A 56689-nucleotide genomic window follows, 5' to 3' on the forward strand; every position below is an offset into this window, starting at 1 on the left:
TCTTCGCGGTGGGGCGGCGCAGCGCGGTCGTCACGGCGATGGGCAAGCGGCTGGTGGCGGAGGGGTGCGGGCAGTACCAGGTCGGGCCCGGGCCCGACTGGTCGGAGGCCGACCGCGCCTCGTACGCGGCGTGGCAGCGCAAGCTGGGCTTCTCGGGCGGCGACGCCGACGGCGTCCCGGGCCGGACGAGCTGGGACCGGCTCAAGGTCCCCCAGGTCTGACCCGCCGCGGAGCCGGCGCCCTGCGGTCCCGTACGGCCGGCCTCAGCCGCGGCCCTGGGACCGCAGCCTCCGCCACACCGCCTTCGCCGCGTTGTGCCCGGACATGCCGTGCACCCCGGGCCCCGGCGGCGTCGCGGAGGAGCAGAGGAAGACCGCGGGGTGCGCGGTGGCGTACGGGAAGAGGGAGATCTTGGGGCGCAGCACGAGCTGGAGCCCCGAGGCGGCGCCGCACGCGATGTCCCCGCCCACGTAGTTGGCGTTACGGTCGGCCAGCTCGGGCGGGCCCGCGGTGGCGCGGGCCAGGACGCGGTCCCGGAAGCCGGGCGCGAAGCGCTCGATCTGCCGCTCGACGGCGTCCGTGAGGTCGCCGTCCCAGCCGTTCGGGACATGGCCGTACGCCCAGAAGACCTGCTTGCCCTCGGGCGCCCGGGAGGGGTCGGCGAGGCTGGGCTGGGCGGTGATCAGGAAGGGGGTGTCGGGTGCCTGGCCGCCGGACGCCTGGCGCAGGGCGAGCCCGATCTCCCCGCTGGTGGGGCCGATCTGGACGGTGCCGGCGCGGCGGGGCTCCTCGGCGGTCCACGGGACGGGTCCGTCGAGGGCGTAGTCGATCTTGAAGGTGCTCGCGCCGTACCGGTAGCCGTCGTAGACCCGGCCGAGGCCGGCGATCCTGGCGAGCGCGGTCGGGGAGGTGTCGAAGACATAGGCGCGGGCGGGCGGCAGATCGTCCAGCCGCTTCACCTCGTACCCCGTGTGGATCGTGCCCCCCAGATCGCGGAGGTACCCGGCGAGCGCGTCGGAGATCGACTGGGAGCCGCCGCGCGCCGCGGGCCAGCCGCCGGCGTGCGCGGCGAGGGCGAAGAGCAGCCCGACGGCGCCGGTCGCGAAGCCGTTCAGCGGGGCGATCACATGGGCGACGAGCCCGGCGAACAGGGCCTTCGCCCGCTCGTCGCGGAAGCGGCGCATCAGCCAGGTCGAGGGCGGCAGGCCGGTGAGGCCGAAGCGGGCGAGTGTGACGGGGTCGCGGGGCAGCGCGGTCAGCGGCAGGGACATGAAGTCCCGTGTCAGGGTCTCCCACTTGCCGAGGTAGGGCGCGACGAGCCGGCGGTACGCGCCGGCGTCGCGCGGGCCGAAGGAGGCGGCGGTCTCGGCGACGGAGCGGGAGAGCACGGCGGCCGTTCCGTCGTCGAAGGGGTGCGCCATGGGCAGTTCCGGGTGGACCCAGTCGAGGCCGTACCGGTCGAGCGGCATGGTCCTGAAGACGGGCGAGCCGATCCCCAGCGGGTGGACGGCGGAACAGGGGTCGTGCCGGAATCCGGGGAGCGTCAGCTCCTCCGTCCTGGCCCCGCCGCCCACCGTGTCCTTGGCCTCGAACACGGCCACGGAGAAACCGCGCCTGGCCAACTCGACCGCGGCGGTCAGCCCGTTGGGGCCCGCCCCCACGACGACGGCGTCGAGCATCGACGTCACCTCGGACTCCTTTGTCTGCCGATGGCAAGGACTCCAGGATATTCCCGGGCACCGACAGCCCGACGGCGGGTACGGTCCGCGCACGATCCGCGGACCGCGGGAGCCGGATCAGGACATCACCCCGTTCACCCTCACCTTGTGCACTCGATCCACTACCCTTCGTCACGACGCCCGGCCGGATACAGAGGTCCGCCGTGGCATCGGAACCGAAGGGATTCATCCGAGTGAACCGCATGCGCACCGCACTCGCCGGGTTCGGCGTCGCCGCCGTCCTGGTCATGGCGCCCGCCGCGAGCGCGACCCCCCTGCACGGCGAGGAGCGGCCCACCGCCACGGCGGCCGGTCCGTTCCCGGTCGCGGACGCCGTCCAGGGCCCCCTCGCCCCCGGGGTCCCGCACGAGCCGTGCACCGGGGAGTTCCTCGACGACGCCCGTCTCGGCCCCGAGCATCTGCCGCGCGCCTGGCAGAAGCCGGTCGGCCCGCTGCTGAAGGGGTACCAGCGGACCGGGCAGCTGTCGCCCTCGGCCTTCCTGAAGAAGTACTGGGAGGGCCCGGCCGACTCCGGAAGCTGGAAGTATCCGCCCGACGACGGGTTCGCCGTGGTGAACGGCGAGCTGGACAAGAAGGCCACGGAACTGCGCACCGGCGAGAAACTCGACCGCTTCGGCTCCGAGTACGGCGGCTACCTGGCCCCGGCGGGCGCCCCGTACACGAAGCGCGCGCTGCCCCCGCAGAACCTCGACACACGGGACGCCGCCGTGCCCTGCGACTACCGCGTCTACCGGGTCCTCAAGCCGTTCTCGGTCTGGCAGGGCTCCGTCGCCCCGTGGTTCGAACAGCCGGGCCGCGGTCAGCAGATCAAGCTCGACCCGGTCTTCCTCCACCCGGGCGAGGGGCAGCGGCTCAATGTGAAGTGGCTGCTGAACCATGGCTATCTGGCCCCCGCAGGCGCGTAACACCGTCATGGACCGCCACGCACTGCGGGCCGCGCTGAGCGCGGCAGGGGTACCCGACGACTACTACCGCATCGAGGGGGTCCATGAACCGGCTCCCACCCCCGTCGACTTCCTCTTCGTACGAAGGACCGCCGACGGGGCGTGGGAGACCGGCGCGTACGAACGCGGGACGAGTGAGACCATCGCCCGTCACGCGAGCGAGGCGGCGGCCTGCGAGCACCTGCTGCGCCTGCTCACCTGACCCGCCCGCGAAGCCAGTGCCCCTCCCGGCAAACATTGCCGGTCACGGCACTAGGCCCCGGCCAGCAGCCGCTCCCGTACCCGCTCCGCCGTCGCCCGGTCCCTGGCGGCCGTGAACGGGAGCGCGTTGCCGCCCGTGACGCGGTACGGCTCGCCGGTCAGCGTCGCGTGCGCGCCGCCCGCCTCCGTCACCAGCAGCAGGCCCGCCGCGTGGTCCCACGCCAGCTCCCAGCTGAAGGCCACCGCGTCGAGCGTGCCGCGCGCCACCGCCAGATACTCCAGCCCGGCCGCGCCGCACGGGCGGGCCTCGACCCCCTCCCCGCGCAGCCCCAGCAGGGCGTGCTTCTGCTCGGGCGTGGTGTAGTCCGGGTGGGACATCGCCACCCGCAGCGGCGCGGCGGGCGCGGGCGGGCCCGGGCGCAGCGGGGCGCCGTCGAGGACGGCGCCCCGGCCGCGTACCGCGATCGCCATCTCGTCCAGCGCCGGCGCGTACGTCCACGACGCCACCAGCTCGCCGCCCTGCGCGAGGGCGACGAGGGTGCAGAAGCCGTCCTCGCCGCGGATGAACTGGCGGGTGCCGTCGACCGGGTCCACGATCCATACGGGCGCGTCGCCGTGGAGCGCCTCGTACCGCGCCGGGTCCGCGTGGACGGCCTCCTCGCCGACCACGGCGGAGCCGGGGAGCAGCGCGGTGAGCGCGGCGGTGAGATGCGCCTCCGCGCGGCGGTCCGCGATCGTCACGAGGTCGTGCGGGGCGCTCTTCTCGGCTATCTCGTGCGCGGCGAGCCGCCGGTGGCGGGGCATGATCTCGTCCGCCGCGGCCTTGCGCACCGCGTCCTCCACGGCGGAGACCTGGACGTCCCGAGCCGTCCCGCGCAGGGGAACCGTTCCGTACACCGAGTCATCGATCATGTGTCCAGCCAACCATGGACCACTGACATCCGGCAGTCGGGAGAGTGTCGGGGAGATGCCGGACGCGACGGGCCGGCCCCGGAAGGGTCAGCGTCCCACGGCGTATCCCTGCATGCCGCGCGGGTTGGCGGCGGCGGAGAGGACGCCGGTCTCCGGGTCCCTGGCGACGGCGCAGAGCCGCCCCTCCGACCAGGCGTCCCCGACGGTGACGTCATGGCCGCGGTGGCGCAGTCCGGCGATGACGTCGGGGTCCGTGCGTGCCTCGACGGTGACGCTGCCCGGCCGCATGGCGCGCGGGTGGAAGGAGCCGGGGAAGCTGTCGTTGTGCCAGTTGGGGGCGTCGATGGCGCCCTGGAGGTCGAGCCCGCCGCGGACCGGCGGACGCAGGGCGAGCGCGAGGAGGAAGTGGAGCTGCCACTGGTCCTGCTGGTCGCCGCCGGGGGTGCCGAAGGCCACCACGGGGACGCCGTCGCGCAGGGCGAGGGACGGGGTGAGGGTGGTGCGGGGGCGGCGGCCGGGGGTCAGTGAGTTCGGCAGGCCGGGGTCGAGCCAGGCCATCTGGAGGCGGGTGCCGAGCGGGAAGCCGAGTTCGGGGACGACCGGGTTGGACTGGAGCCAGCCGCCGCTGGGGGTGGCGGCGACCATGTTGCCCCAGCGGTCGACGACGTCGAGGTGGCAGGTGTCGCCCCGGGTGGCGCCGTCGGTGGCGACGGTGGGCTCGCCCGCACCCGCCGCCGGGACGCCCGGCGGGCCGTAGCCGGGCTCGCCCGCGGCGACGGCCCGGGCGTGGGCGCTGAGCACGGGCTCGCGTCCGTCCGGGCTGCCGGGGCGCAGCTCGTACGAGGCCCGCTCGCCTATCAGGGCGCGGCGGGCGGTGTTGTACGGCTCGGACAGCAGCGTGTCGAGCGGTACGGGGGCGGCGTCGCCGTACCAGGCCTCCCGGTCGGCCATGCCGAGCTTGCACCCCTCCACGAGGAGGTGGACGTACTCGGCCGAGCCGTAACGGGGCAGGTCGGCGGCGCGGGCGGGCAGCAGGGCGAGTTGCTGGAGGAGGACGGGGCCCTGGCTCCAGCCGCCCGCCTTGCAGAGGGTCCAGCCGTTCCAGTCGTAGGTGACGGGTTCCTCGTACGTGGCGGACCAGCCGGCCAGATCGGCGGCGGCCAGGGTACCGGCGTGGCGGGAGCCGCTGGTGTCCATGGCGGGACGGGCGGACTGGGCGAGGATCGCCTCGGCGATGAAGCCGGTACGCCAGATCTCCCGGGCGGCGTCGATCTCGGCGACCCGGTCACCGGCTCCGGCGGCCTCGGCCTCCGTGATCAGCCGGCGCCAGGTGGCGGCGAGCGCGGCGTTGCGGAACAGCTCGCCGGGGGCGGGGGCCTTGCCGCCGGGGAGATAGACGTCGGCCGAGGAGGTCCACTCGGTCTCGAAGAGTTCGCGGACGCTCTCGACGGTCTGGCCGACGCGTTCGACGGGGGCGTGCCCGTCCTCGGCGTAGCCGATGGCGTACCGCAGCACCGCGGCGAGGGGTTTGGTGCCGTGGTCGCGCAGCAGCACCATCCAGGCGTCGAAGGCGCCGGGCACGGCGGCGGCGAGCGGCCCGGTGCCGGGGACGAGGTCGAGTCCGAGGGAGCGGTAGTGCTCGATGGTGGCACCCCGGGGCGCGGGGCCCTGCCCGCAGAGCACCCGGACCTCACCACCGGCCGGGGCGAGGATGATCGGCACCTCGCCCGCGGGACCGTTGAGGTGTGGTTCGACGACATGGAGGACGAAGCCCGCGGCGACCGCGGCGTCGTACGCGTTACCGCCGTCCTCCAGTACGGCCATCGCCGACTGTGAGGCGAGCCAGTGGGTGGAGGACACCATGCCGAAGGTGCCCTGGAGGGTCGGTCGGGTCGTGAACATACGGCCTCTCACCTCGCTGTTTACATGTATCGGCCAGGATGACGGGCGCTCAGGACGGGTCCTGGGGAGAATCCGGGGAGTGTGCGCCGGGGCTCCCCTTCTCCCGCTCCCCCAGCAGGCTATCGATCACCCTGCGCCCCTTCTGCCCCGCCTCCGGCGCGAAATGGGCGGAACCCGTCCTTCGGCGCGGCTTGCCACTGCCACGGCTTCGCCCCCTTGGCCTGGGGCAGGATGCCCCGCCCACTCACGGAGCCGCCTGCGCCGAGCTGCCTACCGCCCAAGCCCACCCGCTACCCGCAGGCAGCGCCGGCGCCCCACGCCGATCTCGGCAAGCTCATCTGCATCGCCGACCAGGACTTGCCCGCGAACTGCTCCGCTTACAACGTCACGGGTCGGAGCATGTCGGCGTACGGACTTGACTGTGCTGCTCGGCCGGTTGCCGATCCTGGGGAAGGACGGGTCCGGGAGCGGAAGGTGCGGCGGTAGGTGTCCGGGGGCACGCCGAGGGTGCGGTTGAAGTGCCGGCGCAGCGTTGTGGCAGTGCCCATGCCGGTGGCCGCTGCGATGGTGTCGATGCTCTCGTCGGTCTTCTCCAGCAGTTCCTGGGCGTGGCGGATCCGTTGGGTCAGCAGCCATTGCAGGGGGGTGGTGCCGGTTGCCGCGTGGAAGTGGCGGCCCAGGTGGCGTGAGCTCATCCGCGCGTGGCGGGCCAGGTCCTCCACGGTCAGTGGCTGGTCGAGCCGTTCGATGATCCAGGGGAGCAGGGCGGCGAGCGGATGGTCGTCCTGGGTGGGCACCGGGGCGGTGACGAACTGGGCTTGGCCGCCGGCCCGGTGCGGTGGTACGACGAGGCGGCGGGCGACGGCGTTGGCGATCGACGAGCCGTGGTCGAGGCGGACGAGATGCAGGCACAGGTCGAGGGCGGCTGCCTTGCCTGCGGAGGTGAGCACGCTGCCGTTGTCCACGTAGAGGACGTCCGGGTCGACCTCCACGTCGGGGTAGCGGGAGGCCAGGTCGTCGGTGTGCGCCCAATGGGTGGTGGCTCGCCTGCCGTTCAGTACGCCCGCGGCGGCCAGCACGAACGCGCCCGTGCACAGGGAGACGAGGCGGGCGCCCGCGTCGTGGGCCGCGCGTACCGCCTCAACCAGTTCGGCGGGCGGGGCCACGTCGACGTCGGCCCAGCCGGGGACGATCACGGTGTCGGCGCCCCGGAGCCGGTCGAGGCCGTGGTCGGGCTCCAGCCGGAACTGGCCGAACCGCACTGTGTCCGGCCCGCAGACCGAGATGTCGTACCAGGGGACGGTGACTCCGGCGGGGGCGGATCCGAAGACCTCATGGGCCACGGACAGTTCGAAGTGCAGCATCCCGTCGGTGACGGCCAGCGCGACTGTTTTCATGTCCGTAATTGTATGGGAGATGTCGTTCCAGACACTCACGGTTGAGGCTTCGACCGCGCCAGGATCGTCGCAGTTGACCGGTTCGAGCACAGGAGAGAAGTCATGGCAGTGGGGCAGATGGTGACGGTGTACGGCGCGTATGGGCACACCGGCCGGTTCGTGGTGGCACACCTGCGGGAGCGCGGATTGGTCCCGGTCCTGTCCGGGCGCGATGCCCACAAGCTGAAGGTGTTGGCGGATGAGTACCCCGGAGTCGAGGTTCGCCCTGCCGCGGTCGACAACCCGGCGTCGCTCGACCGCGCGCTGGCAGGTGTGGCAGCCGCCATCAACTGCGCGGGCCCCTTCGCCACGACGGCCGCCCCGGTGATCGAGGCGGCCCTGCGGGCCGGGATCCCGTACGTCGATGTGGCGGCCGAGATCGAGGCCAACGCCGATACGTTCGCGCGGTTCGCGGACCGTGCCCGCGACGCGGGCACGGCGATCGTCCCCGCGATGGCCTTCTACGGCGGCCTCGGCGATCTGCTGGCCACCGCGGCGATGGGCGACTGGACCGAGGCGGACGAGGCGCACATCGCGTACGGGCTGAACAACTGGGCCCCCACGGAAGGGACACGCGCCGCAGGCAAGGTCTCCGTCGAGCGGCGAAACGGCCGCCGTGTCCGCTTCACGAAGGGGAAGCTGGAGTACCACAACGATGACCTGCCCACCCTGAAGTGGCCCTTCCCGGACCCGTTGGGGCTCCGGGCCGTCATCGGCGAGTTCACCATGGCCGACGTCGTCACCATTCCCAGCCACCTGTCCATCCCCGAAGTACGCACCTACATGACGACCGAAGCGGCCAGGGGCGTTTCGGCCCCGGACACGCCGACTCCCACTGCGGTCGACGAGCACGGGCGGTCCGCACAGACCTTCCTCGTCGACGTCGTCGTGCGCCTGGGCGGCACCGAACGGCGCGCCGTGGCCACGGGCCAGGACATCTATGCCGTCACCGCACCACTCGCGGTCGAAGCGGTCGACCGCATCCTCACGGGCCGGACCAGGACAGTCGGCGTCGCCTCCGCCGGCAAGATGTTCGACGCGCCCGGCTTCCTCCAGGCGCTGTCCTCACACATCTCCCTGGTACTGCATCCTTAGCGGGAAGGACGCCCACACTGCGCGCCGGACCGGTGTGGTCGCGGCGAGCCTCCCTCATCGGCAGCCCGTCCACACGGGCGATGCACTTCAGCCATGCTTCCAGGACCTCGCCGCACCGGCGGGTGTGACGACCAGCTACCGTGCCCGGCACGCCCTGACGATGGACCACCACGAACCCTCTCCTCGCGCCAGGATGGGCTCGGCCGAGCTTTGGTGAGACCGGCCCCCCTCTCCGATCAGCAGAGTGCCGAGCAGCAGGTCTCACCGCCTCAACAACTGTCCGTGTCCATCCGTAGGCGGGTGGGGACGTTCATGTGTACGCCGACAGAACACGTAGGCCGCAGAAGTGGCTCGCCCGAACCGATGACGGTGAGCCCCTCGATCGCTCCTGGCGTTGTCAGCGGTCGCTGTCCTTTATGTCCGGCTCTCATAGGCATGAGTGTCGGCGTACGGGTCAACGTGCACCGCCGCGTACGGCTGAACGGGCTCCGGCGCTGAAAACATGCACAGGCTCGAAGCCAGCCTCATCAGTGAAACCACAGGTCGGCCCACTTTCACGACCGGTGTGGCACCTCGGTGTGCCACGTCGTCGTGCGGAGCGACCATTACTCGGAGTGAGAAAGAAGCTTTCGCCCTCACAGCCACGCTCATCGCTGCAGAAAGCCGATCTCCATCGGACACTGCCGTGTCCATGCCGGTCGCGGACACGCGCACCGGCCAAGGCCCTTCTGGGCCGGCCCGGTGCGGGGCAACTGCTTCCTATTCGGGCCGGCCGTCGGCGAGCCACTGGGCGAGGCCACGCAGCCCGACCGCCCACCGCCCGAGGTCGGTGACCTCGGCGTGCCCCGTGACGACGGTCAGAAACTCGGCCACCGCCTCGTCCGGCCGCCGGGCGTCGTTGAGGGTCAGCGCGCGGAAGACACGTACGGAGTCCGAGTCGGGGAACTCCCTGCGGGCGCGGTCGAGCACCGCCAGCGACTCGCCCAGCTCGCCCAGCCACCTCAGGGTGCTGGCGTACTGGCACAGACACCGGCGCAGCACGTCACCGTCGAGGCCAAGAGCGAGCGCCCGCTCGTAGTAACCGCGGGCGGTCTCCTCCTGGCCCGCCGTGTCGTAGGCGCCACCCACCTCGAATACGAGGACTGGGTGGTCAGGATGTTCGGCAAGCAACGCCTGGAAGTAGTCGATCGTCGGCACCATGTTCGCCCGGTCGCGCCGGTCGTAGCCACGCCGGATCGCCTCGGCCAGTTCGGGCGTCACCTCGGTCATCACTGCTGCGCCCCCATGCGTACCGGTCCGAAGACCGGCTCACCATAACGCAGCCTCGTCTGCAGGCGCCTGCCTGTGGGACGGCCCGGCGTTGGCAGCGTTGGCGTCTGTGATCGATGGGGCCATGTTCCTCCACCGACAGCACCGAGACGTTCGCGATCGACGCGAACAACAGCTCCTTCAGCCGGAGCAGGGCCTCTTCCACGGCCCCGTACTGTCAGCCCAACTGCCCCGACCACGGCTCATTTTCGGGCGACTTCGAGCACTGCCCGTCAACACTCAGCCATCACTCAGAGTTCGATTCGCCGCAGGGCCGGCAGGAGCAGGGCCTGGGGCACTCATCACCCCCATGACTCGCCGGATCGCCCGCACAGGCCCCCGAACCGACCGGTCCAAGAAGTCCTGACCGCCGGCGCGGCCCTGTCCCTGCGCTGTCCGAGGGGTCAGGCCACGGGGTTCTCCAGCAGGGTGACCCGGTTGCCGTCCGGGTCTTCCAGGGCAGCGAACCGGGTGCGTGTACCGCCGGCCTGCACCGGCCCCGCAGCCAAACCGCGTTCCTTGAGCCGTGCAAGAGCCTCGTCCAGATCAGGAACCTCCAGATTGAGGAGCGCCGAACCAGAACGCTCGGCGTCCTCGAAGACCGAGAGCCAGCCCCCTGTAGTGAGATGCCAGTCCGCCAGTGACGGCATCGGCCGGGTGTCCGCCGGACGTCCCAGCAACTGTTCGTACCAGACCACCGCAGTCTCAACGTTCCCCACGGGCGCAACCATCAATACGCGGGCAATGTCCATGAACGCCACCTTTTTTCGAACCACAGTTCCGTGTCTCTCCTCCAGACTGCTTGAGTCAACAGAACTCATCGCACCGAGTGCCGCAGCCAGAGCATGAAGCTTCCCAGCCGACCCGCCGCCGTAGTCCAGTCACGGCCGGTGTAGCGGCACCACGGCAGGTAGAGCATGACCGCCCCGACAGAGGTACACATAGTCGATTCCGCCTGATCACGACCGAAGCGCACATGCCGCAAGAACTCGTCCGCTTCCGGTACGGGCTCCAACCGATCGTCGTCCAGCACGGTCCAGTACCGCTGTGTTCCTCCACCGCTCCCGGGTACCCCTCGAACGGGCCCGATCGACCATGTCACCACAGCCGAGTGAGCCGCCCTCCCGCCCGAACTCGCCGACGTACCGGCCCCGGAGCCGATCCCGATCACCGCCCGCGCAGCGGGCCTGCAGCAGACCTTCCCCGCCGACCGCAGGTGGGCCGGAAACGTTCGTCCTTGACGGCGTCGGGGGCACGGAAACACGGAGGGTGCGATCTCACGGCTGCGCCTGCTGCGGCAAGGTGAGGATCTCGGCTCCGTCGTCGGTGATGGCGATCGTGTGCTCGCTGTGTGCCGTCCGGCAGCCCGTCGAACTCCGGAGCGTCCATCCGTCGGCGTCGGTGACGAGTTGGGCGGTGTCCGTCATGACCCATGGCTCCAGTGCCAGCAGCAGCCCAGGACGCAGTTTGTATCCGCGGCCAGGCCGTCCGGTGTTCGCGACGTGCGGGTCCTGGTGCATCGTCGAGCCGATGCCATGGCCGCCGAACTCGGTATTGATCGGATACCCCGCCTCACCGAGAACCGTGCCGATGGCATGGGAGATGTCGCCGATACGGGCCCCGGGCCCGGCAGCGGCGATCCCTGCGGCCAGCGCGCGTTCGGTTGTGCTGATCAGCGCGACGCTCTGCGGGGGCCTTGCGTTGCCCACGATGAAGCTGATGGCAGCGTCTGCGGCGACTCCGCCCTGGGAGACGGCGAGGTCGAGGGTCAGCAGATCGCCGTCGGCGAGCGTGTAGTCGTACGGCCGCCCGTGGAGCACGGCGTCGTTGACGGCCGTGCAGATGTAGTGACCGAACGGGCCGCGCCCGAAGGACGGCGCGTAGTCGACGTAACAGGACGACGCTCCCGCCTCGACGATCATTTCCTCGGCCCACCGGTCGATGTCCAGAAGGTTCGTGCCGATCGTGCTACGGCTCTTCAGCATCTGCAGGATGTCAGCGACCAGGGCGCCGGTGGTTCTCGCCCGGGCCAGCAGGGTGGGGTTGAGGATCTCGATCATGCGGCGCCCTTCTCACGCAACCAATACCTATACCGGCATTACTATACCGGTACTGGAATTGGGGTCATCGCCGGGTTCGGCCCTCACAGACCCCCGCCCCGTGGTGCGGGAGCCGAAATGGTGGCGCGCTGGCGGCCGAGTCCGGCGACCTCGATCTCGATGACGTCGCCCGGCCGCAGGGCCACCGCCGGGGACCTGAAGTCACCGCAGCCTGCCGGTGTTCCGCTGAGGATGACATCCCCCGGTGCCAGGGTGAAGAACGACGAGCAGTACGAGACGAGTTCGGCGATGCCGAAGATCATCGAGGCGGTGGTCCCGTTCTGCATCAGCCGGCCGTTGACCCACGTCCGGATCGCGACCTGTTGCGGGTCCGGCACCTCGTCCTTGGTGAGAATCCAGGGCCCGAGAGGGCAGAAGGTGTCGAGTCCTTTGCCGCGCACCCACTGGCCGTCCTGCTCCTGGAGATCGCGGGCGGAGAGGTCGTCGGCCGCGACGTAACCGGCGACGTAGGACATCGCCTCGTCGACGGGCACGGACTTGGCGGGACGGCCTATGACGACGCCGAGTTCCGCTTCCCAGTCCGCTCGGGAGGTCAGTGCCAGGTCCACGACGATGTCGTCATGAGGGCCGCACGCGGAGGACGAGAGTTTCGGAAAGAGGTAGGGGGCCGTCGGGGTCTTCCAGCCCATCTCGGCCACGGTGTCGGCGTAGTTGAGGCCGATGCCGTGGATCGTCGGGGGCCGGTACGGCAGCAGGAACTCCAGCCGCTCCCCGGCGACCCGGTCGCCGGGCCCGGCGTCGGCTCCGGTGACGACGTCGAGGGCGGGCACCCGGCTGGTCCGCCACCCCTGGCCGTCGTCGACGACCGTGGTGACGCCCCCGTCGACGCGGGCGGTGGCAATCCTCATCGGGCATCCTCCTGGCCGGCCGGGGACGGGACGACGAGTCGCCCGTCGACCCGGCGCGGAATGGACGTGTACGCGTCGTGCAGCTCGTGGGGCAGCACCTCCGCCGGGGCCGACTGCCAGGCCACCGGGCGCAGGAAGCGCCTGATGGCGGTGGTGCCGACCGACGTGTGCTGGCTGTTGGTCGCCGGCCACGGGCCGCCGTGGTGCTGGGCCCACGAGACCGACACGCCGGTCGGGAACCCGTTGAACAGCAGCCGCCCGGCCTTGGGCAGCAGCGCTCGGACGATGGCCCGAATGTCCTCGTTCGGCTCGGAGTGGATCGTGGCGGTGAGGGAACCCGGCAGGCTGTCGATCATGCCGGGAAGGTCCGCTTCGGCATACCGGACGACGACGGTGGTGGGGCCGAAGCACTCACCGACCTGTGACCCGGCCAGGTCACGTGCTTCCATGGCCAGCAGCCGCGGCGCCACCGTGCAGCCGCTGCCGGACGGCTTCTCCCCCTCGGCCACCACGCGGAGGCCGGGGATGCGCCGAAGTTCCGCGCTGGTCTCCTCGTATCCGTCGCGGATCCGCTCGTTGAGGAGGGTGGCCGCGGGCCGGCCGGCGATGAGTGCGGCGGCCGCGTCGACCAGGGCGTCACCGGCGGGACCATGGGGTACCAGCACGAGCCCCGGCTTGGTGCACAGCTGGCCGGCCGAGCCGGTGATCGACAGGACGAGGTCTTCGGCGAACGCTGTTCCCCGCGCCGCGGCTGCCGCCGGTGTGACAACGACCGGGTTGAGGCTGGCGAGTTCACCGAAGAAAGGGATCGGTGTCCGGCGCTGCTCGATCAGCCGCATCAGTGCCCGGCCGCCGTCCAGCGACCCGGTGAACGCCACGGCGCTGATGGCGGGGTGCTGCACCAGCCGCGCGCCCGCCTCGCGACCGTGTACGAGCCCGATCGTCCCGGCGGGCGCCCCGGCGTCGTACGCCGCCGCGCTCAGGATGCCGTGCATCATGACCGACAGGGCCGGGTGGGAATCGTGGGCCTTGACCACGACCGGGCAGCCCGCGGCCAGGGCGGACATGGTGTCGCCGCCGGGCACGGAGAAGGCCAGTGGGAAGTTACTGGCGCCGAACACCGCGACCGGTCCCGTCGGGACCAGCATCCGGCGCAGGTCGGGCCTCGGCCCCATGGGGGTGTCACCGGCGTGGTCGATCGTGGCCTCAAGATGGCCGCCTTCGTCGACGGCGTCGGCGAACAGGCGGGCCTGGTACACCGTACGGGCGAGTTCGCCTTCGAGGCGGGCACGGGGCAGTCCGGTCTCGCGGACGCCCAGCGACACGATGTCCGCGTGCCGGGCTGCCATGGCGTCCGCCATGGCACGCAGGAGTTCCCCGCGGAAGGCGCGATCACGTTCCGCGAGTTGCACGAAGGCCGCCGCGGCGGCGCGGCACACCTCCTCCAGTTCCTCGTACGAGGTGGCGGTGGCGACTTCCTCGACTTCGGTTCCGGTGGCGGGGTCGATACTGACGATGGTCTCGGCAGTCATGCTGCTCCTGGGGCATTGGTGGGGGCGGACGCTTCAGCGGGCGGGCGCGTCCGGATGGGGCGGACGCTTCAGCCGACAGGCGTGTCCGGATGGCGGCGGACGGTTCAGCCGGCGGGCGCGTCCGGATGGGGGCGGTCGACCGGCGGGACGAGCTGGTAGCCCTCCGCCTCGTAGTCGAAGCCTTCGAGCGTGACCTCGGCGCGGCCGTCGGAAGCGGCGGCGTAGAAGGCCCTGATCTCGGTGATCAGCCCTGTCTCCGGGTCGAAGCGGTACCACTCGTCACCGCGCAGGTATCCGCCGACCGCGGTCTTCCAGTGGGTCCACTCGATGACCGCCTGCAGTGACTCGGGTTCGGCGATCAGACGCTCGATGCTCCAGGCCGAGCCGATGCGCAGGACGAGCGCGCGCCAGTTCTCCGCTATGGTGCGGGCGCCCCGCCAGGGGCCGTCAAGTCCCGGCGGGAAGTAATGGACGGCCTCGGGGTGGAACGTCGCGGCCATGCCCTCGACGTCCGCGTCGTTGCAGCCCTGGAAGTAGGTCCGGATGGTGGCCTCCATGCGGGTGCGCTGCTCCTCGCGTGGGAGGTCGGCGAAGCGGGTCATCGCACGGCCTCCGCCCCGGTGGCAGCGGCGGACGGCTGGAGGGCTCCAGGGGTGTCGTCCACGGGGTTCGCCGACCGCCAGGCCCGATAGGAGGCCAGGGTCTCCTCGCTGGGCGGGTAGGTGCCCCACAGCGCCTCCCCCGCCTTGACCCTGTCGTGGAGATAGGACTCGAGCCGTTCCTGCTCGGCCGCGGGACCGGCGATCCCGGCCGCCAGGGCGCGGGGCACGACGATGACACCGTCGCGGTCACCGACGAGGATGTCGCCCGGGTAGACCGCGACGCCCGCGCAGCCGATCGGGACGTCGAGGTCCGCGACGTGGAAGGAGGCCGGTCGCGTCGTGGCGGTGATCGCCCGCGAGTAGGCCGGGAAGCCCAGCTCGGCGAGCGCGGCACCGTCGCGGAAGGCACCGTCGGTCACGAAGGCCGCGGCGCCCCGTTTCATCGCCCGGGTCACCAGCATGTCACCCGCCGAGGCCGCGGTGACGTCGCTGCGCGAGTCCACGACCAGGACATCGCCGGAGCCGAGCCGTTCGACCGCCTCCCACTGGAGGACATTGCCCGTGCGGTAGGGGTCGTCCATCGGGTCCACGTCCTCGCGGGCAGGGACGAAGCGCATGGTACGCGCCTGTCCCACGAAGCCGTCGAAGCGCGTGCCCACAGGGCTGAGGCCGACGAGGAACGGTTGACGGATCCCGCGCCGGTAGAGCTGGGTCGCCAGGGTCGCGGTGCTGGCGCGGCCCAGATCGGCCAGCACGTCCGGGGGAACAGGGGGAAGATCCAGCGCTGTCACGGTCCACCTTCCTCAGGGACTGGGATGAACGATCCCAACCCTAGACGACATCCCATTCAGTGAACAACCATCCCGTTAATCGGGCCGCACTCCTTGACTTGTCGCAAGACAGCCGCTTAGCGTCCCCACGTCGGCAAACCAATGAACGATAAAACGTCCCGAAGAATGGGATGCACATCGTCTGCTGACAGGTATCCGAGGCGCAGCGTTGCGAGAGGATCGAGACATATGTCCACCGCCATTGCAGACGAACACCCGGCAGTCGCCACTGCCAGCCGGAAGATCTACCGGCGCGTCATCGTGCTGTTCGCGCTGATGATGATGCTCAACCAGATCGACCGCTCGAACATCGGCTTCGTCCAGGAGGACCTGGATGCCCACTTCGGCATCGGGGCAGCCGCGTACGGCCTCGGCGCCGGCCTGTTCTTCGTGGGCTACTTCCTGTTCGAGGTGCCCAGCAACGCACTGATGCAGAAGGTGGGGGCGAAGCTGTGGATCACCCGCATCTGCGTCACCTGGGGCGCCGTCTCGGCTGCAATGATCTTCGTCCGCGGTGAGACCAGCTTCTACGTGCTCCGCTTCCTGCTCGGCGTGGCCGAGGCCGGGTTCGTGCCGGCGGTACTGTTCTACATCGCCTCCTGGCTGCCCAACCGCTACCAGGGCCGGGCCACCGGCACCTGGGCGGTGGGCGCCCTCTTCGCCTACTCCGCCGGCAGTCTGGTCTCAGGACCGCTGCTCTCGCTGCACGGCTTCCTCGGCCTCGACGGCTGGCAGTGGCTGTTCCTCATCGAGGGCCTGGCCACCGTCGGACTCGGCATCGTCGGCTATTTCCTGCTCGACTCCAGGATCAGTGACGCGAAATGGCTCACCGAGGAGGAGCGTACCCAGCTCAGCCTGCAGATCGCCGCGGAACGGACCTCCGACGCCGAGCCGGGCTCGACCATGCAGATCATCAAGAAACTGCTGCGCAGTCCGGTGATCCATCTCTTCATGTGGATCTACTTCGCCGTGCAGATGTCCATCTACTCCACGACGTTCTGGCTGCCGAGCGTGGTGCGCGACATCGGGGTCAGCAGTGACAACATGGTCGGGCTGCTCTCCGCCCTTCCCTGGCTCTGCACCATCCCGTACCTGTACTTCGTCTCCCGGCGCGGCGACCGTCGCCCCGAGCAGCGCGCCACCTTGATGACCACGTCGTTCGTGCTGGCCGCGGCCGGAACCCTGGCGGCGGCCCTCACCGGCTCGTGGCTGGGCCTGGGGTTCATCGTCCTGGCCACCCTCGGATTCAAGACCGTCGCACCGGTCTTCTGGCCGCTGCTGCGCGAGCGTACGGACCCTCTGACCGCGGCGACCGCGATCGCCCTGGTCAACTCCGTCGCCAACCTCGGTGGCTTCGTCGCCCCGTACGGCTTCGGCCTGGTCAAGGATTCGACCGGCAGCACCAGTCTGGCGATGCTCGGACTCGGAGTGATCATCGCGATCGCGGCCGGGGCCACCCTTCTGGTACGCCGTATCCCCCGCCGGCCGGTGGCCGGGCCATCGGCCGTCGACCGCACCGACCCCGGCCAAGCCGGTCTCCGGACACCACAGGCCACGACGAGTGCGGGTCTCGACGGGCCTGCCCCTGATCCGCGCTGAGGCGCCCGGCAGACCGCACCACCTCCCCGTAAAAAGAAGAAAGGACACTCATCCGTGAGCACCGATTTCCTCAACCGGACCAGCGCCACCGTCACCAGCAAGACCAACGAGCGCCACTTCGCGGCGCTGGAGCGCGGCGAAGCCAGCACCGATGCCATCGCCTCGGTCAGGCTCTCCCTCGTCAGCCTGCCGCTGGCGGCGCCCATCAGTGACGCCAAGGTTCTGACCGGCCGTCAGAAGCCGCTCACCGAGATCGCCTTCCTCTTCGCCGAGATCCGCACCGAGGCCGGATTCGAAGGCGTGGGATACAGCTACTCCAAGCGCGCCGGCGGGCCCGCCCAGTACGTCCACGCGAAGGAGATCGCACCGGAGCTGATCGGTGAGGACCCCAACGACATTCAGCGGATCTGGACCAAGCTCGTCTGGGCCGGCGCCTCCGTCGGCCGGAGCGGGCTGTCGACCCAGGCGGTCGCCGCCATCGACATCGCCCTGTGGGACCTCAAGGCCAAGCGCGCCCAGCTCCCCCTCGCGAAGCTGCTCGGCGCCCACCGCGACTCGGTGCAGTGTTACAACACCTCGGGCGGCTATCTGTCCATGTCCATCGAGCAGGTGGTCGAGAACACCCGGGCATCCGTCGAGCGCGGCATCGGCGGCATCAAGATCAAGGTCGGTCAGCCCGACACGAACATCGACCTCCAGCGGGTCGCGGCCATCCGCGAGCAGCTGGGCGACGGCTTCCCGATGATGGTCGACGCCAACCAGCAGTGGAACCGCAGTACGGCGATCCGTATGGGCCGGAAACTGGAGGCGTTCGACCTGACCTGGATCGAGGAGCCGCTCGACGCGTACGACGCCGAGGGCCACGCCGCTCTCGCCGCGGAGCTCGCCACCCCGATCGCCACCGGCGAGATGCTCACCAGCGTCGCCGAGCACGCCGAACTGGTCCGTCACCGCTCGGTCGACTTCCTCCAGCCGGACGCGCCGCGGGTGGGCGGCATCACCCCGTTCCTGAAGATCATGGCCATGGGCGAGCAGGCGAAGATGCGGATGGCGCCGCACTTCGCCATGGAGATCCACCTGCACCTCGCCGCGGCGTACGAGATCGACCCGTGGGTGGAGCACTTCGAGTGGCTCGAACCGATGTTCAACGAGCGCCTCGAAATCCGCGACGGCCGGATGATCGTGCCCAACCGCCCCGGGCTGGGCTTCAGCCTGAGCGAGCAGGCCCGTGCCTGGACCCGCGAGACCGTCACGGTCTGAGACCGTCTGCTCCCGGCCCGCCCACGGCGATGTCGTCCCGGCGGGCTGAGAGACTGGCAGCGGACATCGCCCGCCCGGCCGATGCGGGCGGGCCCACCGCGACCGGACAAGCAGAGGAACGAGAACGTGACCGAGCTGGACGAAGGCCGCAAGGGCGCACTCGACCGAGGACTCAGCATCCTGAGCCACCTCGCCGACGCGCGAGAGGCGTCCACGGCGGAACTGGCAGCCGCCGCCGACATCAGCCGCAGCGCCGCGTACCGGATCGTCGAAAAGCTCAGCCAGTACGACTTCCTCCACGCCACCTCGAACGGCCGCTGGCGCCTGGGCCCGGCCGCCGCCCGTCTCGCCATGGCCGCCGTCCACTCCACCGACGTGTCCGACGTCGCTCCCGAACTGCTCCGGGTCCTGGTCCAGCAGACCCGCGAAACCGTCAGCCTCGGCGTCCTCAGCGGCGACGAAATGGTGTTCATCTACCGCGAACGCGGCCCCCAGTCGGTCAGCGTCAACGCTGAACTCGGCGCCCGCAGGCCCCTGCACGCCACCTCGGTCGGCAAGGCCTACCTCGCGGGCCTGGACCCCCGCGAGCGAGCGGACCTGCTCCGCACCCTCACACTGACACCCTTCACCCCGCGGACACTCACCACCGCCGACGCCCTCGAACACGACATCACCACGGCCCAGGCCCGCGGCTGGACCGAGGAGCACGGCGAGTTCGACCTCGCCAGCGCCTGCTGCGGCGCCCCCATCTTCGATCACACCGGCCATGTCGTGGCCGCCATCAGCGTCGCCGGCCTCAAGGACCGCGTCGAACCCGCCCTCGACCGCCTCGGCCCGCTGGCGGTCGCCACGGCAGACGCCATCTCGCGGCGGCTCGGACACAATCCGGGGCTGTAAGGCGGTCGGTGCGACTCGGGTGCTGCGACGTCAGCCGCGCGGTGAGCGCGTCTCCGGCCGGTGCGAAATCCCCTGTGGACCCCCTGGGCGGTACGTCCGTGGCCCCGATTGTGTCCCGGGCGTGTCGAGGCCGTCGGTCAGGCGGTTGAGGAACCGGGTGAAGGTGGCCTCGGGGGTGAGGGAGCGTCCGGGGGCCGCGAGGGCTTCGGCGAGTTCCGGGTGGTGGCCGTCGGCGGCGACGGTGGCGAGATAGCGGGCTTCGGCCGCCAGCCGGTCGGGCGAGCGCGCCGCCGCGGCCTGGGCGAGTTCGTGGCCGACGTGCGCGGCCACGAACGAGGTGAGCTGGGCGAAGATCTCCAGCTTCGCGGCGCCGTCCAGTCCGGTGGGGCGCAGCACGGCGAGCGCGTGTTCCAGGAAGGCCAGGGTGTGGGGCCCGGGGGCGCGGCGGGTGGACAGGGCGGCGGGCAGCCAGGGGTGGCGCAGCATGAGGGCGCGCTGGAGGTGACCGATGGTCTTGAGGTCCGCACGCCAGTCGCCGGTCGGCACGGGGACGGTCAACGGAGCGCCGCCGGAGGGTCGTTCGGCGCCGGTCGGCGGTTCGCCATCGGTCAGCGGTTCACCATCGGTCGCCGGTTCGCCATCGGCCGGTTGTTCGGCGCCGGACAGTGGTTCACCATCGGTCAGCGGTTCACTATCGGTCGGTAGTTCGGCGCCGGTCGGCGGTTCGCCATCGGTCGGCGGTTCACCGCCGGTCCGCCGTTCGGCGCCGGCCCGCAGTTCGCCGCTGACGTGGTCGACCATCAGCTCCAGCAGCGTCCCCTTGTCGGGGGCGTAGCTGTAGAGCGACATGACGCTGACGCCGACCTGCGAGGCGACCCTCCGCATGGTGACCGCTTCGAGCCCTTCCGCGTCCGCCAGGGCGACGGCCGCCGCGGTGATCGCCTCCCGGCTGTGGGCGGGCCTGCGGCCCCTGCGGGGCTGGGTCGAGCCCAGCCAGAGCCGTTGGGGGTCGATGCCCCCGGCGCCCGGTCCTCCGTCACGGGTCACGGTTCTCGCGCCCCCTTCCTCGATCACGGCAGCCAGCCCCTTGTGGGCGTCATCCAAGCATGCCCTATTCTCGTACGCTGTACGTAAATGACGAAGGGGGCACCATGTCATCACGCACGCACGGCCCTGTGCCGAAGCCCGCCTGGGCGCCGCCCGCCGGGAAACCGCCGCTGTCCGCACGGATGATGAGGGCGACCTGGCGCCGCCTTCCGGCCCGGCTGCACGACGTCGGGTGGGAGCCGGGGCTGGTGGTGCCGGGGGCCGACGGCAGCCCGCTGATCACGGACCACTACTTCCCGCGCGCGGAGGGCGACTTCCCCACCCTTCTCGTGCGCTCGCCGTACGGCAGGGGGCTGCCGTGGTCGCCCATGTACGGCCTGCTCTTCGCCGAACAGGGCTTCCACGTGGTCCTGCAGAGCTGCCGCGGCACCGGCGGTTCGGGCGGCGCGTTCGACCTGTGGCGCAACGAACCGGCCGACGGCCGGGCCACCGTGTCCTGGCTGCGTGAACAGCCGTGGTTCAACGGGACGCTGGGAACCGTCGGCCCCAGCTACCTGGGCTACACCCAGTGGGCCCTCGCCCTGGAACCGCCGCCGGAGCTGAAGGCGATGGTGGTGCAGGTGGGGCTGCACGATCCGTACGCCCTGTTCCACGCCGACGGCGTGCTCCGCCTGGAGACCGCGCTCGCCGTCGGCGCGGGCATGACGTACCAGCACCAGGGGATGGCGCCCTTCCTCCGGTCCACCCTGCGTCTCCAGCGCCGTCTGCGCGATGTCGTCGACGCGCGGCCGCTGCGCGGCGCGTACGTGCCCGCTCTCGGGGGCGAGGTCCCCTGGCTGGACGACGTGATGGCGCACCCGGACGCCGAGGACCCGTACTGGCGCGGCGCCTCGCTCGCGGAGGCGGCGCGGACGTGCCGCGTGCCCGTCGGGCTGATCACCGGCTGGCAGGACGCCCTGGTCGACCAGACCTTCGAGCAGTACGGCAGGCTCCGCCGGGCCGGCGGCGAGACCGCCCTGCTCGTCGGCCCCTGGACCCACGCCTCGGCACTGCAGCAGGGGTGGCCCGAGGTGTTCGCCGAGAGCCTCGCGTGGCTGCGCGCGCACCTGTGCGACGACCCCTCCGGGCTGCGTCCGACCCGGGTGCGCGTGCACGTCGGCGGGGAGGACGGGCGGCGCGATCTCGACGACTGGCCACCGGCCCCGGACGCCGCCTTCCCCTGGTACGCCGCTCCGGAGGGGGTACTCGTCCGGCAGCCCCCCACGGACTCCCGGCCGCTGGTCTCGTTCCGCTACGACCCGGCCGACCCCACCCCGTCCGTGGGCGGCCCCCTGCTCTCCCCCGCCTCCGGTTCCCGGGACAACGGGGCCCTGGAGGCCCGGGACGACGTCGTGACGTTCACCGGTCCCCCGCTGACCGAGCCCCTGGACGTCCTCGGGCCGGTCTCCGCGCGGCTGAGCGTCTCCACGGACACCGGTCACGCCGACGTCTTCACCCGCCTGTGCGACGTGGACGCGGAAGGCCGCTCCGTCAACGTCTGCGACGGACTGGGCCGGTTGCGGACGACCGGGCAGGAACCCGCGCGGGTCACCGTGCCGATGAGCTCGACCGCCCACCGTTTCGCCGTCGGCCACCGCATACGCTGGCAGATCAGCGGAGGCGCCCACCCCCGGTACGCCCGCGGGCCCGGCACCGGGGAGTCGCCGGTGGAGGCCACCACCTTCACACCGGTGCGGCTCACCCTCCACACCGACTCGGCGCTGGTGCTCCCCCATGGCGGCGAGGTCGGCGACGTCGCGTAACCCGCTCGGCGCCCCGGGGATCGGCCCACGGGCCGGGCCGCCGGGGCTGACGGGACGGTCAGGCGTCCTCCTTCAGGAACAGTTCGACGACGGGGACGGCCACGTCGGGGCGGATGATCGGCAGGGTGAGGGTCAGGGTGCCCGCGGGCTGGCCGCCGAGGCCGGTGGTGAGGGCCTTCACCGAGGGGTCGATCTCGCGGAACGGGATCTCCGAGGCGTCGTTGAGGAGCTGCGCGTACGCCACCTTGCCGCCGAGCCCCGGCAGGTGCAGGTGTTCGAAGGGCCAGGCGAACAGGTGGAGGTAGAGGCGGTCGCCGCGCCGCGTGTAGCGGGTGTCGGCCGGGGCGCGGAAGGGGGCGGGGCCGGCGCCGCGGATGGAACGCTCGTGGCGGCGCATCCACTCCCCTATGCCCTCCAGGGCCGTGATCGCCGTCGCGTCGAACTCGCCACGTCCGGTGGGGCCGACGTTCAGCAGCATGTTGCCGTTGTTCGAGACGCCGTCGACGAGCATCCGGACCAGGAGGTCGACGCTCTTCACATTGACGTTGTCACGGTCGTACCCCCAGCTGCCGTTGAGGGTCTGGCACGCCTCCCACACCACGGGGACGCCGTCGGCCTCCATCGGGCGGTCGGGCTGGTACTGCTCCGGTGTGACGAGGTCGCCGGGGATGTCGAGCCGGTCGTTGACCACGATCTCCGGCTGGAGCCGGCGGGTGAGGGCGAGGAGTTCCTCCGCGCCCCAGTCCTCGGCGCCCTTGCCGTTCCACACGTCGTGGTGGTCGTCCTGCTTGTAGGAGAAGTCGTAGAAGAGGTAGTCGATGGTGCCGTACCCGGTCAGCAACTCCTCGACCTGACCGTGCAGATAGGCCCGGTACCGGTCCATGTCCCGGCCCTCGTTGAGCCGTTCGATCTCCTCGGGCGCGTCGTCGCGGCGCGGGTGGTGGCCGTCGATCGTGAAGTCGGGGTGGTGCCAGTCGATGAGCGAGTGGTAGAAGCCGACGCGCAGTCCCTCGGCGCGTACGGCGTCGACGAACTCGCGGACGAGGTCCTTGGCGATGGGGGTGTTCATCGACGTGTAGTCGGTGAGCTTGGAGTCCCAGAGGCAGAAGCCGTCGTGGTGCTTGGTGGTGAGGACCACGTACCGCATGCCGGCCTTCTTCGCGGCGCGCGCCCACTCCGTGGGGTCGAAGAGGTCCGGCTCGAAGTGGCGGAAGTACGTGTCGTAGTCCGCGTCCGTCGTCCGCTCGCGGTTCTTCACCCACTCGTGGCGGGCGGGCAGGGAGTAGAGGCCCCAGTGGATGAACATGCCGAAGCGGTCCTCGGTGAACCAGGCGGGGACAGTCATGTCGGTCGGATCCTTCCGTGCTTACGTGGGTGGGGTGCGGAGCCGGTGTTCAGCGGCCGCCGAGGCCACTGGTGACGATGCCCCTGACGAGGTGTTTCTGGAGGAGGACGAGGATGATCACGGTGGGCAGCATGGAGACCACCGACGCGGCCATGACCAGGTTCCACTGGCTGCCCTGCTGGCCGAAGAACGCCTGGAGGCCGAGGGGGATGGTGGCGCGGGCATCGACATCGTTGATGACGACGAGCGGCCAGAGGAAGGAGTTCCAGTAGCTGATGAAGGTGAAGACGGCCAGGACCGCGAGGGTCGGACGGGCGAGCGGCAGCATCACACTGAAGAAGGTACGGACGGTGCCCGCGCCGTCGACACGGGCCGCGTCGTCGAGTTCCTGGGGGACCGTCAGGAAGAACTGCCGGATGAGGAAGGCGCCGAGGGCCGTGAACGCCCACGGCAGGATCAGCGCCTGGAACGTGTCGACCCATCCGACGCCCTGCATCATCACGTACATGGGGATGACGAGGACGTCCTGCGGGATCATCAGCGTGACCAGGAAGAGCAGGAAGACGAGGTTCCTGCCGCGCCAGCGCAGCCGCGAGAAGGCGTAGCCGCTGAACGCCGCGACCGCGAGGTTGACGGCGGTCCCGAGGGTGGCCACGAGCACGCCGTTCAGGATGAAGCGGGCGAACGGCAGATACGTGAAGACATCCGCGTAGTTCTGCCACTGGATGGCGGAACCCCACAGGGTGGGCGGGTTCGAGAAGGTCTCGGAGTCGGGCTTGAGGCTGGTCGCCACCATGTAGATGAGCGGCGCCATGAAGAGCAGGGCGATGAGGCACAGGAGCGCGTAGCCGATCGCCCGCCGCGCCCGCGAGCCCGCGCCGGCCCCCGGGCGGGGGCGGCGGCCGGTCCCGGCGCCGGTCCTCCGGGGCGCGGCCGTGGTGCCCGCCCCGCCGGCTGTGATCGTCCGCGTACCGCTACCCATAGTGCACCCAACGCTTCTGGCCGAGGAACTGGACCGCCGTGATCCCGAGGATGATGACGAACAGCACCCACGCGCCCGCCGAGGCGAGTCCGAGCTGCTGGTTCTGGAATCCGGTGTTGTAGATGTACTGGACGAGCGTCTCGGTCGAGGTGCCCGGACCGCCCTTCGTCAGCAGGAACGGCTGCGCGAACACCTGGAACGAGGTGATGAGCGTCATCATCGTGGCGAAGAAGACCGACGGTGAGATGGCCGGGAACTTGATGCGCCAGAACGTCTGCCACGGGCCCGCGCCGTCGAGTTGCGCGGCCTCGATCAGATTCTCCGGCACCGCGTCGAGCGCCGCCGAGAAGATGAGCATGTTGTAGCCGAAGCCCTGCCAGACGCTCATCGCGACGATCGCGAACATCGCCCACTTCTCGTCCGCGAGGAAGTTCGGCGCCTGCGCCCCGACCGTCGACTGAAGTGTCGCGTCGATCAGCCCGTCGGGCTGGTACAGCATCCGCCACACCACGACGTTCGCCACGATCGGGGTCACCGTCGGGATGAAGAACAGCACCCGGAAGATCTGCCGGTGCCGGATCCGCGGGGTCAGCCAGGCCGCGAGCCCGAGCGAGATCACCAGGTTCAGCGGCACGTACAGCACCACGAACCCGACCGTGTTGAGGATGACGGTCCGGAAGACCGGGTCCGAGAACAACCGGGTGTAGTTCCCGAACCCGTCCCACGAACGCTCCCCGATCAGGGGCCAGTTCATGAAACTCACGAAGAGGGAGGCGAGGATCGGGACCACCGTGAAGACGGCCAGTCCGATCGAGTGGGGCGCGGCGAACGCCGCTCCCCACCAGGAGCGCCGCGCGCCCGCCTCCTCCGTCGCTGTCGTGTCCGCCGCGTTCAGCGTGTCCGCCTCGTCCGCCGCGTTCGCCGTATCGTTTCTGCCCGGCGCGTCCGCCACGCCCTTCACCGCCCGACTTCTTCCGTCCTCGTCACCGGGAGGGACCGGTGACGGCACCACCGTGCTCCTCACCGGGTGAGCTGCCCCGCGACGGACTTCATCGTCTCCGTGCCCGAGGACTGGCCGTTGACCGCCTGGATCGCGTACTGGACGAACAACTGGTTGAGCTGGTCGCTCTGCTTGTTGCCCGGCAGCGGGGTCGCGTTCTTCTGCGCCACGGTGAACAGGAACTCGGCGCCGTCGATGCCCGCGTTGTCGTACCAGGCCTTCTGGGCCGCCGTACGCGCCGGGAAGGCCCGGCCCTGCTGAGCGAGTGAGGTCAGGGTCTTCTCGCTGGTCATCGTCTCGATGGCCCGGTACGCCTGCTCGGGGTACTTGCACTGCTTCGATATGCCGAAGCCGGAGCCGGCGGAGAAGCTCGAAGGACCGGAGGTGCCGGCCGGGATGGTGGTCACCCCGAGCGGGAACTTCACCTTCGCCTTCTGCTGGAGCAGCGACCAGGGTCCGTCGATGTAGAGGCCGGCCTTCTGGTCGACGAACGCGTTGTCGTCGGCCGAGCCGTCCGCGCTCGCCTGGGTCGCCTCGCCCTTCTTCACCAGTCCGGAGAGCCAGTCGAGTCCCTGGGCGAACTTCGCGTTCTCCGGTTCGAGTTGACCGTCCGAGGTGATGACCCGGCCGCCGTTGTAGCCGAGGATCATCGACTCCAGGTTGAGGTCCTCGACCGAGGAGGCGAGCATCGGCTTGCCCGCCGCCTTGAACTTCGCGGCGGCCGCCTCGAATTCGGCGACGGTCCACCCCGGCGTCGGTGCCGCCGCGCCGACCTGCCGGAAGAGGTCCTTGTTGTAGAACATCATCAACGGGCCGGTGTCGTACGGCAGGGCGTAGAGCTTGCCGCCGACCTTCATGCCGTTCAGCGCCGTCGCGTCGAACGCCGGCAGGTCGGTGCCCGCACTCTTGGCGTACTCGTCGATCGGGCGCAGGACGTCCGTGTAGTTCGCCGCCCGGAGGCTCTGTACGGTGACGATGCACGGCGCGCCGCCGGTGCCGAGCTGGGTACGGAGCTTGGTCCAGTAGTCGTTGAAGGGGGAGCCCTGGACCGTGACCTTCGGCCCGCCGTCCGCCCCGGCCCCGTCCGCGACCTTCTGCCAGGCCGCCTTGTCCGCCGTCCCCGAGATCCACATCGACCAGACGAGGCTGTCCTTCGACTGACTCGACGTGCCCGTGCTGGAGGAGCATCCCGTCAGTGCGAGCACCATGGCGGCGCCCACCGCCGTGGCACTCACGCAAAGCCGTTGTTTCATTGCGACATCCACTTCATTGTGTATCGGTGCTTCACTGGGGTGGTACGGAGCCGGGTCCTTCCTCGTGCCGCGCCCATGCCGCGCCATCGGGGTAGGAGAAGGTGGTCAGGGACGTGCCGAGCATCTCGGCGCCCGCGCCGGGCGCCGACGGCGGCCAGTAGTGTCCGTCGTGGACGTCGACCGGTGTGACGAAGTGTTCGTGCAGGTGGTCGACGTATTCGAGGAAGCGTCCCTCGTCGGTGCCCGACACCGCGACGCGGTCGAACATCGAGAGGTGCTGTACGGCCTCGCACAGTCCGACGCCGCCCGCGTGCGGGCAGACGCGGACGCCGTGCTTCGCCGCGAGGAGGAGGATGGCGATGTTCTCGTTCACACCCGCGACGCGGGTCGCGTCGATCTGGAGCACCGACACCGCCCGCGCCTGGATGAGCTGTTTGGCGACGACCCGGTTGGGCATGTGCTCGCCGGTCGCGACGGGTACCGGGGCGATCCGGCGGGCGATCTCGGCGTGGCCGAGGACGTCGTCCGGGCTCGTCGGCTCCTCGACCCAGGCGAGGTCGTACGGGCTGAGGCGGTCGATCCAGGCGACGGCCTCCTCGACGTCCCACCGCTGATTCGCGTCGACGGCGATGGCGACACCCGCGCCGACGGTCTCCCGGGCGAGGCGCAGCCGTCTGATGTCGTCGTCGAGGTCCCCTCCGACCTTCAGCTTGATCTGCGTGAAACCGTCCGCGACCGCCTCGCGGCAGCGGGCGACCAGCCGTTCGTCGTCGTAGCCGAGCCACCCCGGCGTCGTCGTGTAGGCCGGAAATCCGCGCGCGAGGAGGTCACGGCGGCGCTCGGGGCGCCCCGGTTCGGCCTTGCGGAGCAGTTCCAGGGCCTCGTCGCGGGTGAGCGCGTCGCTGAGGTAGCGGAAGTCGACCAGGTCGACGATCTCCTCCGGTGACATCCCGGCGAGCAGGTCCCACAGTGGCAGCCCCGCCCGTTTCGCCCGGAGGTCCCACAGGGCGTTGACGACGGCGCCGATCGCCATGTGCATCACGCCCTTCTCGGGGCCGAGCCAGCGGAACTGCGAGTCGTGGACGAGCGAGCGCCACGTACCGCCCATGTCGGCGCAGAGCGCCTCGGCGTCCTCGCCGACGAGCCGGTCGCGCAGCGCGTCGACGGCGGCTGCCTGCACCTCGTTGCCCCGGCCGATCGTGAAGACGAAACCGGCCCCGACGTGGCCGTCCGCCGCGTCCGTGGCGATCTCGACGTACGCCGCCGAGTAGTCGGGCGACGGGTTCATGGCGTCCGAGCCGTGCTGCTCCCGTGAGGTGGGAAACCGGACGTCCCGCGTCGACACACTCGTGATCCGGCTCACTGGGGCTCCTTGTCCTGATCCATGCGCTGCTACCGCGAGAGCAAGCCAACGCCCAAGGCGTTCCGCGCATCAAAACATCGGATGTATCGAGTGTCAAGGGATCAGATCTCCCCTCAATGCAGCGTTATTGAGCCGTGAACCGACACAGAGTTTGGATGAATCACCGAGGGTGTTCGACCCTCCGCACAGAGGGTGCGCATACATCAGGCCACCCCCCGGAATTCGAAGGGTGGCCTGATGTATGCGTACCGGAAGCAGCGGCAGATCAGCGGCAGTAGGGCACCGGCGACAGGTTCTCGACGTACCGGGCGGCGACATAGCCCGGGCGCCCGTCGCCGAGGCGGTACCAGAGGCGGTTGCCGTCCACGTTCTGGCCGACGACCTTGCAGGACAGCGCGATGACCGTGCCCGGCCGGATACCTCCGAGGTAGGCCGAGTCCGAGGTCGGCCGCTCCCGGATACTCAGGGTGAGCCGCGAGACGACCCGCCCCTTGGGCTCGACGGCGGGCGTCTGCGTCTGGGACGCGGCGGGCGTCTGCCCCTGCGACGCGGGGGACGCGGCCGGAGGAGCGGGCGGGGCCGGGGCGGCCGCCGCCGGGGCGGCCGTCAGGGCCGCGGAGCCGGCGAGTGCGAGGAGCGTGAGCGCGGCAGCGGAAGCAGCGGCGGCGGCACGGCCCTTGATACGGAGTGCGGACATCATCATCCTCTTTCCCTTTTGGGCGTTACCTCCTTATGGCATGCCGGGCGGCGCGCTCGCCAGGGTGAAACGGATTCCTCACCCGGATAGGTAGCCTCACCGGGATTCTCGTCAGATCGCCTTACCGGGATTGAGGATGCCGTGCGGGTCGAACGCGGCCTTCAGCCGGTGGTGCAGCGCCACACTGTCCGGGCCGAGTTCGTCGGCGAGCCACCGGCGCTTGAGCGTGCCGACGCCGTGTTCCCCGGTGAGGGTGCCGCCGAGGCGCAGGGCGGTGGCGAAGATGTCGGAGGCGGTGTCCCAGGCCGCGTCCGGCAGCTCCGCGAGCGCCGGGTCGATGACGAGGATGGGGTGGAGATTGCCGTCGGCGGCATGGGCGAGGGTGTAGACGGGCACGCCGTGGCGCGCCGAGATCGTCTCGATCTCCCGTACCGCCTCGGCCAGCCTGGAGCGGGGCACGGCGATGTCCTCGATGAGGGGCCGGCCCAGGCGCTCCAGGGACGGCAGCGCGAGCCGGCGCGCGGCGAGCAGGGCCTCGGCCTCGCCCTCGTCGTCGGTCAGTTCGACGGAGGTGGCGCGTCCGTGGAGGAGCGCGGCGACCCGCGCCGCCTCGGCCGCCGCGCCCGCGCCGTCGCACTGGACGAGCAGCAGCGCACCGCCCCGGCCGCGCAGGCCGGAGCCCGTGGCCTCGTCGATGGCGGCGAGGACCGGACCGTCCAGCAGTTCGGCCATGGCCGGTTCGATCCGGGCGGCGGTGAGCGCGGTCGCGGCGTCCGCCGCGTCGGCGAAGGTGGTGAAGTACGCGGCGAGCGTCGAGGTCGCGACCGGGAGGGGCCGCAGCCGTACGGTCGCCGCCGTGATCACACCGAGCGTGCCCTCCGAGCCGGTGAGCAGCGCCGTGAGGTCGTAGCCGGTGACACCCTTGACCGTACGGCGGCCGGTGCGCAGGAGGGTGCCGTCGGCGAGTACGGCGTCCAGACCGAGGACGCTGTCGCGGGTGACCCCGTACTTGGCGCAGCGCAGGCCCCCGGCGTTGGTGGCGATGTTGCCGCCGATGGTGGAGAGGGCGGCGCTGGCCGGGTCGGGGGCGTACCGCAGTCCGTGCGCGGCGGCGGCGCGGTCCAGATCGGCGGTGATCACACCGGGTTCGACGACGGCGAGCTGGTCGTCGGGGGCGATCTCGACGATACGGTTCATCCGGGCCAGGTCGAGGACGAGCGAGCCCTCGGGGGCGGTGGCGCCGCCGGAGAGTCCGGTGCCCGCGCCCCGGGGGACGACGGGGACACGCAGGGCGTCGGCGTGGCGCAGCGTGGTCCGTACGTCGTCGGCGCGCGCGGCGTGCACGACGGCCATGGGCTGGCCGTCGGGGCGGGTGCCGGAGCGGTCGGTGGCGTACGGGGCGGTGGCGGCCGGGTCCGTGGTGAGGCGGTCGGGGGCCAGGTCACGGGCGAGGAGGCCGAGGAGCTGGGCGGCGGCGGTGGCCTGTTCGGTGGGCTGATGCGCGGGGTGGTGGGAGGGGTGGTGGGGCTGATGGGTCTCGCGGGGTGGCTGATGTGGCTGGTGAGGTGGCTGGTGGGTGAGGGTCACGTGGGCTCCTCGGTCGGGTCGGACGTCCCGGACGTCGTGGTCGGCGCGGATGCCCCGGCCGTCACGGATACCCCGGCCGTCGCGGATGTCCCGGTCGGGTCGGGTGCCCCGGTCGGGTCGGGGTCCGCCGTGCTCGCCCACGCGCTCAGCGCCGACGTCCCGATGGCCAGGAGCGCGGTGTCCTCCTGGGGCGCGTGCACCGGCGCGCACTGGATGTCGCGGAAGTGGCACTCCAGCGGGTTGCCACGGGTGAGGACGGGGTTGCCGAGCAGCCGCAGCGCGGTCCGGACGGCGGTGGTGGCGTGCCGGGTGGCGAGGATCTTGGTGCCCAGCGCCTGCTCGGGTGAGCGCCGCGAGTCCGGCGTCCGGGAGGAGCGGGACGGCCTGGATGTCGGTCCACCGCAGACCGGCCCGCTTCAGCAGCGCGTAGAGGAAGTACTGGGCCGTGGTGTTCTTGACGTAGCCGACCTTCTTTCCCTTGAGCCGGCCGATGCCGGTGATCTTCGATCCCTTGGGGGCGACGACCTCCTGCAGCAGGGTGTTGGCCTTCATGACCGCGACGACCTTGAAGTTGGCCTTGCCGTCGGCCGCCGCGAAGACGGGCGGGATCCCGCTGGAGGCGGCGACGCCGAGCGCGCCCGCCCGCATGGCCTGCCGTTGCAGGTCACCGCCCTGGAACACACTCCACTTCACCTTGTACGGCGTGTCGTCGAGGCCCGCGAGCTTCAGTACGGCCTGGTAGCGCGCCCAGCCGGTGTCCCCCACCGCGAGGAGAGGACGAGCGCGAGCGCCGAGGCGATCAGGGGTGGTCTGCGGAAGCGGGGCATGGTGGTTCCTCAAGGACGAGCGGGCGGGGCGGAGTGAAGGAGGGCGGGGGCTCAGGCGGCGGCGCGGGCCTCGCGAGAGGCGAGTTCCTGCCGTACCAGCGGCAGGACGTACCGCGCGTAGTCGATCGCGTCGTTGAGCGGGTCCCAGCCGCGGATGGAGAGCAGTTCGCAGCCGATGTCCACGTAGTCGAGCAGGGCGGCGGCGACGGTCTCGGGCGAGCCGACGAGCGCGGTCGAACTGCCCGCCGCGTTGGTGGCGGTGGCCAGCGGCGTCCACAGCGCGCGGTCGTGCAGATCGCCCCGGGCCGCGATGTCCAGCAGCCGCTGCGAGCCGACGTTGGCGGGCCGGCCCGCGCCCGGTGCCGGATAGTGGTTGGCGTGCTGGTGCCGCGCGCGCTCGGCGGCGCCCTCCTTGGCCCGGCCGAGGATCTGGTGCGCCTTCTCCCAGGCCAGTTCGTCGGTGGGGGCGATGATCGGCCGGAACGACACCCAGATACGCGGCCGGGGCCGGCCCGCCGCGTCCGCGACGGCGTGGACGGCGGCGATCTGCTCGGAGGTCTCCTTCAGCGGCTCGCCCCAGAGCCCGAAGATGTCGCCCTGCTGTCCGCCGACCCGGTACGCGTCGGCCGAGGAGCCGCCGACGGAGACGGGGATGGTGCCGTGGTAAGGCGTGACGTCGGAGACGAAGTCCTCGAACCGGTAGTGGGTGCCCTCGTGCGAGACGGGCCCGTCGGCGGACCAGACCTTGCGCAGGATCCGGATGTACTCGTCCGACCGGTCGTACCGCTCGCTCTTGCCGAGGTAGTCGCCCTCACGGCGCTGCTCCTCGTCGCTGCCGCCGGAGATGATGTGCACGGCCAGCCGCCCCTTGCTGATCCGGTCCAGGGTGGCGAAGGCGCGGGCCGCGTGCGTCGGGAAGACGACGCCGGGGCGGTGGGCGAGCATCGGCTTCAGCCGCTCGGTGTGGGTGGCCACGAACTGGGCGAGCTGAAGGGCGTCGGCGGACGACGAGTGGTAGGCGACCAGTGTGTAGTCGAAGCCGCCGTCGTCCAGGGCGCGGGCGTAACGGCGGGTGAAGTCGGGGTCGATGCCCCGGCCGAAGGTGGAGGTTCCGTCGAAGGTCGGGTTGGGGTGGACGGCGCTGATGAATTCGACAGGCATGGCGGGGGACTCCTGACAACTGGTCCGAAGGCGGTCGAGGTCGACGGGCGGGGTTACGTGACGGAGAGGCCGTTACGGCGGGCGAGGCTGCTACGGAGAGGCCGTTACGGCGAGGCTGGTACGGAGAGACGGTTACGGAGAAGCTGGTACGGCGAGGCTGGTGTCGACGGAGTCGGCGACCTTGACGTTCGGGTCCAGGACCTTGATGCCGTGCATCGTGTCCGCGACCTTCTGGACCGCCCGCGTCACCTCGGGGGTGACCGGGACCAGTTCGCCGTAGCTCTGGTTCACGATGGTCTTCGCGACCTCGGCGGAGGCGCCGTTGTTCTTCCGGATCGCGGCGGCGTACGCGTCGGGGTGGTTCCTGGCCCACTCCAGGGCGGTGCCGAGGCGCTTGACCGCGTCCGCGAGGGCCGGCTTCTTGGCCCGGTCGGCCAGCGCCTTTTCGGAGGCCCCGATGAAGCCGTAACCGCTGACCAGCCCGTCTTCGCCGTTGACGATCTCCCGGCCGCCCTGCTGGGTGGCGACCGCCTTGTAGACGCCGAAGATCGCCCAGGTGTCGATCTTCCCGGCGCCGAAGGCGGCCTGCGCGTCGGTCGGCAGCAGATACTTGACCTTGACGTCGGAGTACGAAAGACCGGCCTGCTGAAGGGCGTTGGCGAGCAGGTACTCGGAGATGCTGCCCTTGGCGGAGGAGACCACGACCGTCTGCCCCTTGAGGTCCGCCACCGTCCTGATCTTCGAGTTCTTCCGGACGACGATGCCGACGGCCGTCCCGTCGTTGCGCAGCGCGGCCACCGCCTTGATCGGCACACCTCCGCTGAGCGCCTGGAGCGTGGGCAGATCGGCGGCGTACGTGGTGTCCGCCGCGCCGGCCTGCGCGGCCTGGAAGAGCGGCGCCGCGCCCTCGAACTCGGCCCATTTCACCTGGTACGGGGCGCCCTTGAAGGCGCCCGAGGCGTTGGCCAGGGTCTGGAGGTTCTTGGCCTGGTCGCCGAGGGTGAGGGTGACGTCGGAGGCGGCGGCCGCCGGCCCGGAGGCCGTACCGTCGCTCTCCGTACCGCATCCGGCCGTCACCAGGGCGAGGGCGGACAGGGCGAGGGCGACAACGAGGGTGCGCGTACGAGTGCGGGTACGGACGCGGGTCATGTGAGCCTTCCTTCCAGGGATTTCGTGCCCGGGGCCGGGTCGGGGTCGGGGTCGGCAGCGGAGGTGGAGGCCGAGGCGTCCCGTACACCGAGCCAGGACAGCAACTGGCCTCGCAGCGCGACGAATTCGGGCGAGCCGAGGCTCCGGGGGCGGGGCAGGTCCAGGGTCACCTCGTGCGCGATGCCGCCCGCGTCCATCACCAGGACCCGGTCGGCCAGCAGCAGCGACTCCTCCACGTCATGGGTGACCAGGAGGATCGAGCAGCCGTGGCGCTGCCACAACTCCCCCACCAGCCGCTGCGCGGTCGCCCGGGTCAGCGCGTCCAGCGCGCCGAAGGGCTCGTCGAGCAGCAGGAGTTCGGGGTCCCGTACCAGGGCCCTGGCGAGCGAGACGCGCTGTGCCTCGCCGCCCGACAGGGTCTTGGGCCACACGCCGGCACGCTGCTCGATGCCGACCTCGGCGAGCCGGCGGGTGGCGAGTTCCCGGTCCGGCCTGCCGGGCAGGCCGAGGACGACGTTGCGCCACACCTTCAGCCACGGCAGCAGCCGGGGCGACTGGAAGGCGGCGGAGCGGCGGCTCGGTACGGTGACCTCGCCGCTGATCTCGTCGTCCAGCCCGGCGAGGATGCGCAGCAGGGTGGACTTGCCGCAGCCGCTCTGCCCGAGGAGCGCCACGAACTCGCCCTGGCGGATGGTGAGATCGAGTCCGTCGATGACGGTCCTGCCGTCGAAGGTCCGGGTCAGTCCCCGGATCTCCACGCTCGCGTCCGTCCCCTGACCCATGCTCGTACCGGTCGTGCTCGTGCTCGTACCGCTCGTGTTCGTGTTCGCGCTCATCGCGTGTCCTCACGCCCCGTCGCCGTCGAAGGATGCCCGCCAGCTCAGCAGGCGTCTGGAGAGCACCCGGACGATGAAGTCGCAGATCAGCCCCAGTACCGCGTAGACGGCGAGGCAGAGCACGATCACATCGGTACGGAAGTACTGCTGGGCGTTGCTCATCAGGTAGCCGATGCCGTTGCCGGCGTTGACCTGCTCGGCGAAGACCAGCGCCAGCCACGCGGTGGACAGCGCGTACCGCAGCCCGATCAGCGCGCCGGGGAGTGCGGACGGCAGGATCACGTAGCGGATCAGCCCGAGTCTGCCGAGGCCCAGCATCCGTGCCGCCTCGATGAGCTGGGAGTCGGCGGAGCGGATGCCGCCGTAGATGTTGAAGTAGAGGGGGTACGTGACGCCGAGCGCCACCAGGGCGATCTTCGGGGTCTCCTCGATGCCGAACCAGACGATGAACAGCGGGATCAGACCCACCCACGGGATCGCCCGGAACATGCCCATGGAGGAGTCGATGACGTCCTCGCCCAGCCGGAAGAGGCCGGCGGTCAGGGCGAGGGAGAGCGCGATCACGGCGCCGATCACGAAGCCGGTCGCGGCGCGTTTCCCGGACGCGCCGATGGCGCTGGGGAGTTCGCCGTTGGCGGTGAGTTCCCATGCCTGGCGTACGACGTCGACCGGTGAGGCGAGGACGCTCGAAGGAAGCACACCGGTCGCGCTCGCCGCGTACCAGGCGAGGAGCACCCCGACGGGTCCACTCGCGCGCCGCGCCCACCGGGGGACGCCCTTCCCGGGCCGGGCACGGCGCCCGGGCCGGATGGTGAGACGAGGAGCGTCACCCGGAGGCGATGGCCGGGCCGGGCCTGCGGCGGGTGGCGGGGCGGTGCCGGGGGCGGCGTGCTCCTGCACTGACATCTCGGTTCCTCTCGGTCAGCCCGGCAGGTGGCCGGTGGCTGCGGGACGGGCGGGGTCGGCGGACCAGGCGGACCAGGAGCCGGGGAAGAGCGCGGCGTCGGTGCCGGCGAGGGCGAGCGCGGCGATCTGGTGGGCCGCGGTGACACCGGAGCCGCAGTAGACGGCGACGGGTGTGCCGTCGCCCGCGCCGAGGGCCGCGAAGCGGGAGCGCAGGGCGTCCGGCGGCAGGAAGGTCCCGTCGGCGGCGAGGTTCTCGCCGGTGGGGGCCGAACGGGCGCCCGGGACATGGCCCGCCCGGGGGTCGACGGGCTCGGTCTCGCCCCGGTAGCGCTCGGCGGCGCGGGCGTCCAGCAGGGTGCCCGCGCGGGCCAATGCGGCGGCCTCGTCGGCGTCGACGGTGGGCAGATGGCCCGCGGTGAGGGTGATGTCCCCGGGTTCCGCCGCCACTTCGCCGGTCTCCAGCGGGAGCCCGGCGGCGCGCCAGGCGCCGAGCGCCCCGTCGAGCAGCGTCACCTCCGCGACGCCCGCCCAGCGCAGCAGCCACCAGGCGCGGGCGGCAGCGGTGTTGCCGCTGTCGTCGTGGACGACGACCGGCCGCCCGGCGCTGATCCCCCAGCGGCGGGCCGCCGCCTGGAGGACGTCGAGGTCGGGCAGCGGGTGCCGGCCCCCGTGCGGGGAGGCGGGCGCGGCGAGTTCGGTGTCGAGGTCGGCGTGGACGGCGCCGGGGATGTGTCCCGCGCGGTAGTGATCGCGGCCGTGCGGGTCGCCGAGGGCCCACCGTACGTCCAGGACGACGGGCGGTTCGGCGGAGGCGAGCAGGCCCGCCAGTTCGGTGACCGTGGTCAGGACTCGGGGCGTCGCGGCATGGGGAGGGTGGGTGGCATGGGCGGGCATACGGTCGCCTCCGGCGGGGGTGAGGGCGTCTCGGCGGTCTCGGCGAGGGCAGCCGGCTTCCGCCGGGACCGCGCGCGTACGGCGGTGGACGCGTATGAGGTCGGACCGGGCGGGAGATACGGCGGAACGGCGGGCTCTCCGGGGCGGCGGGGCCCCTTCGGGACCATCGGGGAGGTACGGCACGACACCCGCCGGACGGCGGCGGGGGCACGGGACGTGGCTCAGCGAGGGAGCAGAGGGAACAGCGGAAACAGCGGGAAAAGTGGGAGCCGAGCGATCAGGACGATCAGGACGCTCGCGTGACCGGACCGGTCGGAGCAGTCATACCGGCGGGAGCGATCAGGATGATCCCGGTGTTCCGGTTGTTCAGCGACAGCGGGCGCTGTTGACGAGGCCGAAGTCGACCACGCGGCGTTGCGTCAGCGGCGCGCCCACGGCGGCGGTCCGCCGGGCGTCGAAGGGGGTCGGCTCGACGGCCGCCCCGTGCACGGTTCGCAACATGCCCCCAGCATGGCTGACGTACGCCGCACACGTCCAACGACGATTCGCACTCATCATCGATCACGTTTCCTGATCGATCGGTGCTAGCGTGCGGCCATGGCACCCGTTCTGGACATCACCGCGCTGCGCAGCCTCGTCGCGGTCGCGGACCGCGGCGGCTTCCACCGGGCCGCCGAGGCCCTGGCGCTGAGCCAGTCCGCGGTCAGCCAGCACGTTCGGCGGCTGGAGAAGACCCTGGGCCGTCCGGTGGTCGAGCGCGCGGGCCGCGGCACCCGGTTCACGGCCGACGGCGCCCGCCTGCTCGAACAGGCCCGCCGCATCATCGCCGTACACGACGAGGCCGTCCGTACGCTGCTCGGGGACGCCGGGGACTCGGTCGTCATCGGCTCCACCGAGCACGCCGCCGACCAGATCCTGCCGCTGCTCACCGCCGCCGTGCGCGAGGCGCGGCCCGAGTGCCGGGTGCGGTTCCGGATCGACCGCTCGGCCCGGCTGGTGGAGGCCGTGGAGCGGGGCACGGTGGATCTGGCCGTGTACGTGACCGAGGCGGCGGGCACGGAGGGCACCCCGGTCGGCGGCCTGCCCCTGAGCTGGTACGCGGCGCCCGGCTGGGTGCTCCCCGAGGCACCGGCGCCGCTGCCGCTGGTGGCCATCGAGGACCCGTGCGCGATCCGCCGCCGGGCCCTGGGCGTACTCGCGGAACGCGCCATCCCCACCACCGTGGTCTGTGACGCGGGCTACCTCGCCGGGGTCCTGGACGCCGCGCGCGCCGGTCTCGGCGCCGCGCTGCTCGCATCGGTCGGCCAGGGGCCCGACGGCCTGACCGAACGCCATGACCTGCCGCCGGTACCGGCGATACGGATGAGCGCGCACGCCCGGCGGGGCGCCGACCCCGTCATGGTGGCGGGCGCGGTCGCGGCGGTCAGCGCGCTCCTCTCGGCCGGCCCAGCCGCCGCCCGGGACTCCGGCTCAGCCGCCGCCCCGGCCTGACACCGGCCGCGCGGGGCGGGCGGGGGCCCCGGCGTCCGGTGCGGTGCCGTCGTCGGCGACGAGATGGCAGGCGACCTGCCGGCCTCCGGCCGCTCCCGGCGGGTACGGCAGCGTCCGCGGCTCCGGGCGCTCGGTACGGCAGCGGTCCACCGCGACCGGGCAGCGGGTGTGGAAGCGGCAGCCGGGCGGAGGCGAGAGCGGGCTCGGCAGTTCGCCGCTGAGGACGATGCGCTCACGGGAGCGCTGGACGACCGGGTCGGGCACGGGCGCGGCGGAGAGCAGCGCCTGCGTGTACGGGTGCTTGGGCGAGGCGAACAGCTCGGCGGTCGGGGCCAGTTCGACGATCTCGCCGAGGTACATCACGGCGATCCGGTCGGCGAGGAACTCCACGGCCGCGAGGTCGTGCGTGATGAAGAGACAGCCGAACCCCCGGTCGCGCTGGAGGTCGGCGAGCAGATTGAGGACGGCCGCCTGGACGGAGACGTCGAGCGCCGAGGTCGGCTCGTCGGCGATCAGCAGATCCGGGTCGACGGAGAGGGCTCGGGCGAGAGAGACGCGCTGCCGCTGGCCGCCGGAGAGTTCATGAGGGTGCCGGTCGATGTACTCGGGCCGCAGCCCCACCTGGGCGAGGAGCCCGGCGACCCGCGCGCGGGCGGCCTCGCCGCGGGCGATTCCGTGGAGACGCAGCGGTTCGGCGACGATCCGGCCGACGGTCATCCGCGGGTCGAGCGAGGACGACGGATCCTGGAAGACGAGATGAAACTTCTCGCGCAACGGCCGCAGGGCCCGGCGCGAAAGGCGCGTGATGTCGGTCCCGTTGATCCGTACGGTTCCGGAGGTCGGCTCGTCGAGCCGTACGGCACACCGCCCGACCGTGGACTTCCCACTCCCCGACTCCCCCACCAGGCCGAGGACTTCGCCCCGGGCGACGGTGAGGGTGACCCCGTCGACGGCGCGGACCGTGCCCCGGCCCGCGGGGAAGTGTCGTGTCAGGGACGCGAGTTCGAGGACGGGTGGGGATTCTTCCGTACGCTCCGTACCTTCCGGGCGAGCGCCCTGGGCCGAGGTGACCCCATCGGTTGTCACGCGCTCTCCTCCTCGCCGACGGGCGGGCCATCGGTGCCGGGCGCCTCACCGGCCGGGTGCCGGCAGGCGACCAGGTGGTGCCCGGCGTCGGGCACGGGCCCGAAGGCGGGCCGGGCTCCCGTGCACCGGTCGTCGGCGCGGGCACAGCGCGGGGCGAAGGTGCAGGCGTCCGGTTGTTCGTCCAGGCTGGGGACGAGTCCGGGGATCTCCGTCAGCCGGCGCTTGACGGCTCCGGTCTCCGTACGAGCACCCGTACCCACACCGGCAGCACCCGCACTCACACCCACACCCACACCGGCGCCCGGGCGCAGCACCGCGCCCAGCAGTCCCGCCGTGTACGGGTGCCGGGGCGCGGCGAACAGGTCGTGCACCGGAGCCTGTTCGACAGCGCGGCCCGCGTACATCACGAGCACCCGGTCGGCGGTGTCGGCGACGACGCCGAGGTCGTGCGTGATCAGGACGATCGCCGTGCCGAGCCGTTCCCGCAGGGAGTGCAGGACCTCCAGGATGCCCGCCTGGACGGTGACGTCCAGCGCGGTGGTGGGTTCGTCGGCGATCAGCACCCCGGGGTCGCAGGCCACGGCGACGGCGATCACGACGCGCTGCCGCATGCCGCCGCTGAGCTGGTGCGGGTACTCCCGGGCGCGCCGGGCCGGGTCCGGGATGCCGACCAGTTCGAGGAGTTCCACGGCCCGCTCCCTGGCCTGGCGTCTGCCGAGCCCCTGGTGTCCGCGCAGCACTTCGCCGATCTGCCGGCCGACGGTGAGAACCGGGTTGAGCGAGGTCATCGGCTCCTGGAAGATCATCGCGATGTCCTTGCCGCGCACCTTCCGCAGCTCCTTGTCCGGCGCGCCCGCGAGTTCCCGGCCGCCGAGCCTGATGGAGCCGGTCACCGTCGCGGTGGGCGGCAGGAGGCCCATGACGGCCAGGGAGGTGACGGACTTGCCGCACCCCGACTCCCCCACCACGGCGAGGACTTCACGGGGTGCGAGGTCGAACGAGACGGAGTCGACGGCGTGTACGGTCCGGATGCCGGCGGGTTCGCCTCCCGCGTGGCCGGAGCGGAACGACACCGACAGGTCACGCACGCTCAGCACGGGCGGCGGGCTCATCGGGTGCCTCCCCGGGGGTCGAGGACGTCGCGCAGCCCGTCGCCGAGCAGGTTGAAGGCGAGGGTCGCGGCCACGATCGCCAGCCCGGGGAAGACCGCCAGCCAGGGCGCGGGGGCGAGGAAGGACTGGGCGCCGGAGAGCATCACGCCGAGTGAGGGTTCGGGGGGCTGGACCCCGAGGCCGAGAAAGCTGAGCAGGGCCTCGCCGATGATGGCGGTGGGGATGCCGACGGTGGCCTGGACGAGGAGCGCGGAGGACGCGTTGGGCAGGATGTGGCGGCCGAGGACGGTGGCGTCGCCGCCGCCGTTGGCCACCGTCGCCGCCACGTAGTCGGTGTGTTTGAGCCGGAGCGTCTCGGCTCGGCTGATCCGGATGACGGCGGGGATCTGCGCGATGCCGATGGCGATGGTGGCGTTGGTCAGCGAGGGGCCGAGGACGGCGGCGAGACCGACCGCCAGCACCAGGAAGGGGAAGGCCAGCATGGTATCGGTGAGCCGGGAGACCGCGCTGTCGGCGAACCGGCCGTAGTACCCGGCGAGCAGGCCGAGCGGTAGGCCGACCGCGAAGGCGAACGCCACCGCGACCACGCCCACCTGGAGCGAGGCGCGGGCGCCGTACATCATGCGGGAGAGCTGGTCGCGCCCGAGGTCGTCGGTGCCGAGCCAGTGCGCGAGCCCCGGCGGGGCCAGGGCGTCGGTGAAGTCCGGCCGGGCCGGGTCGTACGGGGCGATCAGCGGGGCGAGGAGTCCGGCGAGCACGAACACCGCGGCGATGACGGACCCGGTGAGCGCGAGCCGGTTCGCCCGCAGGGCCCGCGCCCGGGGGCCGTGTACCACGGCGCGCGCGGCTCGTACCGCCACGGCCCGCGCGGCTCGCACCGCCGCCGCGGCGCCGGCGGCGTCCGGCCCGCGCACCGTACGGACGGATGGGGTCACCGGGCACCTCCGAGCCTGATCCGCGGGTCGATCACCGAATAGACCGTGTCGACCAGCAGGTTGATGAGGATGTACGCCGTGGCGGTGCACAACACCACGGCCTGCAGCGTCGCGTAGTCACGGGTGAAGACGGCGTCGATGGTGAGTTTGCCGAACCCGGGCAGGACGAAGATCTGCTCGGTGACGACGGCGCCGGAGATGAGATGGCCGAGCTGGAGACCGAGCACGGTCACCACCGTGACGAGGGAGTTGCGCAGCGCGTGGCCGCCGATGACCTGGCGTCGCGTCAGACCCTTGGCGCGTGCGGTACGGACGTAGTCGGCGGAGAGCGAGTCGAGCATGGCGGCGCGGGTCTGGCGCATCACGACGGCCGCGAGTCCGGATCCGAGCACGATCGAGGGGAGCACCATACGGCGCAGGTTGTCGAGTGGGTCGGTGGTGAACGGCACGTATCCGGAGGCGGCGAAGACCGGCAGGGCGACCGCGAAGGCGAGCACCAGCACCATGCCGAGCCAGAAGGTGGGCACGGAGAGCCCGAGCAGGGCGATGGCGTTGGCGAGCCATTCCTCGGGCCGGCCGCGCCGTACGGCGGCGACGACCCCCGCTCCGATGCCGATGACGACGGCCAGCAGTAGGGAGAGCGCGGCCAGTTCGAGGGTGACGGGCAGCGCCTCGGTGATGGCGTCGGCGACCGGGAGTCCGGTACGGGAGGAGGTGCCCAGGTCGCCGGTGAGGGCGCGCGTGAGGTAACGCCCGTACTGGACGGCGATGTTGTCGTCGAGTCCGTAGCTCTCCCGGACGGCGGCCAGCGCCTCGGGGCTGCGTTCCTCCCCGGCGAGGGCGAGGGCGGGGTCGCCGGGCAGGGCCCTGATGCCCGCGAAGACGACGACGCTGACCAGGAAGAGGGTGATCAGGGACTGGCGCAGCCGGGTGAGCAGATAACGCGTCACCGGACGTATCCGGCGGTCGAGACGCGGACCAGTCCGTCGCCGTAGATCCGCAGCCCCGCGACCGTCTTGCCGGCGACGGCGTAGTTCTTCTGCCGGTAGACGTAGACGAGGGCGTGTTCGGCGTTCACCCGGCGCGTCAACTCCTCGTATATCGCGGCGCGTTCACGGAGGTTGGACTCGGTGCGGCCGCGGGCGATCAGCTCGTCGATCCGGGGGTCGGAGAGTCCGTAGGCGTTCATCGCGCCCTGAGTCCGGAGGAAACTGGCGATGTTGCCGTCCGGGTCGAGCCGGCCCGACCAGCCACTGGTGAAGGCGTCGTACGCGCCGTTGTCGGTCTCCTCCAGCAGAGTGGCGTACTCGGTGGGGCGCAGTGTGACGGCGAAGCCCGCCTCCTTGGCCATGGCCTGGACGACCTGGCCCAGTCTGCCGGACTCCGGGGTCGTGGAGACCTTCAGCTCCATCCGTACGGGCGTCTTCACCCCGGCCTCGGCCAGCAGTCGCCTGGCCCGTTCGGCGTCCCGTTTCGGACACTGCTCGGGCCGCACACCGGGGGCGATGGCGGAGCCGGGTGAGATGGGGCCGCAGGCCGGTTCGTACATGCCCTGGAAGACGACCTGGTTGATCAGCTCCCGGTCGAGGGAGAGCGCGAACGCCTCGCGGACCCGGGCATCCCGGGCGAGGGGGGTGTCGATCGGCCCCGGTTTCTCGCCGAGGCCCTTCACGTTGCCGACGTTGAGGCCGATGCCCTGGTAGCCGAGGGAGGGCGAGTTGAAGACCTGGAGCTTCGGTTCGGTCAGCGCGCCGCGGACGTCGACGGGGGCCATCTGGTCGCCGACCTGGACGTCGCCGGAGCGCAGATTGGCGAGGCGTACGGTGCCGTCGGGGATGGGCCGGTAGATCACCCGGTCGAGGTGGACGCGGTCCGCGTCGTAGTAGCGGGGGTCCTTGCGGAGCACGATCCGGTCGCCGCCGACCCGCTCGACGAAGCGGAACGGCCCGACGCAGGAGGGGTGGTTGGTGAAGTCCTTGCCGTATTTCCGCAGCGCCGCCGGGGACATGACCATCCCCGACCGGTCGGCGAGGACCCCGGTGAGCGGCACGTACGGCTGCTTGAGCGTGAGGCGTACGGTGTCGGGGCCGGTGGCCCTCACCCGTTCCAGCGGGGCGAGTTCGGTCGCGCGGGCGGAGCCCGGCAGATCGCGGTGGCGCAGCAGGGAGCCGACGACGGCGTCGGCGTCGAGCCGGGTTCCGTCGCTGAACCGGGCGTCGCGGCGGACCCGTACGGTGACGGTCAGGCCGTCCGCCGAGACGTCGGGCAGGGCGGTGGCGAGCTGCGGGACGATCGTGCCGTCCTGGTCGATGTCGTACAGCTTCTCGCACATGCCGGCGAAGACGGTGCGCCCGACGAGGGTCTGGGCGAGGCTCGGATCGAGTTTGTCGGGGTCCGAGTTGAGGGCGACGGTGAGCGTGCCGCCGTCGCGTACGGGCCGCTCGTCGGTCATCCGCACCCCGCCGACCTCGGTGGCGGAGGACTGGAGCGAGGCGCAGCCGGAAAGAAGCACCGTCAGAGCGACGGCGGCGGTCCCAAGAGGTGTACGGCGCACGAGGTTCTGCCTCCCGCCAGGAGCCGATCAAGGAATACCGACGACCGTATTTCGCATACAGACCCACGACAAGAGCGATGTCCGTGCTCCGCCGGTGTTTTCCATGAAGATCGGGTTACCCGGGGCGGCAATTCGGGCGCCGTCCCCCATTCGGAAGCCGTACCGGGCGGGACGTGCCCCGCCCGGTCTACCGGCGGTCGAGGTAGGCCAGGCCCGGGTGCACGGCCCGGTAGCCGTCCAGCAGCCGGTGTGCGACGCCGACCGAGTCCACCAGCGGGTGCAGCGCGAAAGCCGCGACGGCCGAGGCGCGCGAGCCGCTCTCGGCGGCGGCCAGCACCTCGCGTTCGACCGCCTTGACCGCGCAGACCAGGCCGGTGGCGTGGTACGGCAGCGGGGCGACGGTGACGGGGTGGGCTCCGTTGCCGTCCACCAGGCAGGGCACCTCGATGACGGCGTCGGCGTCGAGCGCCGCGAGGGTGGACCGGTTGCGGACGTTGAGGATGAGTGTGGTCCGCTCGTCGCGGGCGACGGCCCGCATCAGCGCGAGGGCGACCTGCTCGTAGCCGCCGGACTCCAGGTCGGCGTCGTCCCGCTCGCCGGCCCCCGCGGCCTCGCGGTTCTCCGCCATGTACGTGGCCTCCCGCTCGGCGCGGGTACGGTCCCAGGTGCCCAGCGCGGGGGCGCCGGGGCGGGCCACCTCCTCGTAGAAGCGGGCCTGCTGGTCGCGGAGGAAGGCGCCGCGGGTCTGCTCGGCCTGCTGGTAGGCGAGGACGGCCTCGCGGTTGAAGTAGTAGTAGTGCAGGTACTCGTTGGGGATGGCGCCGAGCGAGCGGAGCCAGTCGGTGCCGAAGAGCTTGCCCTCCTCGAACGAGCCGAGGGCGTCGGGGTCGGCGAGCAGCCGGGGCAGTTCGTCGCGGCCGTCGACGCGCAGTCCGCGCAGCCAGCCCAGGTGGTTGAGGCCGACGTAGTCGATCCAGGCGCGGTCGGGGTCGGCGCCGAGCACCCGGGCGACCCGCCGCCCCAGTCCGACCGGCGAGTCGCAGATGCCGATGACGCGGTCGCCGAGGTGGCGGGACATGGCCTCGGTGACCAGCCCCGCCGGGTTGGTGAAGTTGATGACCCAGGCGTCCGGTGCGAGGCGCGCCACCCGCCGGGCGATGTCGACGGCGACGGGCACGGTGCGCAGCCCGTACGCGATGCCGCCCGCGCCGACCGTCTCCTGCCCGAGGACGCCCTCGGCCAGCGCGATCCGCTCGTCGGCCGCGCGTCCTTCGAGCCCGCCGACGCGGATGGCGGAGAAGACGAAGTCGGCGCCGCGCAGCGCCTCGTCGAGGTCGGTGGTGGCGGTGACGGAGGGGGCGTCGGGGATGTCCGCGGCCTGTTCGGCGAGGACGCGGGCGATGGCGCCGAGCCGGCCGGCGTCCAGGTCGTGGAGGGTGACCTGGGTGACCCGCCCCTCCGCGTGGTCGCCGAGGAGGGCGCCGTACACCAGAGGAACCCGGAACCCGCCGCCGCCGAGAATCGTCAGCTTCACACCCGCACCGCTTTCACACGTTGGTCACCGTTACGGGACCATCTTCGCGCCCCGGCGCCCGGACGGCAGGGTCAGGACCAGATACACCGCCGCCGCGGCGACCAGCCCCACCGCCCAGCCGTAGTCCGCGAGCGGCTTGAGCAGGGGGATCAGCCCGTCCTCGGGGAACGGGCCCTTTCCGGGGAGGGAGTGGGAGCCGCCCACCGCCAGCACCCCGCCGACGGCGAAGGCGGCCACGGCCCGCGGGTTCCAGCCGCGCGCGTACCAGTACCGTCCGCCCGGCCGGTAGAGGTCGGCGAGGTCGAGGACGGTGCGCCGGACGATCCAGTAGTCGGCGATCAGGATGCCCGCGACCGTACCGAGCAGTCCGCCGACCAGACCCAGCCAGGTGAAGATGTACAGCTCGGGCGTGGCGGTGAGTTTCCACGGCATGACGAGGACGCCGATGACGCCCGTGATCAGCGCGCCCGTACGGAAGTTGATGCGTTTCGGGGCGAGGTTGGCGAGGTCGTAGGCAGGCGAGACGACATTGGCGGCGATGTTCACCGAGATGGTCGCGACCAGCACGGTCACCAGCGCGAAGACCAGCCCGAAGACGTTGTCCGTCTTCGCCGCCAGCTCGACCGGGTCCCAGACGGCGGCGCCGTACACCGCCTGGGATCCGGAGGTGACGAAGACCGAGAGCAGCGCGAAGAGTGTCATCGTCGTGGGCAGCCCGAGTGCCTGGCCCCGGATCTGGGCGCGCTGGCCCGCGCCGAACCGGGTGAAGTCGGGGATGTTCAGCGACAGGGTGGACCAGAAGGCGATCATCCCCATCAGGGACGGGAAGAAGACGGGCCAGAACTCGGCGCCCCAGCCCAGCTCGGACGGCTGGTCGAGCAGCGGGCCGAGGCCGCCCGCCTTGACGGTGATCCAGACCAGCAGCACCAGCGCGCCGACGATCACGAAGGGCGCCGCCCAGTTCTCGAACCGCCGCAGGGTGTCCATCCCCCGGTAAATGATGGCGAGTTCGAGCGCCCAGAAGAGCAGGAAGCAGAGCCAGAGCGTCCAGGGCTGGCCGCCGATCCGGGACGCGTCCGTCCAGCCGCCGAAGATCTTGCCGAGCAGCACGAAGATGCCCTGCCCGCCGATCCAGGTCTGGATCCCGAACCACGCGCAGGCGACGGCGGCGCGGATCAGCGCGGGCAGGTTGGCGCCGCGCAGCCCGAAGGAGGCGCGGGCGAGGACCGGGAAGGGGATGCCGTACTTGGGTCCCGCGTGCCCCGTCAGCAGCATCGGGAGGAGCACGATCACATTGGCCAGGGCGATCGTGAGGACCGCCTGCTTCCAGTCCATGCCCAGGGTGACCAGGCCGGACGCGAGCAGCCAGGACGGGATGTTGTGCGCCATGCCGATCCACAGGGCGGCGAAGTTGTACGTGGTCCAGCGGCGCTCCGCCACCGGGACGGGCAGCAGATCGGCGTTGACGAAGCGGCTGTCCTCGGGGACGGCGCCGGGCGGCAGCTCGACGCGGCCCCGAGGGTCGCCTATCGGTCCTTCGGCGGAGGGAGCGGGCGGTACGGTCGCGGTCATGACGGCGGAACCCTTCGTTCGAGGGCGGGTGTCGGGGACGTCGAACGAGGCCGTGCGGGCGGTGGGTCGACCGGGGCGCGTCAGTCCTGGAGCGCCGGGATGATCTCGGCGCCGTACGCGTCGATCACCGCCTCCTTCGCGTCGTGCATGTCGTAGACGGCGAACTGGTCGACGCCGAGCGCGCGCAGCGCCTTCAGCTTCTCGATGTGCGCCTCGGCGGGACCGAGCAGGCAGAAGCGGTCCACGATCTCGTCGGGGACGAAGTCCGCGGAGGGGTTGCCCGTCCGGCCGTGGTGGCTGTAGTCGTACCCCTCGCGCGCCTTGATGTACGTGGTCAGCGCGTCCGGTACGAGCCCGGAGTGCTCCCCGTAGCGCGCGACGAGATCGGCGACGTGGTTGCCGACCATCCCGCCGAACCACCGGCACTGCTCCCGTGCGTGGGCGAGGTCGTCGCTCACGTAGGCGGGCGCGGCGACACAGATGGTGATCGCGTCCGGGTCGCGGCCGGCGTCGGAGGCCGCGGTGCGGACGGCCTTGACCATCCACTCGGTGAGGAACGGGTCGGCGAGCTGGAGGATGAAGCCGTCGGCCTTCCGCCCGGCGAGCGCGAGCGCCTTGGGCCCGTACGCCGCCATCCACACCGGCAGTCTCCCGTCCCGGACCCACGGCAGCCGCAGGGTGCTGCCGTCGACGGTGGCCTCGCGGCCCTCCGCCAGATCGCGGATGACCCCGATCGACTCGCCGAGGGTGGCGAGGGTGTTGGGCTTACGGCCCGCGACGCGCATCGCCGAGTCGCCGCGGCCGATGCCGCACACGGTGCGGTTGCCGTACATCTCGTTGAGTGTGGCGAAGGTGGAGGCGGTCACCTCCCAGGTCCGGGTGGACGGGTTGGTGACCATGGGGCCCACGGTCAGGGTGGTGGTGTGTTCCAGGATGCGGCTGTAGATGACGAACGGCTCCTGCCAGAGCACGGCCGAGTCGAAGGTCCAGCCGTACCGGAAGCCGTTGCCCTCCGCGCGCCGCATGAGGTCGACGACGTCGGAGGAGGGCGGGTCGGTCTGGAGGACGAGTCCGAAGTCCATGGCGGTCGCTCCCGGGTTCAGAGGTACTGGCAGAGGGCGCGGGGGGTGTACTGGCCGTGTCCGGCCCGGCCGGTGAACTGCCGTCGGTCGATGACGAGTTCACCTCGGGAGAGCACCGTCTCGACGCGGCCGGTGAGGCGCCTGCCCTCGTACGCGGAGTAGTCCACGTCCATGTGGTGGGTCTCGGCGGACACGGTCTGCTCGGCGCCCGGGTCGTAGACGACGACGTCCGCGTCGGCGCCCGGCGCGATGGTGCCCTTGCGCGGGTAGAGGCCGAACATCCGGGCCGGGGCGGCGCAGGCGATGTCGATCCAGCGGCGCCGGGTGATGTGCCCGTCGACCACGGCCTGGTGGAGCAGGTCCATGCGGTTCTCCACGCCGGGCAGGCCGTTGGGGATCTTGGAGAAGTCGCCGCGGCCCATCTCCTTCTGCCCGGAGAAGCAGAACGGGCAGTGGTCCGTGGAGACCACCTGGAGGTCGTCGGTGCGCAGCCCCCGCCACAGGGCCGCCTGGTGTTCCTTGGGCCGCAGCGGGGTGGAGCAGACGTACTTGGCGCCCTCGAAGTCCGGTTCCGCCAGGTTGTCGGTGGAGAGGAAGAGGTACTGCGGGCAGGTCTCGCCGAAGACGGGCAGCCCCTTGTCCCGGGCGGCGGCCAGTTCGGCGACGGCCTCCTCGGCGGAGACGTGGACGACGTAGAGCGGCGCGTCCGCGACCCGGGCGAGCTGGATGGCCCGGTGGGTGGCCTCGGCCTCCAGCAGGACCTTGCGCACCTCGCCGTGGTAGCGCGGGTCGGTGTGGCCGGCGGCCAGGGCCTGTTCGACGAGGACGTCGATGGCGATGCCGTTCTCGGCGTGCATCATGATCAGCCCGCCGTTGTGCGAGGCGCGCTGCATGGCCCGCAGGATCTGGCCGTCGTCGCTGTAGAAGACGCCCGGATAGGCCATGAACAGCTTGAAGCTGGTGACGCCCTCCTGGACGAGGAGGTCCATCTCCTTGAGCGAGCTCTCGTTGACGTCCGCCATGATCATGTGGAAGCCGTAGTCGATGGCGCAGTTGCCGTCGGCCTTGGCGAACCAGGCGTCGAGCCCCGCGCGCAGCGACTGGCCCGGGGACTGGATGGCGAAGTCCACGATGGTGGTGGTGCCGCCCCAGGCGGCGGCCCGGGTGCCGGTCCCGAAGGTGTCGGCGGCGAAGGTGCCGCCGAACGGCATCTCCATGTGGGTGTGCGCGTCGACACCGCCCGGGATGACGTACTTGCCGGTGGCGTCGATCGTACGGCCGGCGGTCCAGCCCTCGGCCACGTCGGAGCCGCTCGCGGCGAGGGCGACGATCCTGCTGTCCTCGATCAGGACATCGGCGTGGGTCTCGTCGGCGGCGGTGACAACGAGTCCGCCGCGGATCAGGGTGCGGGTGCTGCTCATGGTGGTGGCGCTCCCTTTCGTACGGTCGGTGGAGGGGGCGGGGTGCGGGCCGGCCGCGTACGACCGGCCCGGACCGGGGCGGGAAGGACCGGGGCCTGGGGCGTACGCGGCCGGGCGGAGCGCCGGATCAGGCGCTCCGCAGGGCCAGTTCCAGGATCGCGGCGCCCTCTTCCGCCTCGGCGACGGTCAGCGAGAGGGGCGGGGCGATCCGCAGCACGCTGGTGTGGTGGCCGCCGCCCTTGCCGATCAGCAGCCCGCCCTCGCGGGCCGCCTCCAGGACGGCCGAGGCCGTGCGCGGCGCCGCCTCCCCGGTCGCGGGGTTGATCAGCTCGATGCCGATCATGAGCCCCCGGCCGCGTACCTCGCGTACGGCGTCGACGCCCGCGCCGATGGCCCGCAGCCGCTCGATGAGCAGGCCGCCGACGCGGCGGGCGTTGCCCTGGAGGTCGTGCTCCTGGAGGTACGAGAGGTTGGCGAGGCCCGCCGCCATGGTGACGGGGCTGCCGCCGAAGGTCGAAATGGAGTTGGCGTCCAGGCAGTTCATGATGTCGGCGCGGGCGACGACCCCGCCGATGGACATGCCGTTGCCGATGCCCTTGGCGAAGGTGAGCAGGTCCGGCGGGCCGTTCCCGGCGTGCGCCTGCCAGCCCCAGAAGTGCTCGCCGGTGCGGCCCCAGCCGGTCTGCACCTCGTCGCTGATCCACAGGATGCCGTGCCGGTCGAGGACTTCGCGGAAGGCGGCGTACAGACCGTCCGGCGGTGCGGTGAACCCGCCGACGCCCTGCACCGGTTCGGCGATCAGCGCGGCGGGCGTACGGGTGTGGCCGAGCAGGTCCTCCAGGTCGGCGACGCACGCCTCGATGAACCGCTCGTCGGTGAGCCCCGCGTACGGGCCGCGGTTGCGGACGCCACCGTGCACGTAGAGCGTCTGGAGCGGGGAGAGCCCGGTGGGCGACCAGCCGCGGTTGCCGGTGACGGCGACGGTCGAGAAGGACCGGCCGTGGTAGCTGTTGCGCATCGCGAGGACCTGGTTCGAGCCGCGGTGGGCGGTCGCCAGCATCAGCGCGGTGTCGTTGGCCTCGGTGCCGGAGGTGGTGAAGAAGACCCGGGCGTCCGGGATTCCCGACAACGCCGCGATGCGCTCGGCGAGTTCGACCATCGGGCGGTTGAGGTAGAGCGTGGAGGAGTGGATGATCCGGCCCGCCTGCTCGGTCACCGCCTTGGTGACCTCGGGGAGCGCGTGGGCGGTCATCGTGGTGAGGATGCCGCCGAAGAAGTCGAGGTAGCGGTTGCCCTCCGTGTCCCAGACATGGCGGCCCTCGCCGTGGGTGATCTCGATCGGCTCGTCGTAGTAGAGCGCGAGCCAGTCGGGCAGGACGGCGCGGTGCCGGTCGTGGAGGTCGCTCACGGCCGCACCAGCCCCTCGTACGCGTCGGGCCGCCGGTCGCGGTAGAACGCCCACTGCCGGCGCACCTCCTCGATCAGCGCGAAGTCCAGGTCGCGTACGACCAGTTCCTCGGCCTTGTCACTCGCGGGCTCGCCGACGAACTGGCCGCGCGGGTCGACGAAGTAGCTCGTGCCGTAGAAGTCGTTGTCGCCGTACTCCTCCTGGCCCACGCGGTTGATCGCGGCGATGAAGTACTCGTTGGCGACGGCGGCGGCGGGCTGTTCGAGCTGCCAGAGGTAGCTGGAGAGACCGCGTGAGGTGGCCGACGGGTTGTACACGATCTCGGCGCCGTTCAGGCCGAGCTGGCGCCATCCCTCGGGGAAGTGGCGGTCGTAGCAGATGTAGACGCCGACCTTGCCGACAGCGGTGTCGAAGACGGGCCAGCCGGCGTTGCCGGGCTTGAAGTAGTACTTCTCCCAGAACCCCTTGACCTGCGGAATGTGGTGCTTGCGGTACTTGCCGAGGTACGAGCCGTCGGCGTCGATCACCGCCGCGGTGTTGTAGTAGAAGCCGGACTGCTCGATCTCGAAGACCGGGACCACCACGACCATCCCGGTCTCCCGGGCCAGCTCGCGCATCCTGGTGACGGTCGGACCGTCCGGGACGGGCTCGGCCCAGCGGTAGTGCTCCGGCTCCTGCACCTGGCAGAAGTAGGGGGCGTTGAAGACTTCCTGGAATCCGATGATCTGCGCGCCCTGCCGGGCCGCCTCGCGGGCGTGCTCCTCATGCTTGGCGATCATGGATTCGGTGTCGCCCGTCCAGGTCGCCTGGACGAGTGCGGCGCGTACGACTCGGGCCACGAGCTGCTCCTTCGGCGGGTGCTCCGGTCAGCTGCTTCGGTCAGCTCTACGCACGTAGATCTGCGTAGGAGGAGAACGTAAGCCCCGGTTCACACGGGGGCAAGACCATCGTCGTTAACCCGCAGAGTCGATCAAGTTTCACACCCGAGCGGTCGACACCGGGCAGCCCGGCCTGAGGCGGCCCGACCGGTTCTCAGCCTGCAGCGATTCCCGCCACCCGCAGAGCATGCACCACATCGCGCTCGCGGGAGGCCGACACGGCGCGCGCCGCGTCGAGAAGGCGCGGGACGAGCCGGCGCGGATCGGGTGCGGCGACGAGCGCGGCGTCCGCCGGCGGACGCGCCTGTACGAACGCGCTGAGCAGCGCCCGCGCCTCGGGTGCGCGGCCCGCGTCGTCCAGCGCGAGTACGGCGTCGGTGATCTCCCCGGCCGGCCGGGAGACGCCCTGGCGCAGCAGTTGGCCGCAGTCGTCGTCGCGCCCGGCGGCGGCGAGCGCCCCGGCCGCCGCGGCGAGCTGCGCGGGCGGCAGGAAGGCGGCCTCCCAGAGGAGTTCGGCCCAGTCGGCGCCGAGCCCGGCGCGGTGCAGCTCGGCGGCGAGCAGGGGCAGCTGCTCCGGCGGGCTGCCCGCGGCCTCGCAGAGCACGACGTGCGCCTCGCCCGTCCGCCCCTCGGCGCGCAGCCTGCGCAGCGCGCCGACGATCCGGTGGGCGGCGCGCCGGTCCTCCGGCGAGGGCGAGGGCGAGGGCGACGCCCCGGGCCCGGCGGACGCGGTACGCGGCGCGGCGCCGGGCGCGCCGCCGAACCGGGCGCCACGCGGGGTGGCGGGCGCGGCGGGCGGCGGCGCCGGGAGGACGGGCGCGGGCGGCGGCTCCTCGGCCCGCCGGGCCCCGTCGGCGGCGTAGGCCTCACCGGCGGCGCCGGCCTCATGAGCCCCGTAAGCATCACCAGCCTCGTAAGTCTCGTAAGTGTCGTAAGCCTCGTCGACGTCAAGCCCGGCGAAGCGGGCGCCGCGTGGCTTGCGCTTCTTCTGCGGGGGCTCGGCCCGGCGCGCGGCGGTGCCGGGGCCCGCGCTCTCCCCGGCGGTGCCGGGGCCGGGGGCCGTACCGCCGGTGCGGCGGCGGCCGCCCCAGCGCGTCCGGCCCCGCTCGGTCCGGCCGGACGCATCGCCGCGGGCCGCCGGTTCCCGACCGTACGCGCCCGGATCCGCGCCGGTCTCCGCACCGGCGCCGGCGCCCGGACCGGCGCCCGGATCCGCGTCCGTACCCAGGCCGTTGCCGGTGCCCCTGCCGGTGCCGGTGTCCGCGCCCGGATCCGCCGCCGGCTCCGGCAACGCCGCGATCCTGGACCGGAGTTCGGCGCAGCGGGCGGTGGCGCGGGCCAGGTCGTCGCGGACCCACGCGAGATCGTGGGTGAGCTGCCGCTCGCCCGGCGCGCCCTCGGGGGTGGTGCGGAGCAGCCGGACCAGCTCCTCGGCCCGGCCCGCCGCGGCGGTCCGCTCACGGTCCATCAGCCGCAGCCGCTCCGCGAGCGCCGCACCGTTGCCGGGGAGCCGGTCGTACGCCAGGGCCGAGACGGTGTGGAGCCGCCGGGCCCGCTCGGTCTCCGCGGCCGCGTCGACGGGCTGCGTGTCGCGTCCGGCCGCGAAGTCCTGGAGCAGCGACTCCACCACGTCCCACGGCGGGATCTCGGCACCGCCGAGGCAGGCCCGCAGTCCCTCGGGGTCGCGGTGGAGGAAGACTCCGTACCAGCCGGCGCCGGGGTCGAGCAGCGTCGTCAGATCCTTTAAGTACCGAGCGAACGTCCCGATCTCCACCGGGAGTTGCCGCACCGCCATCGCTGTCCCGCCCCTCCCGCCCGAAGAGGACTCTCCGGTCCGAGGCATTCGACCTCAGTCGTGTTACAGGACGAATACAGACAGTTTTCCGGGAGGGTGCGATGCCCTCATCACCCCCGCCGGAGCGATGCCCTCGGCGGCCGGACGTCAGAACGTGACGGCGATCCCGGTGTGCGGCCGCTTGCCGCGCCGTACGACCATGGCGGGCCAGTCGGTCAGCCAGAACTGCCAGGTGTACTTGCGGGCGAGGAGCCGTCTGACCCGCTCCAGCTCCGCCCCGTCGAGCAGCCGCGCCGTCCCCTCGGCGCTCGGCGCGCCGGGGGCGATCCGTCCGCGCACCGTGCACGCGGTGACCACGGCACGGGGATTGGCGCGGATCCGCTTGACCTTCCAGGAGTCGGACCGGGTCCAGATGAACAGCTCGCCCCCGTCCACGGCGTGCCAGACGGGGGTGGCGACACCCGTCCCGTCCTTGCGGTAGGTGGTGAGACTGACATAGCGGCTGCGGCCGAGCTCATCGAGGGTCGTCACGCACGCGAGCGTACGCGACCGGACACCGGCCCGCCCCGGCCCGCTCAGGCCACGGCCTCAGGCCGCCGGCAGCGACACCAGCGCGCAGCTCTCGGCGATCCGGTCCATCGACAGTCCCAGCGCCCCGGCCAGCGCGGCCACGGTGAAGAAGGCGGGCGTCGGGGCCCGGCCGGTCTCGATCTTGCGCAGCGTCTCCGCGGAGAGCCCGGCGACGGCGGCGACCTCCACCATGCTCCGTGAGCCGCGCGCCTCGCGGAGCAGACGGCCGAGCCGTTCGCCGCGCTCACGCTCTTCCGGGGTGAGGGGGGTTCGCACCATTGCGTCATTGTAATACCGCCCGGGCAATTCCCGCACACCCCGCCGACCGGTAAAGTTATTGGAATGGTGGAGATCAAAACCGATGCGTCCCTGGACGCCATGCGGGGAGCGGGCCGAGTCGTCGCCCAGGCACTGACGGCCGTACGCGAGGCCGCCGCCGTGGGGGTCACGCTGCGCGCCCTCGACGAGACCGCCCGCGCCGTGCTGCGCGAGGCGGGGGCCGGCTCACCCTTCCTCGACTATCACCCCCACTGGGCGCCCACCCCGTTCCCCGCCGTCATCTGCGCCTCCGTCAACGACGCGATCGTGCACGGCATCCCCGGCTCCTACCGGCTGGTCGACGGCGACCTCGTGTCGATCGACTGCGGCGCGGTCCTCGACGGCTGGGTGGGGGACGCGGCGGTCAGCTTCACGGTCGGCCGCGCCCGCCCGGACGACCTCCGGCTGATCGACACGTCGTACGAGGCGCTGGAGGCGGGCATCGCCGCGGCCCGGGTGGGCAACCGGATCGGCGACATCGCGCACGCGATCGGCCGGGTCTGCCGCGCGGCGGGGTACGGCATCCCCCACGGCTTCGGCGGCCATGGCGTGGGCCGCACCATGCACGAGGACCCGGGCGTCCCCAACGAGGGACGCCCGGGTCGCGGCCTGCGGCTGCGCCACGGCATGGTGCTGGCGATCGAGCCGATGCTGACAGGCAGCGGCACGGACCGCAGTTACACGGCCCGCGACGGCTGGACGGTCCGCACCCTCGACTCCAGCCGCGCCTCCCACGCGGAGCACACGGTGGCGATCACCGACGAGGGCCCCCGGATCCTGACGGCGCTCTGAGACACCCGCGCCCGCCGTGCCGGACGTCCGGCCCCGCACCGGACGTCCACCGCACCCAGGGCCTGCCGTCAACTACCCTGCACCGCAGGTCAGTTCAGGGGTTCGATCCAGACGTTCCTGAAGCGCACCTTGTTGCCGTGGTCCTGGAGCCGGATCGCACCCGCGGCGGCCGATTCCGCGTCGCCGGCGCCGGTCGGCCCGTCCACCGCCACCTTGTCGTGGACGGTACGGCCGTTCCACTCCACGGTGATCCTGGCGTCCTCGGTCTTCCGGCCCTCGGCGTCGAAACGGGCCGCGCGGAAGACGATGTCGTACGTCTGCCAGGTTTCCGGTGGTGTGCCGGCGTTCAGGTCCGCGGCCTTCTTGTTGTAGATGGCCCCGGCCTCGTTCACCGCCAGTTTCTCCACACCGTACGAGTCCAGGATCTGGATCTCGTACCGCTCCTGGAGGTAGACGCCGCTGTTGCCGCGGTCCTGTCCCGTGACGTCGTCCGGCAGCTTCGGCACCCGGAATTCGGCGTGCAGCCTGAAGTCACGGAAGGACTGTTTGGTGCGGATGTCGCCGCAGCACACCTCGATGGAGTTCTCGGCGGTGCGCGGCCATTCGACACTGCGGCCGTCGGTGTGCTGCCAGGCGGTGGAGACGCTGCCGCCGGAGAACAGGTCGATGCGGCTGCCCGGCTTGCGCACCTCGATCATGTCGAGGTTGACGTGGCCGGTGTCCTCGGGCCGGTACGTGTAGGTGACGGTGTTGCGGCCCTTGTTCAGGGTGAACCGCTCCGTCTGCGTGGACCAGCGGTTCCAGGCGCCGGTGGAGGGGAGGCCTGTCTGCCGCGCCTGCCCGCCGTTGACGGCGACTCCGATGGTCTTGGTTCCGGTGAAGGGGTTGGGGCCGTTGGCGTAGCGCAGTGCCACGTCGTAGTCGCCCTTCGCGGGTGCGCTGATCTCGAAGGTGGCGGTGGCGCCCTGGGTGCCGAAGCCGTCCACGAAGCCGCCACCGGTGTACCCGGCGTGCTCGGTGTCGATGTCCGCCCCGCCGGAGAGCCGCGCCGACTCGGCGTCGTACGAGGTGACGGGCTGCTCGGGGCCCGGGCGGGCGTTCAGTGTGTACCAGGCCTCGGTGGACCAGAGCTGCTCGCCCGTGGCCGAGGCGAACGGGCGCGGCGAGCGGACGTGCACCACCCGGTCGGTCTTCAGGCCCGGGATGGTGAGCCGGACCGTGCGCCGGTCGTCGGAGAGCCGGGCGGCCGAGACGGGCAGGACCTCTTCGTCGATCTTGGGGCCCCCGTACGCCGGGGTGGGGACGTAACGCCACTGCTCGACGGAGTAGGCGCCGTCGGTCAGTTTGGCGGCGGTCTCCTCCGACAGGGGCTGGGTGTAGGTGAGTTCGAAGCCGTCGCGGGTGGCGCGCATGGTCTTGGTGTCGAAGGCGGTCTTGCCGTTCGGCGTGAGTTTCTGCAGGCCGAAGCGGAGCTTGCCCTCCTGGCCCCAGTTGCCCTCGGCGCCGAGGCCGCCCGCGTAGATCGCGCCGTCCGGGCCGGTGCTGATCCGGGTGATACCCGCTTCCAGGCCCTGGGTGTGCCGGAACACCGCGCCCTGGTACTCGCCCTTCACCTTCTCCAGGTCGGCACGCTGGATGCCGCCGTAGGTGACGTCGCCGAAGAGCATCTGCCCGGCGAAGGGCCCCTTCTTCAACAGCATCGGTGTGCTGGGCGAGTTGGCTATCTCGTTCTGCGGCAGCCAGAGCACCGGCTTGGTGACCGTACGGTCGTCGAACGGGCCGTCCGGGTTGGTGTAGTGGTTGAAGAACCGGTCCTTCTTGACGTGGAGCAGCTTGGAGGCGGGCAGCCAGCCGCCCTGGTTGTCCGTGACGAAGAGGTCACCTCCCGGGCCCCGTCCGATCCCGTTCGGTGTGCGGAGACCGCCGGCCAGGTAACTGACCTTCCCGGTCTTCCTGTTCACCTTGACGGTGGTGCCTCGGTTCGGGGCGGGCTGCGGGTTGGTCGTCGCGCCGCCCTGGTTGATGGCGACGGACAGGTTCAGATAGAAGTTCCCGTCCTCGTAGAGC

The 56689-nt window shown here is 71.6% G+C and carries 50 protein-coding genes and 3 pseudogenes (2 of these 53 cut by a window edge); 10 read left to right on the forward strand and 43 right to left on the reverse strand.

What is annotated here, in order from left to right; translation table 11 throughout:
• Positions 1-221 carry the 3' portion of a peptidoglycan-binding protein gene (locus ACFXKG_RS04925; RefSeq protein ID WP_384832407.1) on the forward strand. Its footprint begins 673 nt before the window's first position, so only the last 221 of its 894 coding nucleotides appear in the window; the start codon falls outside the window, past its left edge; the stop codon is at positions 219-221.
• Positions 222-263: 42 nt separating this feature from the next.
• Here ACFXKG_RS04925 and ACFXKG_RS04930 read toward each other — a convergent pair whose 3' ends face one another.
• The gene (locus ACFXKG_RS04930) at positions 264-1688 is read right to left on the reverse strand and encodes a phytoene desaturase family protein (protein ID WP_384832410.1); all 1425 of its coding nucleotides are present in this window, start codon (positions 1686-1688) and stop codon (positions 264-266) included.
• A 224-nt stretch (positions 1689-1912) separates the two neighbouring features.
• On the opposite strand from ACFXKG_RS04930, the gene ACFXKG_RS04935 reads away from it, so the two are divergent.
• Together ACFXKG_RS04935 and ACFXKG_RS04940 are read left to right on the forward strand one after the other, a co-directional pair.
• The gene (locus ACFXKG_RS04935) at positions 1913-2644 is read left to right on the forward strand and encodes a TNT domain-containing protein (RefSeq protein WP_384832413.1); all 732 of its coding nucleotides are present in this window, start codon (positions 1913-1915) and stop codon (positions 2642-2644) included.
• A 7-nt stretch (positions 2645-2651) separates the two neighbouring features.
• Positions 2652-2885: a hypothetical protein gene (locus ACFXKG_RS04940; protein ID WP_382885754.1), complete on the forward strand. Its 234-nt coding sequence runs from the start codon at positions 2652-2654 to the stop codon at positions 2883-2885.
• A gap of 50 nt (positions 2886-2935) precedes the next feature.
• On the opposite strand, the gene ACFXKG_RS04945 is transcribed toward ACFXKG_RS04940, so the two are convergent.
• The 3 genes from ACFXKG_RS04945 to ACFXKG_RS04955 form a co-directional block, all read right to left on the reverse strand.
• The gene (locus tag ACFXKG_RS04945) at positions 2936-3796 is read right to left on the reverse strand and encodes an inositol monophosphatase family protein (RefSeq protein WP_384832416.1); all 861 of its coding nucleotides are present in this window, start codon (positions 3794-3796) and stop codon (positions 2936-2938) included.
• A gap of 87 nt (positions 3797-3883) precedes the next feature.
• Positions 3884-5698, reverse strand: coding sequence for a gamma-glutamyltransferase family protein (locus ACFXKG_RS04950; RefSeq protein WP_384832419.1), 1815 nt, complete (start codon positions 5696-5698; stop codon positions 3884-3886).
• A gap of 377 nt (positions 5699-6075) precedes the next feature.
• The gene (locus ACFXKG_RS04955) at positions 6076-7095 is read right to left on the reverse strand and encodes a helix-turn-helix domain-containing protein (RefSeq protein WP_384832422.1); all 1020 of its coding nucleotides are present in this window, start codon (positions 7093-7095) and stop codon (positions 6076-6078) included.
• Positions 7096-7197: 102 nt separating this feature from the next.
• Between ACFXKG_RS04955 and ACFXKG_RS04960 the strand changes: the two genes are divergently transcribed.
• Positions 7198-8229 (forward strand): saccharopine dehydrogenase family protein, encoded by a 1032-nt coding sequence (locus ACFXKG_RS04960; protein WP_384832425.1) that lies wholly within the window; start codon positions 7198-7200, stop codon positions 8227-8229.
• Positions 8230-8988: 759 nt separating this feature from the next.
• Here ACFXKG_RS04960 and ACFXKG_RS04965 read toward each other — a convergent pair.
• The 7 genes from ACFXKG_RS04965 to ACFXKG_RS04995 form a co-directional block, all read right to left on the reverse strand.
• Positions 8989-9498 (reverse strand): tetratricopeptide repeat protein, encoded by a 510-nt coding sequence (locus ACFXKG_RS04965; RefSeq protein WP_384832428.1) that lies wholly within the window; start codon positions 9496-9498, stop codon positions 8989-8991.
• Between the two features lie 443 nt (positions 9499-9941).
• Entirely contained in the window at positions 9942-10289 is a 348-nt protein-coding gene (locus ACFXKG_RS04970; protein ID WP_384832431.1) for a VOC family protein, read from the reverse strand.
• A gap of 525 nt (positions 10290-10814) precedes the next feature.
• Positions 10815-11597, reverse strand: coding sequence for a type I methionyl aminopeptidase (gene map, locus ACFXKG_RS04975; protein WP_384832434.1), 783 nt, complete (start codon positions 11595-11597; stop codon positions 10815-10817).
• 83 nt (positions 11598-11680) lie between these two features.
• Positions 11681-12505: a fumarylacetoacetate hydrolase family protein gene (locus ACFXKG_RS04980; protein ID WP_384832437.1), complete on the reverse strand. Its 825-nt coding sequence runs from the start codon at positions 12503-12505 to the stop codon at positions 11681-11683.
• Positions 12502-14037 carry an aldehyde dehydrogenase family protein gene (locus tag ACFXKG_RS04985; RefSeq protein WP_384832440.1) on the reverse strand — a complete coding sequence of 512 codons (1536 nt, stop codon included), beginning with the start codon at positions 14035-14037 and terminating at the stop codon, positions 12502-12504. Before ACFXKG_RS04985 ends, ACFXKG_RS04980 begins: the two co-directional genes overlap by 4 nt.
• A 104-nt stretch (positions 14038-14141) precedes the next feature.
• Positions 14142-14639: a nuclear transport factor 2 family protein gene (locus tag ACFXKG_RS04990; RefSeq protein WP_384832443.1), complete on the reverse strand. Its 498-nt coding sequence runs from the start codon at positions 14637-14639 to the stop codon at positions 14142-14144.
• The gene (locus ACFXKG_RS04995; RefSeq protein ID WP_384832446.1) at positions 14636-15430 is read right to left on the reverse strand and encodes a ribonuclease activity regulator RraA; all 795 of its coding nucleotides are present in this window, start codon (positions 15428-15430) and stop codon (positions 14636-14638) included. Before ACFXKG_RS04995 ends, ACFXKG_RS04990 begins: the two co-directional genes overlap by 4 nt.
• A gap of 228 nt (positions 15431-15658) precedes the next feature.
• Between ACFXKG_RS04995 and ACFXKG_RS05000 the strand changes: the two genes are divergently transcribed.
• From ACFXKG_RS05000 to ACFXKG_RS05010, 3 genes are all read left to right on the forward strand, one after another.
• Positions 15659-17068 carry an MFS transporter gene (locus tag ACFXKG_RS05000; protein WP_384832449.1) on the forward strand — a complete coding sequence of 470 codons (1410 nt, stop codon included), beginning with the start codon at positions 15659-15661 and terminating at the stop codon, positions 17066-17068.
• 126 nt (positions 17069-17194) lie between these two features.
• Positions 17195-18328: a mandelate racemase/muconate lactonizing enzyme family protein gene (locus ACFXKG_RS05005; RefSeq protein WP_384832825.1), complete on the forward strand. Its 1134-nt coding sequence runs from the start codon at positions 17195-17197 to the stop codon at positions 18326-18328.
• A 126-nt stretch (positions 18329-18454) separates the two neighbouring features.
• Positions 18455-19225 (forward strand): IclR family transcriptional regulator, encoded by a 771-nt coding sequence (locus tag ACFXKG_RS05010; RefSeq protein WP_384832452.1) that lies wholly within the window; start codon positions 18455-18457, stop codon positions 19223-19225.
• A 30-nt stretch (positions 19226-19255) separates the two neighbouring features.
• On the opposite strand, the pseudogene ACFXKG_RS05015 reads toward ACFXKG_RS05010, so the two are convergent.
• Together ACFXKG_RS05015 and ACFXKG_RS05020 are read right to left on the reverse strand one after the other, a co-directional pair.
• Positions 19256-19768: pseudogene (locus ACFXKG_RS05015) on the reverse strand (TetR/AcrR family transcriptional regulator C-terminal domain-containing protein); the annotation flags it as partial.
• Positions 19769-19999: 231 nt separating this feature from the next.
• Positions 20000-20272, reverse strand: a pseudogene (locus ACFXKG_RS05020) (TetR/AcrR family transcriptional regulator); the annotation flags it as partial.
• Positions 20273-20457: 185 nt separating this feature from the next.
• On the opposite strand from ACFXKG_RS05020, the gene ACFXKG_RS05025 reads away from it, so the two are divergent.
• Positions 20458-22074 (forward strand): CocE/NonD family hydrolase, encoded by a 1617-nt coding sequence (locus tag ACFXKG_RS05025; RefSeq protein ID WP_384832828.1) that lies wholly within the window; start codon positions 20458-20460, stop codon positions 22072-22074.
• Between the two features lie 58 nt (positions 22075-22132).
• Here the strand turns inward: ACFXKG_RS05025 and ACFXKG_RS05030 are convergent, their stop codons facing one another.
• The 15 genes and pseudogenes from ACFXKG_RS05030 to ACFXKG_RS05100 all read right to left on the reverse strand — a co-directional run bounded on the left by ACFXKG_RS05030 (position 22133) and on the right by ACFXKG_RS05100 (position 36575).
• Positions 22133-23419: an alpha-L-fucosidase gene (locus ACFXKG_RS05030; protein ID WP_384832455.1), complete on the reverse strand. Its 1287-nt coding sequence runs from the start codon at positions 23417-23419 to the stop codon at positions 22133-22135.
• Between the two features lie 49 nt (positions 23420-23468).
• Positions 23469-24401, reverse strand: coding sequence for a carbohydrate ABC transporter permease (locus ACFXKG_RS05035; protein ID WP_384832458.1), 933 nt, complete (start codon positions 24399-24401; stop codon positions 23469-23471).
• A complete protein-coding gene (locus ACFXKG_RS05040) occupies positions 24394-25362 on the reverse strand; it encodes a carbohydrate ABC transporter permease (RefSeq protein ID WP_384832461.1) in 969 nt (322 codons plus the stop codon). The genes ACFXKG_RS05035 and ACFXKG_RS05040 overlap by 8 nt, the downstream gene beginning before the upstream one ends.
• 59 nt (positions 25363-25421) lie before the next feature.
• Positions 25422-26636 (reverse strand): extracellular solute-binding protein, encoded by a 1215-nt coding sequence (locus ACFXKG_RS05045; protein WP_384832464.1) that lies wholly within the window; start codon positions 26634-26636, stop codon positions 25422-25424.
• Positions 26637-26685: 49 nt separating this feature from the next.
• Positions 26686-28017, reverse strand: coding sequence for an enolase C-terminal domain-like protein (locus ACFXKG_RS05050; protein ID WP_384832466.1), 1332 nt, complete (start codon positions 28015-28017; stop codon positions 26686-26688).
• Positions 28018-28282: 265 nt separating this feature from the next.
• Positions 28283-28714, reverse strand: a complete 432-nt coding sequence (locus ACFXKG_RS05055) for an SH3 domain-containing protein (protein WP_384832468.1) — start codon at positions 28712-28714, stop codon at positions 28283-28285.
• A 111-nt stretch (positions 28715-28825) separates the two neighbouring features.
• Positions 28826-30154, reverse strand: coding sequence for an FAD-binding oxidoreductase (locus ACFXKG_RS05060; protein ID WP_384832831.1), 1329 nt, complete (start codon positions 30152-30154; stop codon positions 28826-28828).
• 143 nt (positions 30155-30297) lie between these two features.
• Positions 30298-30633, reverse strand: a complete 336-nt coding sequence (locus ACFXKG_RS05065) for a hypothetical protein (RefSeq protein WP_384832834.1) — start codon at positions 30631-30633, stop codon at positions 30298-30300.
• Positions 30634-30685: 52 nt separating this feature from the next.
• A pseudogene (locus ACFXKG_RS05070) lies at positions 30686-30949 on the reverse strand (ABC transporter substrate-binding protein); the annotation flags it as partial.
• A gap of 230 nt (positions 30950-31179) precedes the next feature.
• The gene (locus tag ACFXKG_RS05075; RefSeq protein WP_384832471.1) at positions 31180-32289 is read right to left on the reverse strand and encodes an LLM class flavin-dependent oxidoreductase; all 1110 of its coding nucleotides are present in this window, start codon (positions 32287-32289) and stop codon (positions 31180-31182) included.
• A gap of 132 nt (positions 32290-32421) precedes the next feature.
• A complete protein-coding gene (locus ACFXKG_RS05080; protein WP_384832474.1) occupies positions 32422-33438 on the reverse strand; it encodes an ABC transporter substrate-binding protein in 1017 nt (338 codons plus the stop codon).
• A complete protein-coding gene (locus ACFXKG_RS05085; protein WP_384832837.1) occupies positions 33435-34220 on the reverse strand; it encodes an ABC transporter ATP-binding protein in 786 nt (261 codons plus the stop codon). The genes ACFXKG_RS05080 and ACFXKG_RS05085 overlap by 4 nt, the downstream gene beginning before the upstream one ends.
• A gap of 63 nt (positions 34221-34283) precedes the next feature.
• On the reverse strand, positions 34284-35180 hold the full coding sequence (locus tag ACFXKG_RS05090; protein WP_384832477.1) for an ABC transporter permease: 897 nt from the start codon (positions 35178-35180) through the stop codon (positions 34284-34286).
• 15 nt (positions 35181-35195) lie between these two features.
• Complete coding sequence (locus tag ACFXKG_RS05095; RefSeq protein ID WP_384832480.1) at positions 35196-36074, reverse strand: sulfurtransferase; 879 nt, start codon at positions 36072-36074, stop codon at positions 35196-35198.
• A gap of 366 nt (positions 36075-36440) precedes the next feature.
• Positions 36441-36575 carry a hypothetical protein gene (locus tag ACFXKG_RS05100; RefSeq protein ID WP_384832483.1) on the reverse strand — a complete coding sequence of 45 codons (135 nt, stop codon included), beginning with the start codon at positions 36573-36575 and terminating at the stop codon, positions 36441-36443.
• A 96-nt stretch (positions 36576-36671) separates the two neighbouring features.
• Between ACFXKG_RS05100 and ACFXKG_RS05105 the strand changes: the two genes are divergently transcribed.
• Positions 36672-37565 carry a LysR family transcriptional regulator gene (locus ACFXKG_RS05105; protein ID WP_384832486.1) on the forward strand — a complete coding sequence of 298 codons (894 nt, stop codon included), beginning with the start codon at positions 36672-36674 and terminating at the stop codon, positions 37563-37565.
• Here ACFXKG_RS05105 and ACFXKG_RS05110 read toward each other — a convergent pair.
• The 14 genes from ACFXKG_RS05110 to ACFXKG_RS05175 form a co-directional block, all read right to left on the reverse strand.
• Positions 37545-38558 (reverse strand): ABC transporter ATP-binding protein, encoded by a 1014-nt coding sequence (locus ACFXKG_RS05110; protein ID WP_384832840.1) that lies wholly within the window; start codon positions 38556-38558, stop codon positions 37545-37547. The genes ACFXKG_RS05105 and ACFXKG_RS05110 overlap by 21 nt on opposite strands.
• An 89-nt stretch (positions 38559-38647) precedes the next feature.
• Positions 38648-39763 (reverse strand): ABC transporter ATP-binding protein, encoded by a 1116-nt coding sequence (locus ACFXKG_RS05115; protein ID WP_384832489.1) that lies wholly within the window; start codon positions 39761-39763, stop codon positions 38648-38650.
• Positions 39760-40623: an ABC transporter permease gene (locus ACFXKG_RS05120; protein WP_384832843.1), complete on the reverse strand. Its 864-nt coding sequence runs from the start codon at positions 40621-40623 to the stop codon at positions 39760-39762. The genes ACFXKG_RS05115 and ACFXKG_RS05120 overlap by 4 nt, the downstream gene beginning before the upstream one ends.
• Positions 40624-40694: 71 nt before the next feature.
• A complete protein-coding gene (locus ACFXKG_RS05125) occupies positions 40695-41648 on the reverse strand; it encodes an ABC transporter permease (RefSeq protein ID WP_384832492.1) in 954 nt (317 codons plus the stop codon).
• Positions 41645-43252, reverse strand: a complete 1608-nt coding sequence (locus ACFXKG_RS05130; RefSeq protein WP_384832495.1) for an ABC transporter substrate-binding protein — start codon at positions 43250-43252, stop codon at positions 41645-41647. Before ACFXKG_RS05130 ends, ACFXKG_RS05125 begins: the two co-directional genes overlap by 4 nt.
• A gap of 187 nt (positions 43253-43439) precedes the next feature.
• Positions 43440-44786 (reverse strand): 6-phospho-beta-glucosidase, encoded by a 1347-nt coding sequence (locus tag ACFXKG_RS05135; protein ID WP_384832498.1) that lies wholly within the window; start codon positions 44784-44786, stop codon positions 43440-43442.
• A gap of 30 nt (positions 44787-44816) precedes the next feature.
• Complete coding sequence (locus ACFXKG_RS05140; protein ID WP_384832501.1) at positions 44817-46358, reverse strand: NCS1 family nucleobase:cation symporter-1; 1542 nt, start codon at positions 46356-46358, stop codon at positions 44817-44819.
• Between the two features lie 80 nt (positions 46359-46438).
• Entirely contained in the window at positions 46439-47440 is a 1002-nt protein-coding gene (locus ACFXKG_RS05145; RefSeq protein ID WP_382885704.1) for a TIGR03842 family LLM class F420-dependent oxidoreductase, read from the reverse strand.
• A gap of 17 nt (positions 47441-47457) precedes the next feature.
• On the reverse strand, positions 47458-48861 hold the full coding sequence (gene hydA / locus ACFXKG_RS05150; protein ID WP_384832506.1) for a dihydropyrimidinase: 1404 nt from the start codon (positions 48859-48861) through the stop codon (positions 47458-47460).
• 127 nt (positions 48862-48988) lie between these two features.
• Positions 48989-50269, reverse strand: coding sequence for an aspartate aminotransferase family protein (locus ACFXKG_RS05155; RefSeq protein WP_384832509.1), 1281 nt, complete (start codon positions 50267-50269; stop codon positions 48989-48991).
• Positions 50266-51108: a nitrilase-related carbon-nitrogen hydrolase gene (locus tag ACFXKG_RS05160; RefSeq protein WP_384832512.1), complete on the reverse strand. Its 843-nt coding sequence runs from the start codon at positions 51106-51108 to the stop codon at positions 50266-50268. Before ACFXKG_RS05160 ends, ACFXKG_RS05155 begins: the two co-directional genes overlap by 4 nt.
• 193 nt (positions 51109-51301) lie before the next feature.
• Entirely contained in the window at positions 51302-52942 is a 1641-nt protein-coding gene (locus ACFXKG_RS05165; protein WP_384832515.1) for a hypothetical protein, read from the reverse strand.
• 147 nt (positions 52943-53089) lie between these two features.
• On the reverse strand, positions 53090-53473 hold the full coding sequence (locus tag ACFXKG_RS05170; RefSeq protein WP_384832518.1) for a PPOX class F420-dependent oxidoreductase: 384 nt from the start codon (positions 53471-53473) through the stop codon (positions 53090-53092).
• A gap of 57 nt (positions 53474-53530) precedes the next feature.
• Positions 53531-53791 carry a helix-turn-helix transcriptional regulator gene (locus ACFXKG_RS05175; RefSeq protein WP_365809113.1) on the reverse strand — a complete coding sequence of 87 codons (261 nt, stop codon included), beginning with the start codon at positions 53789-53791 and terminating at the stop codon, positions 53531-53533.
• Positions 53792-53854: 63 nt separating this feature from the next.
• On the opposite strand from ACFXKG_RS05175, the gene map (ACFXKG_RS05180) reads away from it, so the two are divergent.
• Positions 53855-54622 carry a type I methionyl aminopeptidase gene (map, locus tag ACFXKG_RS05180; protein ID WP_384832521.1) on the forward strand — a complete coding sequence of 256 codons (768 nt, stop codon included), beginning with the start codon at positions 53855-53857 and terminating at the stop codon, positions 54620-54622.
• 89 nt (positions 54623-54711) lie between these two features.
• Here map (ACFXKG_RS05180) and ACFXKG_RS05185 read toward each other — a convergent pair whose 3' ends face one another.
• Positions 54712-56689, reverse strand: partial view of a family 16 glycoside hydrolase gene (locus ACFXKG_RS05185; protein ID WP_384832524.1) — the 3' portion only. 1046 nt of this gene lie beyond the right edge of the window; 1978 of the gene's 3024 nt are visible here — the last part of the coding sequence; its start codon lies off the right edge, out of view; it ends in the stop codon at positions 54712-54714.

The organism is Streptomyces sp. NPDC059255 (assembly GCF_042752355.1).
Classification (GTDB): Bacteria; Actinomycetota; Actinomycetes; order Streptomycetales; family Streptomycetaceae; genus Streptomyces.

Coding starts and splice junctions, on each gene's coding strand:
- ACFXKG_RS04940 (WP_382885754.1), top strand. CDS start 2,652: ATGGACCGCCACGCACTGCGGGCCGCGCTGAGCGCGGCAGGGGTACCC.
- ACFXKG_RS04945 (WP_384832416.1), bottom strand. CDS start 3,796: ATGATCGATGACTCGGTGTACGGAACGGTTCCCCTGCGCGGGACGGCT.
- ACFXKG_RS04950 (WP_384832419.1), bottom strand. CDS start 5,698: ATGTTCACGACCCGACCGACCCTCCAGGGCACCTTCGGCATGGTGTCC.
- ACFXKG_RS04955 (WP_384832422.1), bottom strand. CDS start 7,095: ATGAAAACAGTCGCGCTGGCCGTCACCGACGGGATGCTGCACTTCGAA.
- ACFXKG_RS04960 (WP_384832425.1), top strand. CDS start 7,198: ATGGCAGTGGGGCAGATGGTGACGGTGTACGGCGCGTATGGGCACACC.
- ACFXKG_RS04965 (WP_384832428.1), bottom strand. CDS start 9,498: ATGACCGAGGTGACGCCCGAACTGGCCGAGGCGATCCGGCGTGGCTAC.
- ACFXKG_RS04970 (WP_384832431.1), bottom strand. CDS start 10,289: ATGGACATTGCCCGCGTATTGATGGTTGCGCCCGTGGGGAACGTTGAG.
- map (WP_384832434.1), bottom strand. CDS start 11,597: ATGATCGAGATCCTCAACCCCACCCTGCTGGCCCGGGCGAGAACCACC.
- ACFXKG_RS04980 (WP_384832437.1), bottom strand. CDS start 12,505: ATGAGGATTGCCACCGCCCGCGTCGACGGGGGCGTCACCACGGTCGTC.
- ACFXKG_RS04985 (WP_384832440.1), bottom strand. CDS start 14,037: ATGACTGCCGAGACCATCGTCAGTATCGACCCCGCCACCGGAACCGAA.
- ACFXKG_RS04990 (WP_384832443.1), bottom strand. CDS start 14,639: ATGACCCGCTTCGCCGACCTCCCACGCGAGGAGCAGCGCACCCGCATG.
- ACFXKG_RS05000 (WP_384832449.1), top strand. CDS start 15,659: ATGTCCACCGCCATTGCAGACGAACACCCGGCAGTCGCCACTGCCAGC.
- ACFXKG_RS05025 (WP_384832828.1), top strand. CDS start 20,458: ATGAGGGCGACCTGGCGCCGCCTTCCGGCCCGGCTGCACGACGTCGGG.
- ACFXKG_RS05030 (WP_384832455.1), bottom strand. CDS start 23,419: ATGACTGTCCCCGCCTGGTTCACCGAGGACCGCTTCGGCATGTTCATC.
- ACFXKG_RS05035 (WP_384832458.1), bottom strand. CDS start 24,401: ATGGGTAGCGGTACGCGGACGATCACAGCCGGCGGGGCGGGCACCACG.
- ACFXKG_RS05055 (WP_384832468.1), bottom strand. CDS start 28,714: ATGTCCGCACTCCGTATCAAGGGCCGTGCCGCCGCCGCTGCTTCCGCT.
- ACFXKG_RS05075 (WP_384832471.1), bottom strand. CDS start 32,289: ATGCCTGTCGAATTCATCAGCGCCGTCCACCCCAACCCGACCTTCGAC.
- ACFXKG_RS05080 (WP_384832474.1), bottom strand. CDS start 33,438: ATGACCCGCGTCCGTACCCGCACTCGTACGCGCACCCTCGTTGTCGCC.
- ACFXKG_RS05085 (WP_384832837.1), bottom strand. CDS start 34,220: ATGGGTCAGGGGACGGACGCGAGCGTGGAGATCCGGGGACTGACCCGG.
- ACFXKG_RS05090 (WP_384832477.1), bottom strand. CDS start 35,180: ATGTCAGTGCAGGAGCACGCCGCCCCCGGCACCGCCCCGCCACCCGCC.
- ACFXKG_RS05095 (WP_384832480.1), bottom strand. CDS start 36,074: ATGCCCGCCCATGCCACCCACCCTCCCCATGCCGCGACGCCCCGAGTC.
- ACFXKG_RS05100 (WP_384832483.1), bottom strand. CDS start 36,575: ATGTTGCGAACCGTGCACGGGGCGGCCGTCGAGCCGACCCCCTTCGAC.
- ACFXKG_RS05105 (WP_384832486.1), top strand. CDS start 36,672: ATGGCACCCGTTCTGGACATCACCGCGCTGCGCAGCCTCGTCGCGGTC.
- ACFXKG_RS05115 (WP_384832489.1), bottom strand. CDS start 39,763: ATGAGCCCGCCGCCCGTGCTGAGCGTGCGTGACCTGTCGGTGTCGTTC.
- ACFXKG_RS05140 (WP_384832501.1), bottom strand. CDS start 46,358: ATGACCGCGACCGTACCGCCCGCTCCCTCCGCCGAAGGACCGATAGGC.
- ACFXKG_RS05145 (WP_382885704.1), bottom strand. CDS start 47,440: ATGGACTTCGGACTCGTCCTCCAGACCGACCCGCCCTCCTCCGACGTC.
- hydA (WP_384832506.1), bottom strand. CDS start 48,861: ATGAGCAGCACCCGCACCCTGATCCGCGGCGGACTCGTTGTCACCGCC.
- ACFXKG_RS05165 (WP_384832515.1), bottom strand. CDS start 52,942: ATGGCGGTGCGGCAACTCCCGGTGGAGATCGGGACGTTCGCTCGGTAC.
- ACFXKG_RS05175 (WP_365809113.1), bottom strand. CDS start 53,791: ATGGTGCGAACCCCCCTCACCCCGGAAGAGCGTGAGCGCGGCGAACGG.
- map (WP_384832521.1), top strand. CDS start 53,855: ATGGTGGAGATCAAAACCGATGCGTCCCTGGACGCCATGCGGGGAGCG.